The sequence below is a fragment of the Roseateles sp. P4_D2 genome, assembly GCF_056401875.1.
In genome coordinates this window covers 282,963-339,101 of the sequence record NZ_JBFUIM010000001.1, presented here as the reverse complement: position 1 = coordinate 339,101, position 56,139 = coordinate 282,963, and the positions used below count along the sequence as shown (strand labels likewise).

51 protein-coding genes and 1 tRNA gene (2 of these 52 running past the window's edge) are annotated in these 56,139 nt (G+C 68.2%); 17 read left to right on the top strand and 35 right to left on the bottom strand.

The window, feature by feature from the left end; translation table 11 throughout:
- Positions 1 to 157, top strand: the 3' portion of a protein-coding gene (locus AC1DW0_RS01530; RefSeq protein WP_477944661.1) for a CaiB/BaiF CoA transferase family protein. The gene continues 878 nt to the left of window position 1, outside the view; 157 of the gene's 1,035 nt are visible here — the last part of the coding sequence; its start codon lies beyond the left edge, outside the window; the stop codon is at positions 155 to 157.
- A gap of 67 nt (positions 158 to 224) precedes the next feature.
- Here the strand turns inward: AC1DW0_RS01530 and AC1DW0_RS01525 are convergent.
- From AC1DW0_RS01525 to AC1DW0_RS01470, 12 genes are all read right to left on the bottom strand, one after another.
- Positions 225 to 301: transfer RNA gene (locus AC1DW0_RS01525), tRNA-Arg, on the bottom strand.
- Between the two features lie 81 nt (positions 302 to 382).
- The gene (locus AC1DW0_RS01520; RefSeq protein ID WP_056195308.1) at positions 383 to 1,630 is read right to left on the bottom strand and encodes a heme biosynthesis HemY N-terminal domain-containing protein; all 1,248 of its coding nucleotides are present in this window, start codon (positions 1,628 to 1,630) and stop codon (positions 383 to 385) included.
- Positions 1,631 to 1,643: 13 nt separating this feature from the next.
- Positions 1,644 to 2,789: a uroporphyrinogen-III C-methyltransferase gene (locus AC1DW0_RS01515; protein WP_457323556.1), complete on the bottom strand. Its 1,146-nt coding sequence runs from the start codon at positions 2,787 to 2,789 to the stop codon at positions 1,644 to 1,646.
- Positions 2,790 to 2,805: 16 nt separating this feature from the next.
- Entirely contained in the window at positions 2,806 to 3,546 is a 741-nt protein-coding gene (locus tag AC1DW0_RS01510; RefSeq protein WP_457355871.1) for a uroporphyrinogen-III synthase, read from the bottom strand.
- The gene (gene hemC, locus AC1DW0_RS01505; RefSeq protein WP_477944658.1) at positions 3,543 to 4,469 is read right to left on the bottom strand and encodes a hydroxymethylbilane synthase; all 927 of its coding nucleotides are present in this window, start codon (positions 4,467 to 4,469) and stop codon (positions 3,543 to 3,545) included. The genes AC1DW0_RS01510 and hemC overlap by 4 nt, the downstream gene beginning before the upstream one ends.
- Before the next feature lie 170 nt (positions 4,470 to 4,639).
- On the bottom strand, positions 4,640 to 6,877 hold the full coding sequence (locus AC1DW0_RS01500) for a DUF6445 family protein (RefSeq protein WP_477944656.1): 2,238 nt from the start codon (positions 6,875 to 6,877) through the stop codon (positions 4,640 to 4,642).
- Positions 6,878 to 6,891: 14 nt separating this feature from the next.
- Positions 6,892 to 7,857 (bottom strand): cupin-like domain-containing protein, encoded by a 966-nt coding sequence (locus tag AC1DW0_RS01495; RefSeq protein WP_477944654.1) that lies wholly within the window; start codon positions 7,855 to 7,857, stop codon positions 6,892 to 6,894.
- A 23-nt stretch (positions 7,858 to 7,880) separates the two neighbouring features.
- The gene (locus AC1DW0_RS01490; protein WP_477944652.1) at positions 7,881 to 8,576 is read right to left on the bottom strand and encodes a SapC family protein; all 696 of its coding nucleotides are present in this window, start codon (positions 8,574 to 8,576) and stop codon (positions 7,881 to 7,883) included.
- Positions 8,577 to 8,592: 16 nt separating this feature from the next.
- Positions 8,593 to 10,143, bottom strand: a complete 1,551-nt coding sequence (locus AC1DW0_RS01485) for a tryptophan halogenase family protein (RefSeq protein ID WP_477944650.1) — start codon at positions 10,141 to 10,143, stop codon at positions 8,593 to 8,595.
- Between the two features lie 172 nt (positions 10,144 to 10,315).
- Positions 10,316 to 13,396, bottom strand: a complete 3,081-nt coding sequence (locus AC1DW0_RS01480; protein ID WP_457445712.1) for a TonB-dependent receptor — start codon at positions 13,394 to 13,396, stop codon at positions 10,316 to 10,318.
- A gap of 522 nt (positions 13,397 to 13,918) precedes the next feature.
- Entirely contained in the window at positions 13,919 to 14,608 is a 690-nt protein-coding gene (locus AC1DW0_RS01475) for a response regulator (RefSeq protein WP_056195288.1), read from the bottom strand.
- Positions 14,605 to 16,107: an ATP-binding protein gene (locus tag AC1DW0_RS01470; protein ID WP_477944648.1), complete on the bottom strand. Its 1,503-nt coding sequence runs from the start codon at positions 16,105 to 16,107 to the stop codon at positions 14,605 to 14,607. The genes AC1DW0_RS01475 and AC1DW0_RS01470 overlap by 4 nt, the downstream gene beginning before the upstream one ends.
- Before the next feature lie 104 nt (positions 16,108 to 16,211).
- Between AC1DW0_RS01470 and AC1DW0_RS01465 the strand changes: the two genes are divergently transcribed.
- Together AC1DW0_RS01465 and ppc are read left to right on the top strand one after the other, a co-directional pair.
- Positions 16,212 to 17,447, top strand: coding sequence for a cytochrome-c peroxidase (locus AC1DW0_RS01465; RefSeq protein WP_477944646.1), 1,236 nt, complete (start codon positions 16,212 to 16,214; stop codon positions 17,445 to 17,447).
- A 90-nt stretch (positions 17,448 to 17,537) separates the two neighbouring features.
- Positions 17,538 to 20,336: a phosphoenolpyruvate carboxylase gene (gene ppc, locus AC1DW0_RS01460; RefSeq protein WP_056195280.1), complete on the top strand. Its 2,799-nt coding sequence runs from the start codon at positions 17,538 to 17,540 to the stop codon at positions 20,334 to 20,336.
- Positions 20,337 to 20,367: 31 nt separating this feature from the next.
- Here ppc and AC1DW0_RS01455 read toward each other — a convergent pair whose 3' ends face one another.
- On the bottom strand, positions 20,368 to 21,438 hold the full coding sequence (locus tag AC1DW0_RS01455; RefSeq protein WP_477944643.1) for an outer membrane lipoprotein: 1,071 nt from the start codon (positions 21,436 to 21,438) through the stop codon (positions 20,368 to 20,370).
- A 230-nt stretch (positions 21,439 to 21,668) separates the two neighbouring features.
- On the opposite strand from AC1DW0_RS01455, the gene AC1DW0_RS01450 reads away from it, so the two are divergent.
- A complete protein-coding gene (locus AC1DW0_RS01450) occupies positions 21,669 to 22,463 on the top strand; it encodes an alpha/beta fold hydrolase (RefSeq protein WP_477944641.1) in 795 nt (264 codons plus the stop codon).
- Positions 22,464 to 22,632: 169 nt separating this feature from the next.
- Here AC1DW0_RS01450 and AC1DW0_RS01445 read toward each other — a convergent pair whose 3' ends face one another.
- Genes AC1DW0_RS01445 through AC1DW0_RS01435 form a run of 3 tightly spaced genes read right to left on the bottom strand, consistent with a single transcriptional unit; the run spans position 22,633 to position 25,813 of the window.
- The gene (locus AC1DW0_RS01445) at positions 22,633 to 23,829 is read right to left on the bottom strand and encodes a hypothetical protein (RefSeq protein WP_477944639.1); all 1,197 of its coding nucleotides are present in this window, start codon (positions 23,827 to 23,829) and stop codon (positions 22,633 to 22,635) included.
- A gap of 35 nt (positions 23,830 to 23,864) precedes the next feature.
- Entirely contained in the window at positions 23,865 to 24,707 is an 843-nt protein-coding gene (locus tag AC1DW0_RS01440) for a LytR/AlgR family response regulator transcription factor (RefSeq protein WP_457445719.1), read from the bottom strand.
- The gene (locus tag AC1DW0_RS01435) at positions 24,704 to 25,813 is read right to left on the bottom strand and encodes a sensor histidine kinase (protein WP_477944637.1); all 1,110 of its coding nucleotides are present in this window, start codon (positions 25,811 to 25,813) and stop codon (positions 24,704 to 24,706) included. The genes AC1DW0_RS01440 and AC1DW0_RS01435 overlap by 4 nt, the downstream gene beginning before the upstream one ends.
- 87 nt (positions 25,814 to 25,900) lie before the next feature.
- Here AC1DW0_RS01435 and argH point away from each other — a divergent pair, with 87 nt between their 5' ends.
- Complete coding sequence (argH, locus tag AC1DW0_RS01430; protein WP_457445720.1) at positions 25,901 to 27,298, top strand: argininosuccinate lyase; 1,398 nt, start codon at positions 25,901 to 25,903, stop codon at positions 27,296 to 27,298.
- Positions 27,299 to 27,341: 43 nt separating this feature from the next.
- Positions 27,342 to 27,821, top strand: a complete 480-nt coding sequence (locus AC1DW0_RS01425) for a hemerythrin domain-containing protein (RefSeq protein WP_477944635.1) — start codon at positions 27,342 to 27,344, stop codon at positions 27,819 to 27,821.
- Here the strand turns inward: AC1DW0_RS01425 and AC1DW0_RS01420 are convergent, their stop codons facing one another.
- Together AC1DW0_RS01420 and AC1DW0_RS01415 are read right to left on the bottom strand one after the other, a co-directional pair.
- Positions 27,822 to 29,792 (bottom strand): M3 family metallopeptidase, encoded by a 1,971-nt coding sequence (locus AC1DW0_RS01420; protein ID WP_457392991.1) that lies wholly within the window; start codon positions 29,790 to 29,792, stop codon positions 27,822 to 27,824.
- Between the two features lie 65 nt (positions 29,793 to 29,857).
- Positions 29,858 to 31,750 carry a propionate--CoA ligase gene (locus tag AC1DW0_RS01415; protein WP_477944632.1) on the bottom strand — a complete coding sequence of 631 codons (1,893 nt, stop codon included), beginning with the start codon at positions 31,748 to 31,750 and terminating at the stop codon, positions 29,858 to 29,860.
- A gap of 237 nt (positions 31,751 to 31,987) precedes the next feature.
- On the opposite strand from AC1DW0_RS01415, the gene AC1DW0_RS01410 reads away from it, so the two are divergent.
- Positions 31,988 to 32,707: a C40 family peptidase gene (locus AC1DW0_RS01410; RefSeq protein WP_457445723.1), complete on the top strand. Its 720-nt coding sequence runs from the start codon at positions 31,988 to 31,990 to the stop codon at positions 32,705 to 32,707.
- On the opposite strand, the gene AC1DW0_RS01405 is transcribed toward AC1DW0_RS01410, so the two are convergent.
- From AC1DW0_RS01405 to AC1DW0_RS01345, 13 genes are all read right to left on the bottom strand, one after another.
- The gene (locus AC1DW0_RS01405; RefSeq protein ID WP_457355892.1) at positions 32,697 to 32,993 is read right to left on the bottom strand and encodes an MmcQ/YjbR family DNA-binding protein; all 297 of its coding nucleotides are present in this window, start codon (positions 32,991 to 32,993) and stop codon (positions 32,697 to 32,699) included. The genes AC1DW0_RS01410 and AC1DW0_RS01405 overlap by 11 nt on opposite strands.
- Before the next feature lie 26 nt (positions 32,994 to 33,019).
- Complete coding sequence (gene paaZ / locus AC1DW0_RS01400) at positions 33,020 to 35,062, bottom strand: phenylacetic acid degradation bifunctional protein PaaZ (RefSeq protein ID WP_457392997.1); 2,043 nt, start codon at positions 35,060 to 35,062, stop codon at positions 33,020 to 33,022.
- Entirely contained in the window at positions 35,059 to 36,204 is a 1,146-nt protein-coding gene (locus AC1DW0_RS01395) for an ABC transporter substrate-binding protein (RefSeq protein ID WP_056195248.1), read from the bottom strand. Before AC1DW0_RS01395 ends, paaZ begins: the two co-directional genes overlap by 4 nt.
- 29 nt (positions 36,205 to 36,233) lie before the next feature.
- A complete protein-coding gene (locus AC1DW0_RS01390) occupies positions 36,234 to 36,851 on the bottom strand; it encodes a TetR/AcrR family transcriptional regulator (protein WP_056195246.1) in 618 nt (205 codons plus the stop codon).
- Positions 36,851 to 37,912: a 1,2-phenylacetyl-CoA epoxidase subunit PaaE gene (gene paaE / locus AC1DW0_RS01385; protein ID WP_457355896.1), complete on the bottom strand. Its 1,062-nt coding sequence runs from the start codon at positions 37,910 to 37,912 to the stop codon at positions 36,851 to 36,853. The genes AC1DW0_RS01390 and paaE overlap by 1 nt, the downstream gene beginning before the upstream one ends.
- An 82-nt stretch (positions 37,913 to 37,994) precedes the next feature.
- Positions 37,995 to 38,645: a 1,2-phenylacetyl-CoA epoxidase subunit PaaD gene (paaD, locus tag AC1DW0_RS01380; RefSeq protein ID WP_457355897.1), complete on the bottom strand. Its 651-nt coding sequence runs from the start codon at positions 38,643 to 38,645 to the stop codon at positions 37,995 to 37,997.
- Entirely contained in the window at positions 38,642 to 39,406 is a 765-nt protein-coding gene (gene paaC, locus AC1DW0_RS01375) for a 1,2-phenylacetyl-CoA epoxidase subunit PaaC (protein WP_457393004.1), read from the bottom strand. The genes paaD and paaC overlap by 4 nt, the downstream gene beginning before the upstream one ends.
- Complete coding sequence (gene paaB, locus AC1DW0_RS01370) at positions 39,406 to 39,699, bottom strand: 1,2-phenylacetyl-CoA epoxidase subunit PaaB (RefSeq protein WP_394471345.1); 294 nt, start codon at positions 39,697 to 39,699, stop codon at positions 39,406 to 39,408. Before paaB ends, paaC begins: the two co-directional genes overlap by 1 nt.
- An 11-nt stretch (positions 39,700 to 39,710) precedes the next feature.
- Complete coding sequence (paaA, locus tag AC1DW0_RS01365; RefSeq protein WP_477944627.1) at positions 39,711 to 40,715, bottom strand: 1,2-phenylacetyl-CoA epoxidase subunit PaaA; 1,005 nt, start codon at positions 40,713 to 40,715, stop codon at positions 39,711 to 39,713.
- Between the two features lie 10 nt (positions 40,716 to 40,725).
- Entirely contained in the window at positions 40,726 to 42,024 is a 1,299-nt protein-coding gene (gene paaK, locus AC1DW0_RS01360; RefSeq protein ID WP_477944625.1) for a phenylacetate--CoA ligase PaaK, read from the bottom strand.
- A complete protein-coding gene (gene paaI, locus AC1DW0_RS01355; protein WP_056195228.1) occupies positions 42,021 to 42,449 on the bottom strand; it encodes a hydroxyphenylacetyl-CoA thioesterase PaaI in 429 nt (142 codons plus the stop codon). The genes paaK and paaI overlap by 4 nt, the downstream gene beginning before the upstream one ends.
- Positions 42,449 to 43,252, bottom strand: a complete 804-nt coding sequence (locus AC1DW0_RS01350) for an enoyl-CoA hydratase-related protein (protein ID WP_477944622.1) — start codon at positions 43,250 to 43,252, stop codon at positions 42,449 to 42,451. Before AC1DW0_RS01350 ends, paaI begins: the two co-directional genes overlap by 1 nt.
- A gap of 74 nt (positions 43,253 to 43,326) precedes the next feature.
- The gene (locus tag AC1DW0_RS01345; RefSeq protein WP_457355903.1) at positions 43,327 to 44,268 is read right to left on the bottom strand and encodes a carbohydrate kinase family protein; all 942 of its coding nucleotides are present in this window, start codon (positions 44,266 to 44,268) and stop codon (positions 43,327 to 43,329) included.
- 81 nt (positions 44,269 to 44,349) lie between these two features.
- Here AC1DW0_RS01345 and moaA point away from each other — a divergent pair, with 81 nt between their 5' ends.
- The 3 genes from moaA to AC1DW0_RS01330 are packed head-to-tail and all read left to right on the top strand — an operon-like array spanning position 44,350 to position 46,532.
- Positions 44,350 to 45,462: a GTP 3',8-cyclase MoaA gene (gene moaA / locus AC1DW0_RS01340; RefSeq protein ID WP_477944620.1), complete on the top strand. Its 1,113-nt coding sequence runs from the start codon at positions 44,350 to 44,352 to the stop codon at positions 45,460 to 45,462.
- A complete protein-coding gene (gene mobA, locus AC1DW0_RS01335; RefSeq protein WP_457355905.1) occupies positions 45,455 to 46,015 on the top strand; it encodes a molybdenum cofactor guanylyltransferase MobA in 561 nt (186 codons plus the stop codon). Before moaA ends, mobA begins: the two co-directional genes overlap by 8 nt.
- 16 nt (positions 46,016 to 46,031) lie before the next feature.
- Entirely contained in the window at positions 46,032 to 46,532 is a 501-nt protein-coding gene (locus AC1DW0_RS01330) for a GNAT family N-acetyltransferase (protein WP_056195214.1), read from the top strand.
- Here the strand turns inward: AC1DW0_RS01330 and AC1DW0_RS01325 are convergent.
- A complete protein-coding gene (locus tag AC1DW0_RS01325) occupies positions 46,518 to 47,123 on the bottom strand; it encodes a YceI family protein (RefSeq protein ID WP_477944617.1) in 606 nt (201 codons plus the stop codon). The two genes, AC1DW0_RS01330 and AC1DW0_RS01325, sit on opposite strands and share 15 nt — an antisense overlap.
- 103 nt (positions 47,124 to 47,226) lie before the next feature.
- On the opposite strand from AC1DW0_RS01325, the gene AC1DW0_RS01320 reads away from it, so the two are divergent.
- The 5 genes from AC1DW0_RS01320 (at position 47,227) to AC1DW0_RS01300 (ending at position 50,818) form a co-directional block, all read left to right on the top strand.
- The gene (locus AC1DW0_RS01320; protein WP_457445734.1) at positions 47,227 to 47,766 is read left to right on the top strand and encodes an Mpo1 family 2-hydroxy fatty acid dioxygenase; all 540 of its coding nucleotides are present in this window, start codon (positions 47,227 to 47,229) and stop codon (positions 47,764 to 47,766) included.
- A gap of 12 nt (positions 47,767 to 47,778) precedes the next feature.
- Positions 47,779 to 48,792 carry a 2-dehydropantoate 2-reductase gene (locus tag AC1DW0_RS01315; RefSeq protein WP_477944614.1) on the top strand — a complete coding sequence of 338 codons (1,014 nt, stop codon included), beginning with the start codon at positions 47,779 to 47,781 and terminating at the stop codon, positions 48,790 to 48,792.
- A gap of 85 nt (positions 48,793 to 48,877) precedes the next feature.
- Complete coding sequence (locus AC1DW0_RS01310) at positions 48,878 to 49,456, top strand: cysteine hydrolase family protein (RefSeq protein ID WP_477944612.1); 579 nt, start codon at positions 48,878 to 48,880, stop codon at positions 49,454 to 49,456.
- A complete protein-coding gene (locus tag AC1DW0_RS01305) occupies positions 49,449 to 50,426 on the top strand; it encodes a GlxA family transcriptional regulator (protein WP_477944610.1) in 978 nt (325 codons plus the stop codon). Before AC1DW0_RS01310 ends, AC1DW0_RS01305 begins: the two co-directional genes overlap by 8 nt.
- 146 nt (positions 50,427 to 50,572) lie before the next feature.
- A complete protein-coding gene (locus AC1DW0_RS01300; protein ID WP_056195195.1) occupies positions 50,573 to 50,818 on the top strand; it encodes a hypothetical protein in 246 nt (81 codons plus the stop codon).
- Between the two features lie 53 nt (positions 50,819 to 50,871).
- On the opposite strand, the gene AC1DW0_RS01295 is transcribed toward AC1DW0_RS01300, so the two are convergent.
- The 3 genes from AC1DW0_RS01295 to AC1DW0_RS01285 all read right to left on the bottom strand — a co-directional run bounded on the left by AC1DW0_RS01295 (position 50,872) and on the right by AC1DW0_RS01285 (position 55,299).
- A complete protein-coding gene (locus tag AC1DW0_RS01295) occupies positions 50,872 to 52,011 on the bottom strand; it encodes a serine hydrolase domain-containing protein (protein WP_477944608.1) in 1,140 nt (379 codons plus the stop codon).
- Positions 52,012 to 52,031: 20 nt separating this feature from the next.
- Entirely contained in the window at positions 52,032 to 54,182 is a 2,151-nt protein-coding gene (locus tag AC1DW0_RS01290; protein ID WP_477944606.1) for a TonB-dependent receptor, read from the bottom strand.
- Between the two features lie 109 nt (positions 54,183 to 54,291).
- Complete coding sequence (locus tag AC1DW0_RS01285; protein ID WP_457355912.1) at positions 54,292 to 55,299, bottom strand: helix-turn-helix transcriptional regulator; 1,008 nt, start codon at positions 55,297 to 55,299, stop codon at positions 54,292 to 54,294.
- 262 nt (positions 55,300 to 55,561) lie between these two features.
- On the opposite strand from AC1DW0_RS01285, the gene AC1DW0_RS01280 reads away from it, so the two are divergent.
- Both AC1DW0_RS01280 and AC1DW0_RS01275 read left to right on the top strand, forming a co-directional pair.
- A complete protein-coding gene (locus AC1DW0_RS01280; RefSeq protein WP_056195183.1) occupies positions 55,562 to 56,005 on the top strand; it encodes a hypothetical protein in 444 nt (147 codons plus the stop codon).
- Positions 56,006 to 56,112: 107 nt separating this feature from the next.
- Positions 56,113 to 56,139, top strand: partial view of a TerC family protein gene (locus tag AC1DW0_RS01275; RefSeq protein ID WP_477944603.1) — the 5' end (the start) only. It continues 741 nt past the right edge of the window; the window shows 27 of its 768 coding nt (coding positions 1–27); it begins with the start codon at positions 56,113 to 56,115; its stop codon lies off the right edge, out of view.

Genomic DNA, 56,139 nt, shown 5'->3' with positions numbered 1-56,139 from the left:
TGCCCAGTTGGAGGGGAGCAACGTCTGCTTCGCGCCGGTGCTGACCTTGGCCGAAGCGCCGCTGCATCCGCACGCCCTGGCGCGCGGCAGCTTCACGCAGACCGAGAGCGGCCATTGGCAACCGGCCGCTGCACCACGCTTTTCGCGCAGCCGCTGATTCGGCGCCACAAAGAAAAACACCCCAGAGGCTTGAACCTCTGAGGTGTTTCCGTTTCTTCTTGTTTTGGTGCGGCTGGCAGGATTCGAACCCACGACCCCTTGGTTCGTAGCCAAGTACTCTATCCAACTGAGCTACAGCCGCTGAAGCCTCACAGTATAGCCAGATTTTCAGGGGCCCGACAAGACTTTGGCGCTTTTTTAGAAATAGTTGGGACAGCCGCCATCAAGGCAGGCGCGCGGCGGCCTCGAAGCAGCGCGCGCGGCGACTTTCGTCGCCTTCCTGCTCGGCCAGCGCCGCCAGTGCCAGCCAGCTGCGACGGCGGGCCGGGCCGGGCATCGTCACGTCGTCGGCTGCTGTCTCAAGCATCAGTCGCGCCTTGCCCCAGAGCTGGCGCTCCGCAAGAGCATGGCCCAGCGCATAGGCCAGAGCGCGCTCGCGTGGGAAACGCGACTGCGCGGACTCGAGGCGCTGCAGCCAGTCAGGCCCGCAGCCAGCCAGCACCGGCACGAGAGCATTGGCAAGCGCCGCACGGTCGTCAGACTGCAATTCGGCCAGATCATCGAAGAATGGCCGCAGCCAGCCGCGACCGTCGTCCGGCGCACCGAGTTGGCCGGCACATTGCGCGGCACGCGCGGCGACGAGGGGATCACGGCGATCGGCTGGATCGAGCTGTTGCCAGATCGAGCGCAGCTGGTCGACATCACGCGCGCCGTCCAGCGCTTCGAAGGCCAGCGACCGCAACAGTCCCTGGGCAGCCACCTTGGAGAAGGCCTGATGCTTGGCGAGCAGGCGCGCGGTGCGCAGCGCATCCAGCGGCTGGCGAGCCAGGCGCGACGCCTGCAGCCGCAGGCGCAGGGCCTGGGTGCGGCGCGCGACACCGGGGGCCAGTTCGCCGAGCACGCTCAGTGCGCGGGTGGCGTCGCGGTCGTCCAGGGCCCATTCGGCGGCGAGCAGCCGAGCGCCGTCTTCCTGCGCGCGTGCGCCACTGGTGCGATGCGCCAGATCGAGGGCGCGCGCGAGCTGTTCGTCACGGTGGCGGCGGTCCTGCAAGCGGTGGGCACTGGCCGCGGCGAGCAAGTGGGCCAGGGCCATGAAGGACTGGTCGGCCGCCAGTTCGGGCGTGGCGGACTGGATGTTGAGGGCCTTCTGCGCCGCTTTCTGGGCGCGGCTGAAGCGGGCGCCGAAGAGCTCGACCAGAGCCTCGCGCAGGGCGAGCTGGGCACTGCGTTCACGCTGCGCCAGCCGCCACTCGCGGGCGCGTTTGGGCAGGGTCGTCAGCGCCTCGATGGCCTGGATGGCCGTGACGAGGGCGAAGCAGCTGGCGACCAGCAGCAGCAGGAAGAGATTGAGCGAGATGTCGACCCGCCAACCGGCCCAGTAGAAGCTGGCAAGACCGTCGTTGCTGCCCAGGGTCAGTGCCGCGACGACGGCGACGACGAAGAGCAGGACCAGCCAGATGACGAGACGCATGATCAGCGTCCTTTCATCGACCGGCCGCGGCGGCGGTCAGCGCAGCCAGCGTGTCATCCGGCCGCGGCACGCTGACCTGGCGCGCCTGGCCTGACACCTGGCGCAGCAGCTCGGCCACGCTGGCCACCTTGCGCGAACGGGTGTCGAAGTAGCGGTTCAGCATTTCCTGGCTGTCACGCAGGTCGGACTGGGCGGTGTCGAACTGGCGGCTCAGCAGCGCCAGGCGGGCATTCAGCAGGCGCAGCTTCAGGTTCTCGCGCAGGAAAAAGCTCTGATCGGGCGAGACCAGTGCCGCCTCGGGATGGTCGATGCGGGTCACGCGCAGCAGAGTGCGGGCTTCGCCCCAGACCACACCGGTCCAGCTGGAGAGTTGCTGCGTGGCCTGCCACCACCACAACGAGACCTTGCCGTCCGCCGCTGCGGCGGCCTGCTCGCGTTGCAGCTTCAGTGCACGCTCGCGCTCCTTGGCGGCATCGCCGTTGCGGTCGTCGCGCTGCTTGGGCGCGGCCTCGTTGCCCGAGACCAGCGGCAGTTCGTCGGCCATGCGCACGACTTCGTCGAGCTTGATGGTCAGCGTGGACACGTCGACGACGGCAACCGCCTTGACGCGGTCCAGGTCGCGCGCGACGGCGCGGCGTATGCCTTCCATGCGCGGTTGCTTGTAGCGCAGCAGGCGCTCGTCGGCCTGCTTGAGCGTGGCCACCAGGGGTTCGGCGCTGCCCGTGATCTGGGTCTGCTGAAGGGCCACGCGGATGGCAGCCTCGATGTCGCCGACGACGTTCTCGTCCCGCGAACGGGACATGGACTGGATCAGCTCCTCCAACTGGCCGCGCTGCAGGGCGACCTCGGCCAGACGGGCGTCCAGCAGCGAGACCTTGGCGGCCGTGTCGCGCACCAGCTCAGCGGATTGCTTGGCAGCCAGCCGCGCCTCGGTGGCCTGCGCCTGGCTGGCCTCCTGGCGGCGCACCAGCTCCTGCTCCAGCGACTGCTGGCGCGACAGGCTCTGCCAGGCCAGCACGACGCAAAGCAGCACGGCGGCGCCCAGCAGGGCCAGCAGCCAGGGCAGCCAGACCGGCAGCGCGGGGGCGAAAGGGGACGGTGGCGGCGCGGCGGGCTCGGCCGCGGCGACAGCAGGGGGATTCAGCGCAGGCTCACTCACAGTGCGATGGATTCTGTCAGAGGCCTTTCAGGGCCTGAGTCACCGCTTCAGGGGCCGGTCGCGCCAAAACCACAGGATCGAAGCCGGCCGCCCGGGCAGCTTCGGCAATGCGGGCATGGGTGGCGATGGCGCGCTGCTGGTTCATGTCCATGCCTTGCAGGTGGCCGACGGCCTCGGCACTGCTGAACAGCCATACAAAGGCTGTGGGCTCTGCGCGAATGGCGTCCAGCAATGCCTGCTCGGCCATTTCGAAGCGGGGGCCGGCACGGTGATAGGTCGTCACGGTTTCAACGCGCGCGCCAGCGGCCGTCAGTTGCTCGGCCAGCCATTCGCGTCCGCCATCGCCGCGCAGCAGCAGCACCCGGGCGCCGGCCCAGGCACGACGGGGTGACAGTTGTTGCCAGAGGTGTTCGGAGTCCAGGCTGGCTGAGTCCGCTGCGGGCTGGACGATCTGGCCCGCGGGCACGCCGCGTTCGATCAACGCCTGGGCGCTGCCCGGCCCGACGCAGGCGGCCAGCGTGTGGACTGGCCACGGGCGGTCGGCGTGGCGGAAGAACTGCTCGACGGCGTTGGGACTGACGAAGACGGCCAGGTCCATATCGGGCAGGCTGGCCCAGGCCGCGACGACCGCTGCCGGATCGCGGGCCGGCAGGATCTCGATGAGGGGCAGCGCCACCGCCTCGACGCCGAGTTCGGCCAGGCGCGCCAGCCAGGCCGCGCATTGCGGCCGTGGGCGCGTGACGATGAGGGTCGTCATCCAGGCAGGTAGGAGCCGGCGCCCAGTTCGCGCAGGCGTGCAGCGGCCTGCTGGCCCAGGGCCCGGGCCGCATCGGTCGCCACCACGTCACCCGTGACGCTGGTACGCAGCAGCGGCGAGGTGTGGGCCTCGGCATGGCCCAGGGCGGCGTCCAGGCACAGCGTCGCGCCCTGCCAGCGGGCGTGGGCCGCCAGCGGCAGGCTGCAGCTGCCGCCGAGCGCACGCGACACGGCGCGCTCGGCCTCGCAGGCCAACAGCGTCGGCTGATGGATGAGCTTGGCCAGGGCTTCGGCCAAGGCACCGTCATCGGCGCGGATCTCCAGGCCCAGGGCGCCCTGCCCCGCGCACGGCAGCATCTGGCCGATATCAAACAGGGCACGTATGCGGTTGGCGAGCCCCAGGCGCTTGAGGCCGGCCGCCGCCAGCACGATGGCGTGATAGCCACCCTCGTCGAGCTTGCGCAGCCGCGTGTCGAGATTGCCACGCAGCGGCTCGACGCGCAGGTCGGGGCGCAGGCTGAGCAGTTGGGTCACGCGGCGCAGGCTGGAGCTGCCCACCACCGCGCCCTCGGGCAGTTCGGCCAGTGAGGCGTAGTCGTTGGAAACGAAAGCATCGCGCGGGTCTTCGCGCTCCAGCACGGCCGCAAGGACGAAGCCCTCGGGCAGCTCCATCGGCACGTCCTTCAGCGAATGCACGGCGAGCTGGGCGCGGCCCTCGGCCAGGGCCGTCTCCAGCTCCTTCACGAACAGGCCCTTGCCGCCGATCTTGGACAGCGTGCGGTCGAGGATCTGGTCGCCGCGGGTCGTCATGCCCAGCAGCGTGGCGGTGATGCCGAGCTCGGCGGCGAGACGGGCCTGCACATGCTCGGCCTGCCACAGCGCCAGGCGGCTTTCGCGCGTGGCGATGGTGATGGAAGTCGTCATGGCCTCGATTATCGAGGCCGTGGGGTCACGTCTTCCGGGCCGAGCGCCGAGCCGCTCCCAAGCCGGCCCGACTGAGGCCACCTGCGGCTCAATGCTGCAGGTGGCCTCGTCCCCTCGGGGGACCGACCAGGCCCGCCCGCGTTCAGCGGCGCGAGACAGGGCGAGGGGCCTCAGGCCATGCGGTTCTTGAAGAAGGCGTTGATGGTGAGGCGGCCCATGCCGGTCTGGTAGCCGGCCTTGGCAGCGGGCCAGTTGATGTCGCCGGTATGGAAGATGCTGCCGCTGTAGAAGATGGCACGGTTCCACTTGGCCGGCACCCGGCCGATGACCTCGAAGTAACGGTTGCTCTCGGTCATGTAGCCAGGCGCGATGCCGTACTTGTCGCTGAAGGCGCTGCCGTTCAGCGTGTTGGAGTCGCGCATGAACTGGCGCGTCTCGGCGTCGGACATCAGCGAACGGAAGAACACGGTGCCCCCCAGTTGCTCGTCCTTGAACAGGTAGTGCACGGATGCCGAGATCACCTCGCCCGGCCCGATGGCGGAGTCGTCGCGGTGGCAGATGCGCTGGCGCGGGTCCAGCGTCGTGGCGTCCTGGGTGACACGCGAGAAGCGGCCGAACATGCCCAGCCCCGGGCCGGCACCCAGCCGGGGGCGCAGGTGCTGTTCGAAATAGCCCCCCAGTGCGCCGGCGATGCCGTCCGGCAGTGCCAGCTGCGGGCCGGGATAGGGATGGCCCGCGGGCGCCTCGAACTGGCCGGCCTGGGCCTGGGCAAGCGCCACGAGGGCCTCGGGGTCTTGCGCGAAGTCGTCGACCACGTAGACCGTCGCGCCGTTGGACAGCTGCACCGTCTCCAGACGAGCGTTGGGGTTGATGCGCAGCTCGGGGCCGACGACAGGCTTGTTCGTGACCAGGTCGAGCTTGGGTGCGGGGCAGAAGCCGTCGATGAACTGCTGGTGCTTGGGCAACTTCATCAGCGTGCGCGCCACGTCCTTGCGGATGTCGCCGAGGAACTCCGCGAGGTTGCGGTTGTCCATGTTGCGCGTGATGGGGTGGTGGCTGGCAGGCGTGATGCCCTGCCCCATCATGACCTGCACCCAGGAGTTCTCGGCGAACAGCTCGCCCTGGTTCAGCATGATGCGGGCGGTGTCGCGGAAATGCTGGATGCGGTGCTTGAGCAGCGGCGGCACATCCATCTCGCGGCAGTCACGCCAGAAGGCCGAGTCCGTGCGGTTGTTGACGTGGTAGTGCAGGATGATGAAGTCGCGCACGACCTCGATCGCCTCCTGCGTCTGCCGGTTGTACTCGTCGATATCGCTCTGGCGCACGCCGTCGGTCGGGAACAGCTCGATCAGCCGGGTCAGGCCCTTCTGGATCAGGTGGATGCTGGTGGATTCGATCGGCTCCAGGAAGCCGCTGGCCAGGCCGATGGCAACGCAGTTCTTCTTCCAGACCTGCTCGCGTTGGCCCGGTGTGAACTTGATGACGCGCGGCTGGCGCAACACCTCGCCCTGCACGTTGGCGAGCAGCGCGGCCTTGGCTTCGTCGTCGCTGATGTGCTTGCTGCTGAACACGACGCCGTTGCCGACGCGGTGCTGCAACGGGATGCGCCACTGCCAGCCCCAGGGGTGGGCGATGGCGCGGGTGTAGGGCACCGGCTCGCCGACCAGCGTGGTCTGCACCGCCAGCGCGCTGTCGCAGGGCAGCCAGTGCGACCAGCTCTCGTAGGGCACGCCCAGCGTCTCGCCGATGAGCAACGCGCGCATGCCGGTGCAGTCGATGAAGAAGTCGCCTTCGATCAGCGCGCCGCCGTCGAGTTGCAGGCCGGTGATGTCGCCGCTGGTGGCGTCGGTGTGGACCTTGGCGATCTTGCCTTCGATGCGCTGCACGCCCAGGGCCTCGGAGAAGCGGCGCAGGTACTGGCCGTACAGCGTGGCGTCGAAGTGATAGGCGTAGTTGATGCCGTTGTCGGGCAGCGTCGCGAAGCGGTTGTCCAGCCCGGCACGCAGCTCCAGGCAGTAGTCGCCGTAGTCGCTGGCCAGGCCACGCTTGCGGCCCTCCAGCCAGAAATGGTGGAAGCCGGCTGTCCAGTGACCCTTGCCGGTCTTGCCGAAGGAGTGGAAGTAGTTCTCGCCGACGTTGCGCCAGTTCTCGAAGCTGATGCCGAGTTTGAACGTGGCCTGCGTGGCCTGGATGAACTCGCGCTCGTCCAGGTCCAGGATCTCGTGCAGGATGTGCAGCGTCGGGATCGTCGCCTCGCCAACGCCAACGGTGCCGATCTCCTCGGACTCGACGAGGCGGATGTCGTAGTGCTTGCCCAGGCATTTGGACAGGCCCGCGGCCACCATCCAGCCGGCGGTGCCGCCGCCAGCGATGACGACGCGACGGATGGGTTTGGGAGCGGTGGTCATGGTCGTGGATGAGCTCATCGTTTGAGTCGGTTCTGCAGCATCGAGCGCAGCTGGCGGGCGCTGTTGTCGGTCATCGGCGCGAGGATGCCGCGCGCGGCGGGCGGGATGTGGGCCGCCGTCTGTTCATCGGCGTCGAAGACGTAGTGGTTGAACAGCGCGCGCCAGGTATCGCGCTGGGCCTGCGGCAAGTCGCGCAGCGATAGCAGGGCCATCAACAGCGTGTTGATCGGCTCGTCCATGAAGGCCGGGGACTGCCGCCACCAGAAGTTGACGAGCGCACTGATGGGCTCCAGCGACTCCACGGCATGCCACCACTGGCTGGGGATGAAGAGTGCATCGCCTGGCAGCAACTCGAAGATTTGCGCATGCTCGAGCGCCTGCGCGTAACGCGGGAAACGGACGAGGTCGGGGCGCGCGTGGTCGACGAGGCTGATCGGCTGGCCGGCGGGGGTCAGGTCCAGCGGGCCGATGTAGAGGTTGGCGACCTGATCGGGCGGGAACAGCGTGAAGCGGCGCCGGCCCGCGACGACGCAGGCGATGTTGTCGGGCAGGTCGAAATGGGCGGCGACCTGCATGCGGTTGCCCAGCCAGATGCTCGCATGCGGGTTGAGGGGCGCCAGCGCAGGCAGGTCGTTGGGCGGGCGCAGGCCGGGAAAGCAGTGGTCGATGCCGGTAGAGCCGAGGTAGAGGGCGTCCGGCGTGCCGGCCAGCAGCTCGTCCAGCAGCGCGCCGAAGGTGTGGGTCTCGTGCCGGAAGTTGAAGCCGGTGAAGTCGGCGTTGTAGAAGAAGCGCCCGCCGATCTCCGGCGCACCGCGCCAGAGGGCCAGGCGCGTGTCGGCGCCGAAGCCGCGCAGGTAGTCGCAAAAATCGGCGTCGGACCGCTGCGCGGCCTGCACCAGCGGCCAGCGCCCGACCAAGCCGCGCATCAGCACGGGCTGGGTGGACTGGAGCACGTCTGCCGGGATCGCTTCGGCGCTCACATCACTGCGCTCCAACATCCTGCTCAGACCTCCCGTGCGAGGTGGCGCTTGATCAGCTTGGTGAAGTTGGACAGCGACGCGATGGCCATGTAGATAGGCTGCAGGTAGTCGGCCTGGTGCAGCAGGCCCACGGTGCCCGTGTCCAGCGCGGCGAGGCGCTCCTCGTGGATGATGTAGAAGCCCACCAGCTGGCCGCGCGAGCCGTCCGGGCGCTCGACGTCGAGCACGAAGGACTCCAGCAGCTCGTGCTGCGTCAGCGTCTGCACGAAGTCGGTCGTCGTCTGCAGGCCCTCGTGCAGCGTGCGCAGCACGGAGTTCGCGTTCTCGGTGAAGTCGGTCGTGCCGCCATGCGGCAGGAACACGGCCTCACCCTCGGCGCCCGGGCTGACGCGCTTGCTGTCCATGTCGACCATCATGCGCAGCTCGTCATCGGCGATGCCGATGGAGAACGGCAGGCGCTGCACGGACAGCGGCAGGTAGTCGGCATCCCAGCCCTGCTCGTTCAGGAACAGGTTCTCCCCCTCCTGCAGGCCGAACAGCGCCGCCGGCGCGAAGCCGCCCTTGCCGTCAGTCTGGAAGACGATGGGGTAATGCGCCTGGAGCTTGCGGAACTCGTCCACCGTGACGGGCGCCGACATGATGTCGTCCCCCCACTTCGCGCCGCGCTGGGTGATGACGCGCAGGTCCTTGTGCTGGATGTTGTTGAGCAGTTGCGGCATGGATGGGCTCTGGGAATCAAGCGGCCGGCGGCATGCCGTGCTCGCGGATGTGTTGGATGAGATCGCGGTGGCGGGGCAGGCCGCCCAGCAACCGCCGGGTGATTGTCGTCACGTCCTTGAGGCCGGTTTCGGCTTGGGTCCGCTGGTCGGCACGCGGGGCCCGCAGCGCGGGCTTGAAATGCATGCCATAGAGCACGTACTGGTAGCTCGCGGCGGGGAAGACCTCTTCGTTGCGATAGAAGTCGTTGCGCGACGGCGCGCGGTGAGCCCAGAGCTGCAGCAGTTCGCGCAGCGACTCGGGTTGCGTCGCTGCGCTGCGGTGCTCGCGCCAGTAGTCCGCGTCGTCGCGGCGGCTCAGCACATAGTGCAGCTTCAGGAAATCGATGATGCGCGACCAGCGGTAGGCGAAGGCCTCGTTGAAGCGTTTGGCGACGAGGTCCATGTCGGCGCGATTGGCAGGCATCTCGTCGCGGATCATCGCGGCCGACAGTTCGACCAGCGCCAGCGCGGACGCCTCCAGCGGCTCGATGAAGCCGGCAGACAGTCCAACGGCGACGCAGTTGCGATGCCAGAAATGCTCGCGGTAGCCGGGGCTGAAGCTCAGCCGGCGTGGCGTTGCGTCGCCCAGCGACAGCCCGTTGCGCTGCAGATGGCCCAGCAGCGCGCGCTCGGCGGCGGCATCGTCGGTATGGCCGCTTGAAAACACCAAGCCGATGCCGCGCCGCGTGGGCAGGCCGATGTCCCAGGTCCAGCCCTCGGCATGCGCGGTGGAGATGGTCGCGGAGGCCAGCGGTGCCTGCGCATCGGCATGCGGCACCTGCACGGCCAGCGCGCTGTCGTTGAAGAGAACGCCCTTCTCGGAGCGCAGCTTGACGCCGTAATGCTGGCCCAGCAACAGGCTGGCCAGGCCCGAGCAGTCGATGAAGAGGTCGCCCTCGATGTCGCCCTGCCCACGGGTCGTCAGCGCCGCGATGTCGCCGTTCTCGTGCGAGCGCACGGCGGTGAAGTGGTCCACCACGTGGTGGACGCCGAGCACCGTCGTCGCATGCCGGCGCAGCAGGTGGCCGAGCTTGACAGCGTCGAAGTGGTAGCCGTAGTTGAGGACGCCGCCGAACTCCGGCGTCGTCGTCTGCTTGGGCGCCAGGCGTGCGTCGCATACATGCGGCTGCGCACCCACGCTTTCGGCAAACGCGTGCTCGCCGCCCGCCTGCAGCCATGCGCCTGCCAGGTCGGCCTCGCCATGGCCGTGAGGCAACGTGAAGGGGTGGTAGTAGCGATCACCGGCACCGCCGTACAGCCAGCCGTCGAAGCAGGAGCCCTGCTTGAAGGCTGCGTCGCATTCGCGGATCAGGTCGACTTCACTGAGGCCGATGCGATGCAGCGTGGCGCGCATCGTCGGCCAGGTGCCCTCGCCCACGCCGATGGAGGGCACGTCGGGGGATTCGATGAGCGTGATCTGCAGCGCGTCGGGGTCGTCACCGCCCAGTTCCGCCGCCTGGGTCGCAGCCGTCAACCAACCGGCCGAGCCTCCCCCCAGCACCACGATACGTCGAACGGCTGTCGTCACCTCGGAACTCATCCCGCAAAGTATGGCCGTGCGGGTGCCGGGCACGCCGCAAAGGCCGAGGAATTCTGAAAGGAAATTTGGCCGAGGTGGGCGTTGCGCGCCCGCCTCGGCCAATCTGGGTCGCCCGGCGAACGGCCCCGAGGGGCGTTTACCGGGCGGCGGTGCTCATCGCTCAGAAGCGATAGCGAGCACCGACCAGGTAACGGCGGCCCGTCTGGATGGCGGAGATGATCTCGTTCTTGCTGCGGCCATGGGTGCGGATGTAGCCATCGTTCAAGTTCAGCAAGTCGGCCTGCAGGGTCAGGTTCTTGCCAATCTTGTAGCCGATGGACGCGTCCACCTGACCATAGGCCTCGGTGTACCGCGGGTTGTTGCCGTTGTCGTTACCCAAGAGGAACGAATCGCGCCAGTTGTAGGCGGCACGAATCGACCACTGGTCGTTTTCGTAGAAGCCCACCACGTTGGCGGAATCGCTGACACCCACCAGAGGGGACTGCACATCGGTGCTTGACGCGTCGTTGCGGTACTTCAGGCCACTGCGGACCAGCGTGTAGTTGCCCGAGACGCCGAAGCCACTGGTGCTGAACATGTGCTGGAAGTTGAACTCCAGGCCCTTGATGTTGTCGCCACCGGCATTGGACGGCGTCGTGATGTCGAAGATCAGCGGCTGGGCGCCGGGGACCGTGCCCGCAATGTTGCCCTTCAGGAAGTTCGGGTCACTGGCATCGGTGACCGTGACGCCCGGCTGGCCGTTGTAGTTCTTGAAGATGTAGTTGCGCAGCAGCTTGGGACTGTCAGCAGGAATACCCGACGCCCGGGCAGCGTCGAAATACGTGCCACTGGCAGGCTGGTTCAGGCCGGCGAACGTTTGCTGAACCGTTTTCGTGGTGAAGAAGTCGGATACCTTCTTGTAGAAGGCGCCCGCTGCCACATACGACGACTTGGCGTAGTAGTACTCGGCAGACAGGTCCAAGTTCTTGGACTTCAGCGGCTTCAGTGCCGGGTCACCGGTCGAACCGGCGCCGTGGATGTTGTAGCGGCCCGAGTTCGCGTTCAGAGCGACACCGCCCAGCATGTCGCCGAAGTTCGGGCGACCGATGTTGACACCGTAGCTCGCGCGCACCTTGATATCGGACGTCAGGTCGGCATCCCAGTCGATGCTGGGCAGCCAATAGCTGTACTTGCCGTCCTTGGTACCGAAGGTCGTGGTTGCGCCATCGAGCCTCACCTCGTTTTCCGCATACCAGGTGGTGGCGTTGTAGGAGGTGACTTGTGACGAGGACGTGATCTTCGTCTGCTCATAGCGCAGACCGACCGACAGGTTCATCGGGATGGACGTGTCGAACGAGTGGTCCCACTGACCGTAGGCCGCGGTCGACTTCTCGGTGGTGCGCCAATCGTTTCCGTTGGTGAAGTCGGTATACGGCTTGAAGTAGGCATCTGCCTCCGCCGCGCTCAGCGGATTGCCCGGCGGGAGCGACGTCGGACGATACGACTGCGCGTTCTTGACGGCCTGCGCACGCAGTTGGTCGAAGTTCGGCACGAAGAACGTCGGGAACTGGCGCGCGTCGCTGCTGCCAGGAATCCGGCCGTAGAAGCTGGCGATGTTGTACTGGGCGACGGTCATGTCCTTGAACGAGCCTTGCGGGCCGATGCCACCCCAGTCGCCGTGGAAGTTGTTCGAGCCGGCGGAACGATTCTTCAGCTTGGTGAAACCGAGGCCGGCGAGCAGCTTGTCGTCGGCGCTGAGCTTGTAGGTGCCGCTGGCCTGGACCTGATCGACGTCCTGATAGGAAATGTTGTTGGTGAACTGCGAGCCCGTGACGGTGGTCTTGCTGGAGTCGTACTTCAAGCCGGGCGACTGCATGACCGGGAACTTCTGGTCGTAGTACATCGTCGTGTTGCCCTGGTTGAACATTGCCAGGTCAATGACGTTGGTGTCGCCATAAGGGCTGTCCGGATTGGTCCGGGACGTCGAATGGTGAGCGTCGAGATCGATGTTCAGCTTCTCGCTGACCTTCCATGCCGCATTGAAACCGGTGGAGTTCAGCTTGGTCTTGACCGCCTGCTGGGCAGCGTACATCGCGAAGTCGTGCGTGCCGTCCCAGGTGGCCGTCTGGATGATCGGGTCGTAGACCTGGCCCGTGGCGGTGAAGGTCGTGGGCGGCTGGCCATTCAACGGGCCCGAATACGAGGGGCCGAACCAGGAGGAGTTCTCAATGGCGTTCTGCTTGGTCGCGTTGATGGCAATCGTGTGGTCCAGCGTGAACTTCAGTTCCTTCGTCGGGGCGAACTGCAGAACGGCCTGACCGTTGATGCGCTCGCGCTCCAGATCGGTCACGCGGTAACGCACGTCATTCGTGTGCGTCACATAGCCGCTGGTCGGGAAGTTCTTCAGGTTGCCGGCCGGAACACCGTCATACGCCGTACCGGCGGCACCGTTCGTAATCGGCTGAGTTTGCCAACCGTTGCCAGTGAAGGCGTTGTTGGAGCCCGAGTTGCGCTTCGAGTAGTTGCCGCTGATCGAGATGCCGAGCGTGCGGTCCCCGAAGGACGTGCTGTAGATGCCGGAGATTTCTGGCGTGACCTTCGAGCCCGCAATCTCGCCCGGCAGGCGGCCGATCGACTCGTCATAGTTGGCCTTGATGCCGATGCTGGCGATGGTTTCGCGCACATCCAGCGGGCGGGCCGTCTTGACGTTGATGGTGGCGCCGATACCGCCCGTCGGCGACGAGGCACGAGCGGTCTTGTACACCTCCAGCGCGGAAACTGCGTCGGAGGACAGGTTGGCAAAGTCGAAGGCGCGGCCGGCACCATTGGAGGTCGGCATCTGCCGGCCGTTCAGCAGCACCATGTTGAACTGCGGGCCGACGCCGCGAACGGTGACTTGCGAGCCTTCACCGCTCATGTTCCGGTCGATGGACACGCCGGCGATGCGCTGCATCGACTCGGCCAGGTTGGTGTCCGGGAACTTGCCGATGTCTTCAGCCACGATGCCATCGACCAAGCCGCGCGAATCGCGCTTCAGGGTGACAGCGCTGTCAAGGGACCGGCGAATACCCGTGATGACCACGGTCTCCAGGGAGTTGGCAGCAGCCGACGCCGCAGATGCAGGTGCCGCAGCGCCAGCCTGCTGGGCATGCACGGCCGCGGCACCCGTGAGCAACGCGATCGACGAGGCCCACGCAACGGGCTTGAGCCGGATGGACCGCACGGGACCACGCCGAACTTTGGAAATCTGAGGGTGTTTCATTTGTCTCCTTACTTGCTTTAAGCGGCTGTAGCGCCGATTGATGACGACTCTATGGCCCACTGATGCCAGCACTTGGTAGCGTTACCAGCACTCCTCAAAAAAGAGAGTGCCCGTTGCAGGCGCCTGCGTACTGTACGTTTTGGCCTCCCCATGACTCCTGGGGTTTACGCGAGTTGATCTTGCCGTGTGCGCAATCAACAACACCTGCGAAAGCAGCTCTTTCCGGGGTGGCCGGACAGCGAATCGTGCGCTTGCGCGCAACCATCGGGGATGAGCTTTGGTAGCGATCTCAGCATCCTTGCCAAGAGCACATCGATCTGCGGGTCAATTCAAATAGACAACGCTGTCAACAATATCCCAATGTGGCGGAGGATTCAATTGCGTGCGCAGTCTGGTTTTCCCGGAATGGGGACAGAAAGCCCAAGATGGTTCACTTGGGCACCAGAGGGGTGCCTCTGGTTTCAGTGCAGGTACGGCGCCCGTGATGAGTTGTCCAAAAGCAACGCAGTGGAGAAAGCAGGCTCAGGCCAGGTCCAGCCGGTAGCCCACGCCGTACACCGAAGCGATGCATTCCTGGGCTGGCTCCAGCGCCGCCAGCTTGCGGCGGATGTTCTTGATGTGGCTGTCGACAACCCGGTCGGACACGTCGCGGAAGTCCTCGTGGATGAGGTCCAGCAGTTGCGACCGTTCGAAAACGCGCCCCGGCTGTTGCAGCAGCTGGCGCAACAGGCGGAACTCCACCGGCGTCAACGACAGCGCCTGCTCCTGCCAGACGATGCGCTGGCCCGCCTCATCCACCGCAAAGCCGCCACCCGCCGGCACCAGTGTGGCCGGCGCCAGCCGTCCCTGGGCGCGGCGCAGCAGGGCCTTCACGCGGGCCACGAGTTCGCGCGGGCTGAAGGGCTTGCAGACGTAGTCGTCCGCGCCCAGTTCCAGGCCAAGCAGCCGGTCCAGTTCCTCGACACGGGCGCTGTTGATGAGGATGGGCACGTCGCTGAACATGCGCACGGCGCGGCAGACCTCCAGGCCGTCCAGCCCGGGCAGCATGACGTCCAGCAGCACCGCCGCCGGCATCGGGCCGGTCTTGAGCCTCTCCAGCGCCTGGCGGCCATCGGCCAGCCATTCGCTGCGGTAGCCGGCGGCCTGCAGATAGTCCCGCACCAGGGCCGCCAGCTTGGGCTCGTCCTCGACGATCAGGATGAGATCGCTCATAGGCCATTTCCCTCGGGTTTGAGCGGCAGTGTCAGCACCATGGCCAGGCCGCCCAGCGTCGAGGCCTCGGCGTGCAGGCGGCCGCCATGGGCCAGCGCGATGGCACGGGCGATGGCCAGGCCCAGGCCCGAGCCGCCAAAGGCGCGACTGCGCGAGGGGTCGACACGGTAGAGCGGGTCGAACAGACGGTCCAGCTCGGCCTCCGCCACGCCGGGCGGTGTGTCTTCGATGCGGATCTCGATGGCCGTGCCCAGCGAGCGCGCCGACACCTGCAGCAGGCCGGGAGCTTCGGTGTAGCGCAGGCTGTTCTCAAGCAGATTGGCCAGCAGTTGAGAGACTCGCACCGCATCCCAGCACGCGGCCGGCAGCACCTGCGGCAAGGGCGCCTCGATGACCAGGCCCCGCGCCCTGGCACGCGGCGCGACGCGCTCAAGGGCCGCCTGCAGCAGCGCAACCGGCGCCACGGGCTCGAACTCGCAAGGCAGGGACCGCAGCTCCGACGTGGCCAGCAGATGGAAGTCTTCAACCAGGCGGGAAAGGCGCTTGATCTCTTCCTGCAGCGAGGTGAGCGCCGTGCTGTCCAGCGGCCGTATGCCGTCCACCAGCGCCTCGACCTCGCCACGCAGCACGGCCAGCGGCGTGCGCAACTCGTGGGAGAGCTCGGCGATCCAACGCTGGCGGCTGCTCTCCAGTCGCTGCAGCGCCTCGGCCATGCCGTTGATGTCCGCGTGCAGGCCTGTGATCTCGCTGGCGCCGCCGCCATCGCGGGGCGCGGGCAGGCGCACGTCGAACTCGCCCGCCGCGATCCGCCGTGCCGCAACCTGGGCCTCGGCCAATGGCCGCGCCCAGCGCACGGCGAGCAGCCGTGCCAGCACCAAGGCCACGATGAGGACACCTCCGACCACAACGCCCAAGCCGATGTACTGCCGTCGCAGGAAACTGGCGTCCACCCCCTCGGCCGGCCCGGCACGTTCCGCCAGCCGCAGCACGGCCAGCGTCTGGCCATTGAGCTTGATGGCGCGGGTCTGGCCGGGGCGGCCCAGCGTCTCGCGGCGGCCCGCCAGCGGGGTGATGCCATCGGCAGCCAGCACAACGACGCGTGGGCCGAAATTGGAAGGATCGCGGCGCGGCGGTGGTGGGTCGCGGCGCGGGTCAGGCGGCGGGCGGCGGCCCTCGGGATCGCCGCGCTCCGGTGGCGGTGGATCATCGGACCGGCCGCCCGGCGGTGGTCCCTCGGCGGGACCGCCATGCCCCGTCGACACGCGCACGGTGTCCAGCCAGTCACGCAACGCCGGGCGCCAGTCCTGCGGCGCCCCGCCGCGCCGGGCCAGGTCTCGCTCGGCGGCTTCCATCAGCCGCGTCAGGTGCTCGCCGTCCTGAGCCTGCAGATAGTCACTGAAGCCGGCACGCAGATTCCAGACCACGAGACCGGCCACGGCCGCGACGGCCGCCAGCGCGATGGTGATGAGAAGCAGAGACAACTGGTGGACAAGACGCATGTGCGCATCTTGCCGGGCAACTGTGGAGCCGGCCTTCACAGTTTCTCCATGCTGGGCCCACGCTCGGCCGGGAAGCTCGCGGCATGCCAACGAAGGAGACCGCCATGCCCGCCCGCCACATCCTGCTGCCCGCAACGCTGCTCTGCCTGCTCGCTGGCTGCGGCGGCGGCGCTGGCGGCGCCGCTGCCGACGCCAGCGCCGATGCCGCCGCCCAGCGCCCACCCCGCACGCCTTTGCCAGCGCCCGTTCCCGTGCCGACGCTGGCCCAGGTCGGCGACCGGTTGTTCGAGGAGGTCAGCCTCTCCGCCAGCGGCAAGCTGGCTTGCGCCAGCTGCCACGTCGAGGCGCGCGGCCATTCGGATGCAACCGGCAGCTTCCTGCCCCTGGGTGGTGCCGACGGCACCCACCAGGGCCTGCGCAGTTCGCCCAGCGCTCGTTACCTCGATCAGGCCGGCGCCTTTGGGTTTGACGCCCAGGGCCGGCCGCGCGGCGGGCTGTTCTGGGATGGCCGCGCCAACAACCGCAGCGAGCAGGCGCGCGGGCCACTGTTCAATGCTGACGAGATGGCCAATGCCGACGTCGCCGCGCTGGCAACCCGGTTGCGCGCCCTGCCCTATTCGGCCGACCTGCGTGCCGCAGCCAATCTGCCGGCCGCCGCGACTGACAACCAGTTGGTCGACGCCGCCGTCACCGCACTCGCCCGCTACCAGGCCGATGACGCCAGGTTCCATCCGTTCACAAGCAAGTTCGACGCGGTCCAGGACGGCCGCACCACCTTCACCGCCCAGGAGCAGCGCGGCCTCAATCTGTTCAACGACCCGCAGCGCGGCAACTGCGCCAGCTGCCATGACAGCCGGCCTGTTCAAATCCAGCCAGGCCTGAACCGCGCCCTGTTCACCAACTTCAGCTATCACGCCCTCGGCGTGCCGCGCAACCAGAGCCAGGCCACCGCCAATCCGGCCTTCTTCGATCTCGGCCTGTGCGCCCGCAGCGACCTCGCTGGCCGCGCCGACCTGTGCGGCATGTTCCGCACGCCGACGCTGCGCAACGTCGCCTTGACGGGACCGTACTTCCACAACGCCCGCTTCGCCACGCTCGAAGACGCCGTCGCCTTCTACGCCACGCGTGACCTCGATCCGGCGCGCTGGTACCCGACCGTCAACGGACAGGCCCTGGTCTATAACGACCTGCCCGCCCTCTACCACGGCAATGTCCAGCAAGGCGCACCCTTCCGGCGCGCCGGCCAGCCGCCGGCCCTGACCGCCCAGGACGTGACCGACGTTGTCGCCTTCCTGCGCACGCTCAGCGACGGTTTCACGACAGCGCCGGCAGCACAGTGAAGGGGCCCGTTCCAGAGAAGAAACTGCTAGAGTCACGGAGAGGTAACTTGGTTACTTCTCCTATAGCAATTCCTTCTCGGACGACCTGCCATGCCCTCACGAGCCGCTCCTGCCCGCCAAGAGATCGACAAAAAGGCCGACAAGAATGAACCGCTGGTGGCCGACATCCGGCTGCTCGGGCGCATCCTCGGCGACGTCATCCGCGAACAGGAGGGGCGCGAGGCCTACGAGCTCGTCGAGCGCATCCGCCAGCTGTCCGTGGCCTATCGCCACAAGCACGACAAGGAGGCCGGCAAGCGCTTCGACAAGCTGCTGAAGAGCCTGTCCGGCGAGCAGGCCGTCAGCGTCATCCGCGCCTTCAGCTATTTCTCGCATCTGGCCAACATCGCCGAGGATCGTCACCACATCCGCCGCCGCGACGTGCACGAGCGCGCCGGCAGCCTGCAGCCCGGCTCGCTGGCCTATTGCCTGGAGCATCTGCACGAGGCCGGCATCCGCCCGACCGAGATCGCCGAGGTGCTCAAGCGCGGCTTCATCTCGCCGGTGCTGACGGCCCACCCGACCGAGGTGCAGCGCAAGAGCATCCTGGACGCCGAGCGCGCCGTGGCCGGCCTGTTGGAAGCTCGCGACCGCGCGGGCACGGAGCGTGAGCTGCGCGACACCGAGGGCCTGCTGCGCGCCCGCATCACCCAGCTCTGGCAGACCCGCATGCTGCGCTACTCCAAGCTGACGGTGGCCGACGAGATCGAGAACGCGCTCTCCTACTACCAGTCCACCTTCCTGCGCCAGATTCCCAAGCTCTATGCCGAGCTGGAGGAGCACCTGCCCGGCGAGCAACTGCCCAGCTTCCTGCGCATGGGCAACTGGATCGGCGGCGACCGCGACGGCAACCCCAACGTCGGCGCCGTGACGCTCAAGCGCGCCATGCAGCGCCAGAGTGAGGTGGCGCTGCGCCACTACCTGACCGAGCTGCACGAGTTGGGCGCGGAGCTGTCCATCTCGCTACACCTGACGGGCGTCTCTGCCGACATGCAGAAGCTCGCCGAGCGCAGCCCCGACCAGAACGTCCATCGCATGGACGAGCCTTACCGCCGTGCGCTGACGGGCATGTATGCCCGCCTGGCCGCCACCCTGCATGCGCTGACCGGCACCGAGGCGCTGCGCCATGCCGTCGCGCCGCAAGACCCCTATCGCACACCCGATGAGCTGCTGGCCGACCTGCGCATCATCGAGGCCTCGCTGAAGAGCCACCATGCCGAAGCGCTGATCGCACCGCGGTTGAGCCCGCTGGTCCGCGCCGTGCAGGTGTTCGGTTTCCACCTCGCCACGCTGGACCTGCGCCAGAGCAGCGACCAGCACGAGCTGGTGCTGGCGGAGTTGCTGGCCACGGCCCGGATCGAGGCCGACTACCCGGCGCTCGATGAAGCCGCCAAGCGCGAACTGCTGCTGAAGCTGCTGAACGACGCCCGCCCGCTGCGCGTCATCGGCGCGAGCTATACCGACAAGACGCTGTTCGAACTCGCCACCTTCGAAGCCGCCCGCGAGGCCCTGGCCCGCTTCGGCCGCGAGGCGCTGCGCCACTACATCATTTCGCACACCGAGTCGGTGTCCGACCTGCTGGAAGTGGCCCTGCTGCTGAAGGAAACCGGCCTGCTGCGCGGCGTGCTGACCGAGTATGCGGTCAGCGACCTCATCATCGTGCCGCTGTTCGAGACCATTGGCGACCTGCGCGTCGCGCCGGACATCATGCGCGAGTTCTACGCCCTGCCCGGCGTGCGCGGCCTGGTGGACCGTTCGAGCGGCGAGCAGGACATCATGCTGGGCTACTCAGACAGCAATAAGGACGGCGGCATGTTCACGTCGTCCTGGGAGCTCTACCGCGCCGAGATCGCGCTGGTCGAGCTGTTCGACGAATTGAAGCGCGTCGGCCCCATCACGCTGCGCCTCTTCCACGGCCGTGGCGGCACCGTCGGCCGCGGCGGCGGCCCGAGCTATCAGGCCATCCTGGCCCAGCCTCCCGGCACCGTGAACGGCCAGATCCGCCTGACCGAGCAGGGCGAGGTCATCGCCTCCAAGTACGCCCACCCGGAGATCGGCCGGCGCAACCTGGAAACGCTGGTGGCCGCCACGCTGGAGGCCACGCTGCTGCATCCGACGCAAAGTGCACCCAAGGGCTTTTTGCAGGCCGCACAGGCGCTGTCGGACGCAAGCTTCGACGCCTACCGCGGTCTCGTCTACGACACGCCCGGCTTTGCCGACTACTTCTTCGCCAGCACGCCGATCCGCGAGATCGCCGAGCTGAACATCGGCTCACGCCCGGCCTCACGCAAGGCTACGCGCGCCATCGAAGACCTGCGCGCCATCCCCTGGGGCTTCTCCTGGGGCCAGGCCCGCGTCGCCCTGCCCGGCTGGTGCGGCTTCGGCTCCGGCGTGGAGGCCTTCCTCGGCGAAGAGCCGGCACAGCGCGCCAAGAACCTGGCCCTGCTCAAGCGCATGCTCAAGGGCTGGCCCTTCTTCCGCGCGCTGCTGTCCAACCTCGACATGGTGCTGGCCAAGACCGACCTGGCCCTGGCCGAGCGCTACGTGGAACTGGTGGAGGACAAGAAGCTCGGCAAGCGCATCTTCACGGCCATCCGCGCCGAGTTCGACCTCACGCAAGCGGCGCTGAGCCTCATCACCGGCGACGACAAGCGCCTGGCGGCCAACCCGTCGCTGGCCCGCTCCATCGAGCACCGCTTTCCCTACATCGATCCGCTCAACCATCTGCAGGTCGAGCTGATGCGCCGCTACCGCCGCACCCAGGCCGACGACCCGGCCATGGAGCGCGTGCAGCGCGGCATCCATCTGTCCATCAACGGCATTGCGGCGGGGCTGCGCAACACCGGTTGAAGCGCACGCCCCCGACCGCGTCGCCTGGACGCTAGCGCTGGTAGGCCGCCAGCGTGTCGCCAACGACGCGCACCGTGTCGCCCACACGGAAAGACGGCGGGTCGGCATAGACAACCGTGCGCTGCTGGCCGTCGTTCGTGCGCACCACCACTTCATACTGCGTGCGCTCGCTGTTGCGCTTCTGGATCTCGCGGCCCAGCAGCGCGCCGCCCACTGCTCCGGCCACGCCCGCGGCCGTGCGGCCATCGCCCTTGCCGAACTGGCTGCCCACCACCGCGCCCAGCACGCCGCCGGCCACCGTGCCCAGCACGCGGCCCTCGCCGTCGACCTGCACGGCATTCACGGCCTGCACGGTCGCGCAGTCATAGCAGGCCTCGGCGCGGCGCGGCGGCAGGTTCACACTGGCATACGCATTGGGCACGCTGCTGCGCACGCTGCGGTCCCCCAGGCGCAACTGGGCCGTCAAAGGCCGCTCGGTATCCACCCAGGCGCCGCGCGGCAGCACATAGGTGCCGGCATATTCGCCGGGGCGAACTTCCTCAAGGACGATGTTGCGCGTCTCGCTGCCCTGCAGCAGCACGGAGGCCTGGCCACCTGGTGTGCCACGCAAGGTGTAGCGCAGCGCCTCAGCGCGGCCACGGCCGCGTTCGCGCACAACATCCATGGACTGGATCTCCGGCCGCAGGGCCGTCTCGCCCGGCACCGGCCAGCCCGCCTGCAGCGCTTCGCCCAGCAGCGCCGTCGTGACGCGGTTGTCACGGCGCAGATTGGCATGCACCCGCGAATCCGGCCCGATGCGGTCCGAGCGGCCGATGATGTAGCTGCCCTGATAGCGGCCCGCGCTGGTCTCGTCCAGGCGCACCGTGCGCCGGCTGCCGTCGATCTGCAGCAGCACGTTTGCCCCCGGCGTGCCCCAGACCGTGAAGTTCAGCTCGGCGCCCGGCTCGAGGCGGTCGACCTGTTCGACGTCAAAGCCCGTCACGCGCAGCATCGCCACCTGGCTGCTGCGCTGCTGCGCCTGGGCTGGCTCGGCCAGGAAGGGCGTGCCGGCCACCAGCGCGCAGGCCAGGGCCGTTGCCGAGAAATGCTTGGCGTGCTTCATTGCGCGCTCCTGTTGATTGGGGAGCCCCAGCCTAGGCGCCACCGCAGTGCAGCAAACATCGGCCTGCGGCCTGCTCACGGGTAGGCCCATACCTACATGCGAGTGGGTTCGTGATCCCCTGCGCCGAGCTCCGGCGCGGCGGCCTGAAACGAATGAAACAAACGCCCGGCCCTCCGCAGCCCGCTTGAAACACGGGCACCGGAGGATGCCGCCACACACCGGAGATCGCCATGACCGAGCCCCACGCCACCCCCGTCGTCTGCCTGCACTCCAGCGCCGCCAGCGGCAAGCAATGGCGCCGCCTCGTTGCCCAGGGTGGTGACGCCTGGCAGTGGCACACGCCCGATCTCTACGGCCATGGCGGCCGACCCGACTGGCCGGAGCTGATGCCCAACCAGCTGTCGGTCGAAGCCAACGGCGCGCTGGCCGGCTTGCCGTTCGCACCCAACCAGGGCTTTCATCTCGTCGGCCACAGCTATGGGGGCGCCGTCGCCCTGCAGATGGCACTGCAGCAGCCGCAGCGCGTGCTGTCGCTGACCTTGTACGAACCCGTGGCCTTCGGCGTGCTGCCAGCCCTGGGTCCGAACGAGCCGGAGTGGGAGGAAATCAGCACGGTCGCCGCCACGCTGGGTGCCGCACTCGACCGCAGCGACGATTTCGGCGCCGCGCGCGGTTTCTGCGCCTATTGGCAGGGCCGCGACGTCTGGCCCGAGATGGACATCGCCGCGCAGCTGCGTATCGCCGAAGCCATGCCGACGGTGCGCCGCCATTTCGAAGCCTTGTTCGCCGCGCAATGGAGCGACAGCCTGCTGGACCTGCTGCGCATGCCGGTGCAGCTGATCTGCGGCAGCGCCACCCGCGCCAGTGCGCGGCGCGTGGCGCAGAGCCTGTCAGTGCGCCTGCCGCTGGTGAAGCTGCAGATGCTGGAAGGCGCGGGCCACATGGCGCCGATTGCCGAGGCGGGGCGGGTCAATGCGCTGATCCTGGAGAGCCTGAGGGCGATGCAGCGGGTACCAGCAGGTTGACTCAACCCTTGCTGGCAGAAGCTGGCTGGCGCGGCGTGGCCATGATGCGCGCCAGGACGGCCGAACCGGCACTCGACGCCGCCGGTAGGCCGTCACCCCGGCTGCCACGATCCCAAACCAGCGATGCGTCCGTGCAGTCATGCCGTCAACATAGGCAAGGCCGGCCGCCTCAGGGTGGCGCGGATGCCGGCCTGTCCTTCATCACCGTGCGGGCATAGGCCAGCTCGCCCTGGCGAGCCAGCAGGGCGAGCTGTCGCCCCATGCGGCTGAGGCCGCCACAGTTGGGCTCTTTCAACCACCGCATCGAGTCTGCCGCCATCGCCTCAAGGACCCGGTTGCCCTCATCGCGCTGCAGAGCCTTGGCGCTGTGCACCAGGCCGACGCGCTCCTCCAGCCTGTACAGCAGGCTGGCTTCGATGAGCTCCGTCGTCATCTCGGGCAGGCGTCGCACGGCTTGCTCGCAAAGCTGGCGCCTGTTGGCATCACCGAGCGTTTCGGGGCGGCAGGCGCGCGAGATCTCGAAGTGCGGGCTTTGCATGATGGCCATGTCTTTCCCAAGCACCATCATCAGAGCCATGGCCTCCTCCGGCGTCGGCTCGGCCGCCGCGACTTCGGCCATGGCGATGGATAGCGGCCTGAATGGCGGGGCCGTGCGGGCACGCTGGGCGAATTGATAGAGGGCCTGGGAAACACCCGCTGCGTCGCCACGCTGCTGGCTGTCCTGCATGCGGGCTTGCCAGGGCCAGGCGTCGCCAGGGTTGAGCAGCTCCAGCCTTTCCAGGGTCAGTGCGGCACAGGCCGTCGGCAGAGGACCGGGGGCCTGCGGTTCTGTCAGAAACACGCCACTGGGATTCGACGCCGGCGGCAAAGGCGGCCTGGCGACAGCAACTCGGCGGGCTGCATCGTTGCGGCAGGCGCTCAGTGCCAGGCGATAGGCTGCCGCGTCGGTGGTCGTGGCCGCGAGCGCGGCGGCCGCCTGCACGTCGTCACGCAGCACGGCGGCGGAGATACGCTGCCCCGGGCTACCCGCCTCCAAACGCCTGAGCAGGCTGGCCCTGCCCTCCTCGGCCTGCCGCTCCCAGACCTGCGCCCAAGGCGGCGGCTCCTCGCTCTTGCCATCCATGTCGGCACGCTTCACCCGGCCGAAGCCGCAGACCTCGACGAATTCCTTCGACTCGGCGCCCGCCGGCCCGCTGGCCTGTGGCTGCACCGCGGAGGCCGCGATGGACCGCGCGGCCGCAGTCGCCAGCGCTGGCACCGGCGTCGAGCTGGCCGCGACCGATGGCGCGGCGACTGGCGCCGCCGAGCTGGGCTGCGGTGGCCGCCACACCCGCCACCCGGCCAGGCCGCCGGCAGTCGCCAACATCAGCAGGCCCAACGCCAGCCACCTCCTGCCTCGCCTCAACGCGCCTGCCCCGCCAGTGCCTCGCGCACCGCCGCCACCTGGCGGCGCGACACGGCCAGCCATTCGTCGACATGGACGACGCGCACCGCCCAGCTGTCGGCCACCTCGGCGGAGTCACCGCCATCCAGCTCACCGAAGGATGTCGGCGCGTGGCGCTCCAGTTCGCGCACGGCCCAGCGCGCCACCAGCGCGTTGCGGTGCACGCGCAGGAAGCGCTCGCCGAAGCGCTGCTCCAGGTCGGACAGGGCCCCGTCCATCACATGGCTTTCGCTGGCGGTGCGCAGCGTCAGGTATTTCAGTTCGGCCTTGAAATACAGCACCTCCGCGATCGGCACGCGCAGCAGGCGGCCCCGGTCGGTCAGCGTGACGAAGTCAGCCATATCAGGAGCGCCGGGCGCGCCGGGCGTGTCCAACGGCTGCTGGGCCTGGGCGGCGCCCCGCTCGGCCAGGCGCTGCGCGGCGCGGGCCAGGGCGGCCTGCAAGCGCTCGCGGCGCACGGGCTTGGTCAGATAGTCCAGCGCGTCGAGTTCGAAGGCGCGCAGCGCATGCATGGCATGGGCCGTGACGAAAATGATCAGCGGCGCCGGCAGGCCGGGCTGATCCGCCTGACGCTGGGCCAGGCTGTCGGCGAGCTGCAGGCCGTCGGCGCCGGGCATCTGCACGTCCAGCAGCACGATGTCGCAGCCATGTTCGCGCAGCCAGGCCGCGGCCTGGGAACCGGTGGCCGCCTCGGCGACGACCTCGCAGCGCGGTTCCTGGATGGCGTCGACTAGACCGCGCAGGCGCAGCCGGGCCAAGGGTTCGTCGTCGACGAGGAGGACGCGCAGGGCTGTGGTCATAACGGCACCAGGATACGCAAGGAAAAGCGCTGCTCGGTGGATTCGATCTCGAAGCGAGCCGCGACATCGTGCATCAGCTTCAGCCGCTGGCGCACATTGCGCAGGGCCAGGCCATGGCCGGCCGTTCGCGTCGGCCCGCCGACGGTGTTGACGATGCGGATCTCGACCTCGGCGCCGCGGCGCATCGTGGTGACCTCCAGCTCGCCGCCCTCGTCATTGGGCTCGACACCATGGCGCACGGCGTTCTCCACCAGCGGCTGCAGCAGCAGCGGCGGTACGCGCACGCTGTTCGCCTCGGGATCCAGATGCCAGACGATGCGCAGCCGCTTGCCGAAGCGGATCTGTTCGATGGCAAGGTAGCGGCGCGCCAGCTCGACCTCCTCGGCCAGCGTGACCGAGGCGCTGGCGTCGGCCAGGGCCACGCGGAAAAGCTCGGCAAGATCCTCCAGCACGCTCTCGGCGCGCGCCGGGTCGATCTGCACGAGAGCGATGGCGCTGTTCAGCGTGTTGAACAGGAAGTGCGGCCGGATGCGCGACTGCAGCTCGACAAGCTGGGCCAGGGCGTCGGCCGGGCGCTGGGTGTGCTCGCGCATCTTGAGCCAGGCCAGCAGCAGGGCCGCGCCGCTGGCGCCGCAGACGGCGATGCTGGCGATGCGCCAGGCGCCGGCCGGGTCTTCGCTCGTCAGGCTCAGAAGGCCAAAGCCCATCAGGGCACCGACGGCGCCGAGCAGCATCAGTGCGCCCCACTGCACCGGCTCGGGCAGCCGCGGCCACAGCCGCTTGGCCGCGCAGACGACGAGCAGCCAGGACAGCACGGCGAACATCGTCACGACCGTGCCGTTGGCCGTCAGCGTCAGCCATTGGCCGGCATCGCGCGCGACGACCGCTCCCCCCAGGGCCAGCAACAGCTGCACGCCAAGCACGGCGCGCAGCACCAGGCCAACGTGGCAGACATCGAAGGCGCGCGTCGGGTCCAGCAGCGGCGCCTTGTTGAGCTCGGGCAGTTCAGGCAGCTCGGTGGCCGCGAAGCCCAGCCATTGGCTGAGCTGCATGGACTCGTGCCAGACGCTGTGGTGCGCTGGCGCGCGACGCTTGAAGAAGGGCATGTGGGGCTCGGATTTGTTGGCGTTCGATAATCCCGGGCTGCGCCTGCATTTTGCGCGCTGAATTCCGCCGCCCGCCTCATCTCAGTCATGTCAGACAACCAACTCGCGAATAAGTCCCAAGCCTGGTCCGCCCTCTTCTCAGAGCCGATGAGCGATCTGGTCAAGCGCTACACGGCCAGCGTCGGCTTCGACCAGCGCCTGTGGCGGGCCGACATCGCCGGCAGCCTCGCTCATGCCGAGATGCTGGCGGCCCAGGGCATCCTGAGCGCCGAGGATCACGACGCCATCCAGCGCGGCCTGAACGAGATCGCCGCCGAGATCGAGGCCGGCCAGTTCGAGTGGAAGCTGGACCTGGAGGACGTGCACCTCAACATCGAGGCGCGGCTGACCGAGCGCGTCGGCATTGCCGGCAAGCGACTGCACACCGGCCGCAGCCGCAACGACCAGGTCGCGACCGACGTGCGCCTGTGGCTGCGCGGCGAGATCGACGAGATCAGCGGCCTGCTCAAGGCTCTGCAGACCGTGATGGTGGAAAAGGCCAGCGAGCATGCCGATGTCATCCTGCCCGGCTTCACGCACCTCCAGGTGGCGCAGCCGGTCAGCTTCGGCCACCACCTGCTGGCCTATGTGGAGATGTTTGCCCGCGATGCCGAGCGTATGGGGGACACGCGCAAGCGCGTCAACCGCCTGCCGCTGGGCGCGGCCGCGCTGGCCGGCACCAGCTATCCACTGGACCGCGAGCGCGTCGCGAAGACGCTGGGCATGGAGGGCGTGTGCCAGAACAGCCTGGATGCGGTGAGCGACCGCGACTTCGCGATCGAGTTCTCGTCGGCCGCCACGCTGGTGATGCTGCACATCTCGCGGCTGTCCGAGGAGCTGATCCTGTGGATGAGCCAGAACTTCGGCTTCATCGCCCTGCCCGACGCCTTCTGCACCGGCTCGTCGATCATGCCGCAGAAGAAGAACCCCGACGTGCCCGAACTGGCGCGCGGCAAGACGGGCCGCGTTGTCGGCCACCTCGTCGGCCTCGTCACGCTGATGAAGGGCCAGCCCCTGGCCTACAACAAGGACAACCAGGAAGACAAGGAGCCCTTGTTCGACACGGTGGACACGCTGAAGGACACGCTGCGCATCTTTGCCGACATGCTGGCCGGCCTGACCGTCAAGCCCGAAGCCATGCGCGCCGCGGCGCTGAAGGGCCATGCGACCGCGACCGACCTGGCCGACTACCTCGTCAAGAAGGGCGTGGCCTTCCGCGATGCGCACGAGGTGGTCGCCCATGCGGTGAAGACGGCGACGGCCAAGGGCGTGGACCTGGCCGCGCTGACGCTTGAAGAACTGAAGACCTTCGATGCCCGCGTCGAGGCCGATGTGTTCGACGTGCTGTCGCTGGAGGGCTCGCTGAACGCCCGCAATGTGCTGGGCGGCACGGCGCCGGCCCAGGTTCGCGCCCAGGTGGCCCGCCACCGCGCGCGGCTGGTTTGAGCTGGCTCAACACGCCCTTGTCGCGCCTCACTAGCATCCCCGCATGACTACGCTTGCCTGGACCGACAAACTGGTCCTGAACCAGCCTACGCTGGACACGACCCACGAAGAGTTCGTCGGCCTGCTGAACGCCTTCGGCGCCGCACTGGACGCCGGCATCGACGCCCTGCCCGCCTACCACGCGCTGCTGGCTCACACCGAGGCTCACTTCGCGATGGAGGAGGACTGGATGGCGCGCTGCGGCTTCGAGGCGCAGAACTGCCATGCCAGCCAGCACGCCATGGTGCTGAACGTGATGCGCGAGGCGCTGCGCTATGCCAATGAGCTGGACGACCGCGAACCGCTGAACATCCTGCGCACGGAGCTGGCCGGCTGGTTCCCCCAGCACGCCGAGATGATGGACGCGGCCCTGGTGTTCACGATGGAGCAGCGCGGCTTCGACCCGGTGACGGGCGAATGCCGCGAACTGGCGGCAGAAACCGCCGCGAGCCACAGCTGTGGCTCGGGCGGTAGCTGCGCCTGACTACTTCTTCAGGTACTCGAAGAACGCCTGCGAGTTGGACTCGCGGCCGAGGAAGTCCTTGACCAGCTCCGGCGCCGGCTTCTGTGCGCCCTGGCCCAGCACCAGGTCGCGGTAGCGCTTGCCGACTTCGGGGCTCAGCTTGTCGGCCGCAAACGCCGTGCGCAGGTCCATGGCGACGACCAGGCTCCACAAATAGCCGTAGTACCCGGCGCCATAGCTGCCGGCGATATGGGCAAAGCCGGCCGGGAACATCGTGCCCTGCACGTGGCCCAACGGCGTGGCGCCTTCCATCTTGGCCCACAGCGGCATGGGTTCGGGCTTGGCTTGCTGGTGCAGCGTGATGTCGTAGCTGGCATACAGATGCTGGCGGCCGAACTGGCCACCCTTGCCGTAGTGCTTGGCGGCCTCGGCCTGGTCCACCATCGCGTCCGGCACGGGCTTGCAGGTCGGGCAGACCTCCTGCATCAGCTTGAGCACCTTCTTGTCATAGACCCAGTCCTCCAGCATCTGCGACGGCGCCTCGACGAAGTCATGCATGACACTGGTGCCCGCAGTAGCCGCATAGCGCGTGCTGGACAGGTTCACATGCACCGCATGGCCCAGCTCGTGCAGCAGGGTCTCGACCTCGTCCAGCGTCAGGCCGTTGCGGTCGAAGTTGACGACGAGCGCCGCCACCGGCGTGCGGCCAATGCGCGTCGCGCTGCCGCGCAGCGGCCAGACGGCCGCGTGGTTGTACTTGCCGTCGCGCGGGTAGAGGTCGACGTAGAGCTGCGCGATGGGCTTGCCCGAAGCGGCGTCGCTGACGACATAGGTCTGGGCCTCGTCCTGCCAGAGCTTGTTGTCGATGCGCTGGTACTTCACGCCCATCAATTTCTCGATGATGTGCATCGAGAACTCCAGGCTGGCCTGGGGCGGGAAGTAGGGGCGGAAGGCATTCTGATCGACGCTGAACTTCTGCAGCTTGACGCGCTCGCTGTAGAAGGTGGCGTCCCAGCGCTCGACCTTGGTCTGCTCCAGCGGCGTGCCCAGGTGCTTGGCCTTGTCGGCACGCAGCTCCTGCAGCTCTGTGTTCTCACGGGCGTTGACGGCATCGGTCACGGAGTCGAGGAAGCGCGTCGCCGTCGTGCCATCCTTGGCCATCTGGCGGCGCAGGTTGAAGTCGACATAGTTGTCGAAGCCGAACAGCTTGGCGTACTCGCCGCGCAGCGTGACGATCTGCGCCAGCAGGTCAAGGTTGCCCTGGCCGCCCTCGTTGACCTTGGCCAGCCACATGCGCTGGCGCGCCTCGCCGCTCTCGGCGCTGCGCATGACCGGCACGTAGCTCGGGTAGTCCACGCCCAGCAGGATGCGGCCCTGCTCGTCGCGCTTGGCCTTTTCCCAGACGCTGGCCGGCACACCCTTGAGTTCGGCCTCGGTGAAGGCCACGCGCGTGCCGGCGTCGCGAATCTTCTTGTTGAACTGCTGGTCCAGCTCGGTCAGCTTGTCCAGGATCTGCTTGGCGCGCTCGCGCTTGGCATGGGCCAAGGCCACGCCGCTGTCCTCGAACTGGCCCGAGGCCAGGCGCACCAGCTCGGCATCGATGGCGTCCTTCTTGGGCGCCTTCTGCAGCGCGCGGTAGACCTTCTCGTTCTGGCCGAAGCTGGAACCGAAGTCGGCCCAGCGCAGCGAGCAGGCCTGGGCGGCGTCGCGCACGGCCTTGGTCGGATGGACGTTGAGGACGAAGTCATTGGGGCCCTGGTTGTCCTCCAGATAGACGGTCAGGTCGTCATAGGCGGCCAGCCAGCCAGCGTCGACCTTGCGCTTCTCCAGCTGCGCAACGCGCTGCCTGGCGCCTTTGAGGCCGGTGTCGCAGCGGGCCTGCACATCGGCGACGCTGCCGAAGGTCGGGAAATTGGGGGCCGGCAGCTTGGGTTGAGCCTGCGCGGCGGCGATCAGCGCCAGGGTGGCGAGCGTGGTCAGGACGGGTTTCATCGCGTCTCCTTGTGGGAAGGGCGCGATTCTCTCGGCCGGATCGGCGTCAGCCGTTCGGCACTCCCCTATTTCTGCAGCAGGGTTTTTACTTGGATCAATGCGCTCGGATCGTCCAGCGTCGTCAGGTCGCCCGGATCACGCCCCTCGGCCACAGCCTGCAGCGCGCGGCGCAGCAGCTTGCCCGATCGCGTCTTGGGCAGCAGCGTCACGAAGTAGACGCGCGCCGGCCGCGCCACCGCACCCAGCTGGGCGTCGACATGCTTCATGACCTCGCCCTCCAGCGCGAGCGAGGCTTGGCCGGGGTCGCGCAACACCACGAAGGCGATGGCGACCTGGCCCTTGAGTTGATCAGCCACGCCGACGACGGCGACCTCGGCCACCGCCTTGTGGCCCGAAATGCATTCCTCGATCTCACGCGTACCCAGGCGGTGGCCGGCCACATTGATGACGTCGTCCGTGCGGCCGAGGATGAAGGTGTAGCCGTCGGCATCGCGCAGGCCCCAGTCGAAGGTGGAGTACAGCTCGCGGCCCGGCACGCTCTTCCAATAGGTGTTGACGAAGCGCGCGTCGTCGCCCCAGACCGTCTGCAACGTGCCCGGCGGCAGCGGATGCTCGATGACGAGCACGCCCTTCTGGTTGGGCTCGGTGAGCTCGGCGCCGGTGTTCTCGTCGAGCAGCTTCACGTCATAGCCATACATCGCCACGCCGGGCGAGCCCAGGCGCGTCGGCACGGCTTCGACACCCGGGATGTGGTGGGCCACCGTCAGCAGCGGCCAGCCGGTCTCGGTCTGCCAGTAGTTGTCGATGATCGGGACGCCAAGACCGTCGGCGATCCAGCTTGCCGTGGGCTCGTCCAGCGGTTCACCGGCCAGGAAGAGCGCACGCAGCGACGAGAGGTCGTGGCGCTTGAGCAGCGCGGCGTCATGCTTCTTCAGCACGCGCACCGCCGTCGGCGCGCTGAACATGACGGTCACCTTGTATTTCTCGACCAGGCTCCACAGCACGGCTGCGTCAGGGTTGACCGGCGTGCCCTCGTACATCAGCGTCGCCATGCCGGCGATCAGTGGCCCGTAGACGATATAGCTGTGGCCCACGACCCAGCCGATGTCGCTGGTGGAGAAATAGGTCTCGCCCGGCTTGCCACCGAAGATCCAGTCCATGCTGGTGGCCAGCGCCACCGCATGGCCGCCGACGTCCCGCTGCACGCCCTTGGGCCTGCCTGTCGTGCCGCTGGTGTAGAGGGTATAGCTTGGCGTGTTGGACTCGAGCCAGACGCAGGGCACGCAGGCGTCGGCATGCTGGCGGCGCAGCGCGGCGTAGTCCAGGTCGCGGCCAGCCACACGCTCAAAGGGCACCAGGCCGCGGTCCACCATCAGCACCGCGGCCGGCTTGTGCGCGGACAACTGAATGGCCTCGTCGAGCAGCGGCTTGTAGGGCAGCGTCTTGCCGGCGCGGCTGCCCGCGTCGGCGCTGACGATGAGTTTCGGCGTCGCGTCCTCGATGCGGCTGGCCAGGCTGACCGATGCGAAGCCTCCGAACACGACCGAATGGATGGCGCCGATGCGCGCACAGGCCAGCATCGCGAACGCGGCCTCCGGAATCATGGGCATGTAGATCAGCACGCGGTCGCCGGCGCCCACCCCCTGCGCGACCAGCATGGCGGCCATCACCTCGACCTCAGCCTGCAGTTCGGCAAAGCTGTAGACCTTTTCCTGCCCGACTTCGGTCGACACCCAGATCAGCGCACGGTCGTCGGGCCGCGTGGCGGCATGCCGATCCACCGCGTTGTGGCAGAGATTGGTCGTGCCACCGACGAACCAACGTGCGAACGGTGGGTTGCTTGCATCACAGATTTGCTGCGGTGGCGTCTGCCAATCAATGCGCCTGGCTTGCTCGGCCCAGAAGGCGTCGCGCTCGCTCAACGATCGTCTGTGGAATTCGGCATAGGACTTGGTCATGCGGGGAGTGTGAATCCGAGGCACTGACGGCAATCTGACCTTTCGCAACACCTTGGCGTGATGAATTGCAGGGTTTTTACGGGGTTCACCGTCGGCCAAGCCGGGGTTTGCCCTGAAAATCGCGCGCTTTACGTCCGCTTCGATTGACGGTGCCAGGGTGCCCCCCTAACCTCCGCGCCGCTGTCCCACTCCGCTATCGCGACCGCCCACGGTCCGCCCCGGTTTCTCTCTTCCTGAATGCCCTTGTCTGCTGCCCTGCTGAACCGCATCGCTGTTGCCGGCCTCCTGGCCGCCAGCTTTGCTGCGCATGCGCAAGGCGTGGCCCAGGCCGCGACAGTCACGCCGCCACCAGGCACGATGACGGGAGCCTACGGCCAGAGCCTGCAGCAGCAGGCCGCCACGGACAAGGCCAACACCCAGCCGGCAGGCGCCACCAAGCCCGCAACGGCCCAGGATGCCGTCAGCCGCTTCCTCAGCGAACGCGGCCTGCTGGCCAGCGCTGAATCGGGCGGGTCATCTCGCCTGCTGGCCAGCGTGCGCGACACCGCGTCCGACCTGGTGCTGTCGGCCATGAACTTCCTCGGCGTGCGCTACACGCGCGGCGGCAATTCGGTCGAGAACGGCTTTGACTGCAGCGGCTTCACCCGCCACATCTTCGAGATGAGCGTGGGCCTGGTGCTGCCGCGCCGCGCCGACGAACAGGCCAAGGACAGCAGCCTGCTGCCCATCCACCAGAACGAACTCAAGCCTGGCGACCTGGTGTTCTTCAACACGATGAAGCGCACCTTCAGCCATGTGGGCATCTATGTCGGCGAAGGCAAGTTCATCCACGCCCCGCGCACCGGCAGCGCCGTGCGGGTGGAAGACATGCGCGATTCCTACTGGGCCAAGCGCTTCACGGGCGCACGCCGCGCAGACCTGAAGGCGGCAGCCGGCGAAGGCCCGGTCACGCGCTGACTCCGCCGTTCTCGCGCCAGGACTGCGAGAGCAACTCCTTGACGCAGCCCAGCTTGGCTTTCGCGAGCAGCAGCTTCACGCCGCAGCGTCTGGCGCCCCAGAACAGCGGCTCAACGACGCCGGCCTCACGATCGATCCACGCATCGCGCGAATCCTCGTCCTTGATGAAGACGCGCAGCTCCGCGCCGTCGGGCGTCATCGTCGCGAAGATCTTGCCTTTCGCGCCTGGCAGCCGGAAGGACGTCAGTTCGTGATGAGGCGTTTCGACCGCACCGGGCAGGCCCAAGGCGATTGCTCGGGCCTGCGCTGCGTTCATCCCGCGATGCGCTTGGCCACCAAGGTCAGGATTTCGTAGCTCGCGCAGAGCTCGTCACGCTGGTTGGTCACGGCCACGTCCCAGCCGATGACGCCTTGCGCGGGCTGGTCGTCGCGCGGCGGGCGGTCGATCTTGCGCTTGGCGGTCAGGCGTGCCTGGATGGTGTCGCCGATCGCCACGGGCGTGACGAAGCGCAGATTCTCCAAGCCGTAGTTCGCGAGCACCGGGCCCGGCGCCGGGCTGACGAACAGGCCTGCCGCGGCCGACAGCACGAAGTAGCCGTGGGCGATGCGCTTGCCGAAGGGCGATTCCTTGGCCGCCACTTCGTCGAAGTGCATGTAGAAGTAGTCGCCCGACAGGCCACCAAAGGCGACGATGTCGGCCTCGCCCACCGTGCGGCGATGCGTCAGCAGGCTCATGCCCACCTCGACGTCCTCGAAGTAGCGACGGAAGGGATGGATGTCGCTCTCGGTGACTGCGCCGCCGCGCTGGTACTCACCGGTGATAGCCGAGATCATCGTCGGCGAGCCCTGCACGGCGCAGCGCTGCAGGTAGTGCTTCACGGCGCGCAGGCCGCCCAGTTCCTCGCCGCCGCCCGCGCGGCCGGGGCCGCCGTGCTTGAGCTTGGGCAGCGGCGAACCATGGCCGGTGTTCTCCAGCGCGGCTTCGCGGTCCAGCACCAGCATGCGGCCATGCCAGGCGGCAAAGGTCGGCACAGCTTGCGCAGCGAGCGCCGGCGTCTTCGTGCAGATGGTGCCGACGAGGCTGCCGCGGCCCAGCGTTGCCAGGTGCAGGGCCTCCTCGAAATCGCCATAGGGCAGCAGCGTCGTCACCGGGCCGAAGGCTTCCAGGTGGTGGGCGTCGCTCGCAGCCGAGTCGCGGGCCAGCAGCAGCGTCGGGGCGAAGAACGCGCCGTCGCTGACACCTTCGCCCTTGGGCGCAAAACCGTCGCGCCCGGACAGCAGCAGCTCGCAGTTCTTGGCCAGTTGGGCCACGCGTTCGGCCACGTCGGCCTGCTGCGCCTTGCTGGCCAGCGCGCCCATGCGCACGCCTTCGACAGCCGGGTCACCCACCACCGTCTTGGACAAGCGCGCCTTCAGTGCAGTGGCCACCGCATCGATGCGGTTGGCGGGCACGATGGTGCGGCGGATGGCCGTGCACTTCTGGCCGGCCTTGGCCGTCATCTCGCGCGCCACCTCCTTGATGAATAGGTCGAACTCCGGGTCATCCGGCGTCACGTCGGGCGCGAGGATGGCGCAGTTCAGGCTATCGGCCTCGGCGTTGAAGGGGATGCTCTTCTTCAGCAGGTTCGGGTGGGCCTTCAGCATCAGCGCGGTGTCGGCGCTGCCGGTGAAGGTGACCACGTCGGCCTCGTCCAGGCGCTCGAACAGATCGCCCGTGCCGCCGATGATGAGCTGCAGCGCGCCGGCGGGCACGAGGCCGGAATCCACGATGACGCGCACGCAGGCCTCGGCGACATAGCTGGTGGCCGTGGCAGGCTTGACCAGGCAAGGCATGCCGGCCAGGAAGCTCGGCGCGAACTTCTCCAGCATCCCCCACATCGGGAAGTTGAAGGCGTTGATGTGCAGGGCCACGCCCCGCTTGGGCACCATCACATGGCTGCCGATGAAGTGGTTGTTGGCACCCAGCCGCATGGCCGGGCCCTCGTGCAGCACATTGCTGCTGGGCAGGTCCTTGCCGCCGATGGAGGCGTAGGCAAACAAGGTGCCGATGCCGCCCTCGATGTCGATCCAGGAGTCGCTGCGCGTCGCACCGGTGTGGGCGCTGATCGCGTACAGCTCTTCCTTGCGCTCCATCAGGTAGGCGGCCAACGCCTTCAGCACGCGGGCGCGGTCCTGGAAGTGCGTGCGCAACAGGCCAGGCAGGGCCGTGCCGCGCGCGAAGGCCATGGCCTCGGCGAAGTCCAGGCCCTCTTCATGCGTATGCGCAACCACGCGGCCGTTGATCGCGCTGGCCAGTGGCTTGGCCGCTCGTTCACCGACCCAGCGGCCGGCGATGTAACTTTGAAGCGTACTCACTTGATGAGTTTCCAAGCGCCGTTTTCGATCTGCACCATCACGCGAGCGCGCTGGTCCAGGCCCAGGTGGTCACCTGACGACATGTTGTAGACGCCATGCGCGCCGGCCAGGTTCTTCACGTTTTCCAGCGCATCGCGCAGCGCGGCGCGGAAGGCCGGCGTGCCGGGCTGGGCCTTCTTCAGCGCCTCGGGCGCGGCGGCGGCGAGCAGCAAGCCGGCGTCCCAGGCATGGCCACCGAAGGTCGAGACCGAGCCCTTGCCGTGGGCGGCCTCGTACTTGGCGATGTAGTCCTGGGCGCTCTTCTTCACCGGGTGGTCGGCCGGCAGCTGGGCCGCGACGAGCACCGGGCCAGCGGGCAGCAGCGTGCCTTCGACATCCTTGCCGCCGACCCGCAGGAAGTCGTTGTTGGCGATGCCATGGGTCTGATAGATCTTGCCGGCATAGCCGCGCTCCCTGAGCGCCTTCTGCGGCAGCGCGGCGGGCGTGCCCGAGCCGGCGATCAGGATGGCGTCGGGCTTGGCGGCTACCAGCTTGAGCACCTGGCCGGTGACCGACGTGTCCGTGCGGTTGTAGCGTTCGCTCGCGACGACGTTGAGCTTCTTCGTCGCAGCGATCTTGTTGAACTCGCCCCACCAGCCTTCACCATAGGCGTCGGCAAAGCCGATGAAGCCGGCCGTCTTGATGCCGTTGTCGACCATGTGGGTCACGATGGCCAGCGCCATCATGATGTCGTTCTGCGGCGTCTTGAAGACCCAGCGCTTTTTCGCGTCGACAGGCTCGACGATGCGTGCCGAAGCGGCCATCGAGATCATCGGCGTCTGCGCTTCTGACACCGCATCGATCATCGCCAGCGAATTGGGCGTGACGGTGGAACCGATGACGATGTCGACCTTGCTGTCGGTGATGAGCTTGCGCGTGTTGGCGACGGCCGTCGTCGTGTCGGAGGCGTCGTCCAGCACGATGTAGTGGACCTTCTGGCCGCCGATGGTGGTCGGCATCAGGGCGACGGTGTTCTTCTCCGGGATCCCGAGCGAGGCCGCCGGGCCGGTGGCCGACAACGTGACGCCGACGGTGATGTCAGCCTGGGCCGCCAGGCTCAGCGTGGCCGCCAGGGCCAGGGCGAGTTGCTTGAATCGCTTCATGGGGTCGTCTCCTCGGGATGTCATCGGGGTTATGGAATGAGGGCGGGCTGGCGCAGTTGCACCGCGCCGAGCCCACCAAAGAACAGGTCACTGACCAGGGTGGCGAGCGCCTCGTGCGAGAGCTCGCCGTCGGGCCGCAGCCAGGTGAAGGTCCAGTTGATCATGCCAAAAAGCAGCATGGTCAGTGGCTTGTGCAGGTTGGCGTCGCGCAGTTCGGGACGCACCTGGCAGACTGCCGCCGCGAACTCGCTGACGACGCGGCGCTCCACGTCGAGCAGGCGCTCGCGCTCGGCATCGGCCAGGAACTTGATCTCGCTGGTCAGCACGCGGTGCTGGGCCTGGGCGTCGGCATAGGAGCGCGTGAAGCGCTCGATGAGGGCGCGCAGCTGCGCGTCGGGCGTCAGCTGCCGGGACTTGACCTCTTCGACCAGGGCCAGCAGCGCATGCACATGGCTATCGCAGATCTGGGCCAGCAGCTCCTGCTTGTCCTGGAAGTAGTGGTACAGCGTCGGCTTGGCCACGCCGCAGGCCTCGGCGACCTGGTTCATCGACGTGGCGCTGAAGCCCTGCTCGGCAAACAGGCGGGCGGCGGCGGCGAGGATGTCCTCGCGTTGGGCTTCGAAGCCGGGGGCGCGTTTGCGTGCCATCAGCGTTCGTCGAAGGAAATCACGACCCGCTCCGTCAACGGATGGGCCTGGCAGCTCAGGATGAAGCCGGCGGCGACCTCGGCCTTGTCCAGCGCGAAGTTCTTGTCCATGCGCACCTCGCCCTCGATGAGCTTGCAACGGCAGGTGGAGCAGACGCCGCTCTTGCACGAGAACGGCACATCCATGCCTTCGCGCGCAGCGGCGTCGAGCAGGCTGGGGTCGCTGGAATGGAACTCGATCTCGCGCGACAGGCCGTCGCGGATGACGGTCACGCGGGCCTGGGGCGCGTCGCCAGGCTTGACCTCGTGGGGCACGGGTTTGCCGGATAGCGTCTCCGGCGTGCCGAAGCGCTCGACGTGGATGCGCTCGGCCGGGATGCCCGAGCCGACCAGCGCAGCCTCGGCCTGGTCATTCATCTCGAAGGGGCCGCAGACGAAGACTTCGTCAATGCTCGCCGCCGGCACCGGGCCGGCGAGGAAGGCGCTGAGCTTGCCGGCATCCAGGCGACCGCCGTACAGCGGCGCATCGACCACCTCGCGGCTGAAGACCAGGTGCAGCGACAGCCGCGTCATGAAGCGGTTCTTCAGGTCTTCGAGTTCTTCCTTGAACATCGTCGACGCGGTGCGACGGTTCGAATAGATCAGCGTCGCGCGGGCATTCGGCTCGCGCTCCAGCAGCGCCGTCAAGATGGCGATGATGGGCGTGATGCCCGAGCCGCCGGCGATGAAGAGCACATGGCGCCCCTCGGCCTGTGCTGCTGGCATCAAGAAGCGCCCTTGCGGCGGGTAGGACTCGATGACGTCGCCGGCCTTGAGCTGCTCATGCACCCAGCTGGAGAAGGCGCCGCCATCGACGCGGCGGATACCGACCTGCAGGCGGCGGTCGGAGCAGATGGAGTAACTGCGGCGCAGCTCCTGGCCACCGACGCTGGCGCGCAGGGTCAAGTACTGGCCGGGTTCGAAGCCGAAACCGTCAGCAGGCGCTTCGAAGCCGACGACCATGGCGTCGTCAGTGTCGCGCTCGACGGAGGTCACACGCAGGGGGTGGAAATGGAGGGCCATCTCAGTGCCCGCCCGGCCGCCCGAAGGGCACTGGCGCCCCCTCGGGGGGCAGTGAACGAAGTGAACGTGGGGGCGTCATGTTCTAGATCGGCTTGAAGTATTCGAAGGGTTCGAGGCACTCGATGCAGCGCCACGTGGACTTGCATGCGGTGGAGCCGAAGCGGGAGAGTTGTTCCGTGCGGCCGCTGTCGCAACGCGGGCAGCGCAGGCGCGGCACGATGCGGATGGCTTGCTCGCCACTGCACTGCGGCGGCACGATGCCGTACTGCTGCAGCTTCTCGCGGCCCTCGGGCGTGATCCAGTCGGTGCTCCACGCCGGCGCACGCTGCATCGTGACGGTCACGTCGCCAAACTCAGCCAGCGCCGCCCGCACGTCGTCGGCGATCAGCTCGGTCGCCGGGCAGCCGCTGTAGGTCGGCGTCAGCACCACCTCGACGCCCGACGCCGTCTCGCGCAGCTCGCGCACGATGCCCAGTTCCACCAGGCTGACCGCCGGGATCTCGGGGTCGGGCACGGCGTTGAGCTTGGCGCGGGCGGCCAGGAGCCTGGAAGGTGGCGGGCATGGCACGCGGTGGGCCGGCAAGGGGTCGGTGGCAAGGCGCGATGCGCAGCCCGGGCCGTCAGCCCGGGCAAGCGGCGCAACGCCGCCAACGGCCTCTTGCAGGCCCACCCCGGAGGGCTGCGGATACGCAGCGCGGGCCGTGGACGCCGCCTTCCAGGCTCCTTGATTCACCACACGCCTCCGGGATACATGCGCTGCAGGTGCTGCATCGTCGCCAGCATGTGGCCCATGTGTTCGCTGTGGATGCCGTCAATGCCACGCGGCTGCATCGCGCTTTCGCGCGGCAGCGTGAGCGTGGCTTCGGCCATCAGCGTGGCCCAGCGGGCGCGCCATTCAGGCTCCAGCTCGTTCCATGCGGGGCCGACGCCGTCGACACCATCGGCGGCGAACAGTTCGTTGAAGTACGGCCACAGCACGTTCAGCGCCGCCTGCATGCGCGCCTTGGAATCCTCCGTGCCGTCGCCCAGGCGCACGACCCAGTCGCTGGAATGCTGGCGGTGGTAGCGCACTTCCTTCAGCGACTTGGCGGCAATGCCGGCCAGTTCGGCGTCCAGGCTCGTCTGCAGGCGCCCGTACAGCAGCTCCAGCCAGATCGCCATGGCCGTGTTGCGCAGCACGGTCAGCGCGAAGTCCCGCCCGCCCCCGCCATCGCTCGGGCTCGCCGCCGCATTCGGCAGCTCGACGAGGATGACGTTGCGGTAATCGCGCTCCTCGCGCAGGAAGGCCAATTGGTCTTCATCACGGCCGGCGCCTTCGAGCTTGCCGGCATGCGTCAGCAGCGCACGCGCCTGGCCCAGCAGGTCCAGCGCGATATTGGGCAAGGCCAGGTCTTCCTCCAGCACCGGCGCGTGGCCGGCCCATTCGGACAGCCTCTGGCTGTGGATGAGGCAGGTGTCCGCCAGGCGGAGCACGTAAGTGGTCTTGGCGTCCATCACATGTGGTTGAGCTCATCGGGGAGCTCATAGAACGTGGGGTGGCGGTAGACCTTGTCGTCGGCCGGGTCGAACAGGCTGCCCTTCTCGGTCGGGTCGCTGGCGACGATCTGCTCGGAGCGCACGACCCAGATGCTCGTGCCTTCCTGGCGGCGCGTGTAGACGTCGCGCGCCATCTGGATGGCCATGGCCGAGTCGGGCGCGTGCAGGCTGCCGCAGTGCTTGTGGTCCAGGCCCGCCTTGCTGCGGACGAACACTTCCCACAGCGGCCATTCGTTTTTTGGATTGCTCATCTTGTTGTTCCTCAGGCCGCTTCGGCCTTGACGGCTTGCTTGCGCGCATGGGCCAGGGCGGCATCGCGCACCCAGGCGCCGTCGTCCCAGGCCTTGTTGCGGGCGGCCAGGCGCTCGCGGTTGCAGGGGCCTTCGCCGCCCACCACGCGCCAGAACTCGCTCCAGTCGATCTCGCCGAAGTCATAGCTGTCGCGCTCGGCATTCCACTTGAGCGCCGGGTCCGGCACGGTCACGCCGAGGATGTCGGCCTGTGGGATGGTCGCGTCGACGAACTTCTGGCGCAGCTGGTCGTTGGTGACGCGCTTGATGCCCCAGCGCATGCTCTGCTCGGAGTTGGGCGAGTCCTTGTCGGCCGGGCCGAACATCATCAGCGACGGCCACCACCAGCGGTTCACGGCGTCCTGCACCATGGCTTTCTGCGCGGCGCTGCCGTGGGTCATCATCGTCAGCAGGCTCTCGTAGCCCTGGCGCTGATGAAAACTCTCCTCGCGGCAGACGCGGATCATGGCCCGCGCATACGGCGCATAGGAGCAGCGGCACAGCGGCACCTGGTTCATGATGGCCGCGCCGTCCACCAGCCAGCCGATGACGCCGATGTCGGCCCAGGTCAGCGTGGGGTAGTTGAAGATGGAGCTGTACTTGGCCTTGCCCGACAGCAGCGCCTCGGTCATCTCGTCGCGGCTGGTGCCCAGGGTCTCGGCGGCGGCGTAGAGGTAGAGACCATGGCCGCCCTCGTCCTGCACCTTGGCCAGAAGAATCGCCTTGCGCTTGAGCGTCGGCGCTCGCGTGATCCAGTTGCCCTCGGGCAGCATGCCGACGATCTCGCTGTGCGCGTGCTGGCTGATCTGGCGCACCAGCGTCTTGCGGTAGTGCTCAGGCATCCAGTCCTTGGCCTCGATGAAGTCACCGGCATCGATGCGGGCTTCAAACGCTTCCTCGCGCTGCAGGTCTTCGGCGCTCTTCACGACCTTCGGCTTGGCCTCGCGGGCCATCAGGTCCATCGCTTGCGTGTACATCGCTCGCTCCTTACTTCTTGCGTTGGTCCACCACGCGCCGGGCCTTGCCGACCAGCGTGCGCTCGATGGAGTTGTTCGGTTCGACCTGCACCGTGGCGGTCACGCCGATCAGGTTCTTGATGCGCTCGGACAGGCGCCGTCCGATGCCGTCGTCCATGGCGCCGAGTGCCAGCTCACAACGGATGACGAGTTCGTCCAGATGTCCGTCACGGCTGACGACCAGCTGGTATTGCCCGCCCAGGCCCTTTTCCTGCAGCACCAGCTCCTCGACCTGGGTCGGGAACAGGTTGACGCCGCGGATGATCAACATGTCGTCGCTGCGGCCGACGATCTTGCCCATGCGGCGCATGCTGCGGGACGTGGGCGGCAGCAGGCGCGTCAGGTCGCGGGTGCGATAGCGGATGACGGGCATCGCTTCCTTGCTCAGCGACGTGAACACCAGTTCGCCTTCGGCCCCATCGGGCAGCACCTCGCCCGTCTCGGGGTCGATGATCTCGGGGTAGAAATGGTCTTCCCAGATGACCGGGCCGTCCTTGCTCTCGACGCACTCGCTGGCCACGCCCGGGCCCATCACTTCGGACAGGCCGTAGATGTCCACCGCGTCGATGCCGGCGCTGGCCTCGATGTCGCGGCGCATCGCCTCGGTCCAGGGTTCGGCGCCGAAGATGCCGACCTTCAGCGAGGACTCGCGCGCATCCAGCCCCTGGCGGGTGAACTCCTCCACCAGCACCTGCATATAGCTGGGCGTCACCATGATGATGTCGGGCTTGAAATCGGTGATCAGCTGCACCTGCTTCTCGGTCTGGCCGCCGCTCATCGGGATGACGGTGCAGCCCAGGCGCTCAGCGCCGTAATGCGCACCCAGGCCGCCGGTGAACAGGCCGTAGCCATAGGCCACGTGCACCAGGTCGCCCGCGCGGCCACCGGCGGCGCGGATGGAGCGCGCCACGAGGTTGGCCCAATGGTCGATGTCCTTCAGCGTGTAGCCCACCACCGTGGGCTTGCCCGTCGTGCCGGACGAGGCGTGGATGCGCGCCAGTTGCTGACGCGGCATCGCGAACGTGCCGAACGGGTAGTTGGCACGCAGGTCGTGCTTGGTCGTGAACGGGAACTTCGCCAGGTCGGCGAGCGTCTTCAGGTCGGACGGATGCACGCCTGCCTCGTCGAACTTGGCCTTGTAGTGCGGCACATGGTCGTAGGCGTGCTGCAGGCTCCAGCGCAGGCGTTCGAGCTGCAGCGCCTGCAGCTCATCGCGGCTGGCGGTTTCGATGGCTTCGAGCTCTCCGGGGCGCGGACCTTTGACCGTCATGCTTCGAACACCTTTCTGTCGCCCAACCGGTATGAGCGGCCACGGAACACGGCGATGAGATCACCGTTCTGGTTCTTCACCGTGATGTCGTAAAGCCCCGTGCGGCCGGCCAGCGATGTTTCCTCGGCGGTGGCGGTCAGCACATCGCCGAGCCTGGCCGACTTCAGGATATCGATGCCAAAGCCGGAGGCCACCGTCAGCGCATTGCGGCTGTTGCAGGCAAAGGCAAAGGCGGAGTCCGCGAGCGTCGCGATCAGGCCGCCGTGGCAGATGGCAAAGCCGTTGAGCATGTCGGCGCGCACGGTCATCGCCGCAACCGCGCGGCCGGGGCCGACCTCGGCGATCTGCATGCCCAACATCTTGCTCGCCGCATCGTCGGTGAGCATGACGTCGCGGACCTTTTCGGCAACGGCTTGCGCATCCATCAGCGGTCCTTGAACTCGGGCTTGCGCTTGTCCATGAAGGCCGCCACGCCTTCGAGATAGTCATGCGAAAAGCCGAGCTGGCTTTGCAGCGCCGCCTCGAGCTTGAGGGCGGGCTCGAAGTCGAGCTTCATTGCTTCGTCCAGCGCGCGGCGCGTCTCGACCAGCGCACGCGTGGGCATGCCGGCCAGCTTCTGCGCGATGGCCATGGCGGTGTCCTGCAATTCGGCGTCGGGCACCACGCGCGAGATCAAACCCAGCCGCTCAGCCTCCACCGCCTTGAGCTTGTCGCCCAGCAACGCCAGCTCCAGCGCCTTGGCACGGCCGACGAGGCGCGGCAGCAGCCAGGTACCGCCGCAGTCCGGCAGCAGGCCGATCTTGGAGAAGGCCTGCAGGAAGCTGGCGCTCTCGGCCGCCAGCACGAGGTCGCAGCCGAAGGCCATGTTGGCGCCAGCACCGGCCGCCACGCCGTTGACGGCGGCCACCACCGGCACCGGCATGCTGCGCAGCCGCAGCGCCAGCGGGATGTAGTAATGGTCCAGCATGTGGCCGATGTCCTTCGGAGCCGCACCGGGCTCGCGGCTGGGCGCCACATGCGGGTCGGCCAGATCCTGGCCGGCGCTGAAGGCGCGGCCGGCGCCGGTGATCAGCACGCAGCGCGTGGCGCTGTCCTCGGCCGCCGCTTCCAGTGCCTGGCGGAGCTGGCCCAGCATGGCCGCAGTGAAGGCATTGAGCGCCTCGGGGCGGTTCAGGCGCAGCAGGCGCACGCCACCATGCTGTTCGATCTGGATCAGGTGTTCGGACATGGAATTTCTCTACCGACCGGTCGGTTAATCGTAGGAGCCTACGGGATTGGGATCAAGTAGCGCCAGGGAAAACCCTAGTCTTTGGCGATCTCAACGCGGTCCGCGAGCGCAGTGACCAGGGCTGGCCGCGGCGGCGCAAAACCGGGCACCGTGCAGGCGGCAGCCCCGGCTGCCAGAGCCCACCGCAGGTGATGCCCGGCTGGCGCACCGGCATTGCGCATCAGGCTGTCCAGCAGGCCGGCCAGGGCCGAATCGCCGGCGCCAACGGTGTCCACCACGTCCACTCGCGGCGGCCGGCCCGTGGCCTCCTCGACACCGTGATACAGCGTCGCCCCCACCTCGCCGCGCGTCAGCAGCAGCCAGGCACCAGGGTTCCAAGCGGCGATTTGGGCCAGGCCTGAGCGGTAGTCAGGCACGCGGAACAACCCGCGCAGGTCCTCGTCGGACACCTTGATGACATCGGCCAGCCGGCACATCTGCTCCAGCGTGTCGTCGTAGCTCGCGTCCATCGGCGGCGCGCGGAAGTTGGGGTCGTAGCTGATGAGACGACCCTCGCTCTTCAGCGCCTCAGCCAGTGACAGCAGCCGCCCCGCCAGCGGCTGGCGCACCAGGCCCAGGCTGCCGAAATGGGCCCAGCGCAGCCCACGCGTCCAGCCCATGGGCAGGCCTTCGGGGCGGAAATGCAGGTCGGCGCTGTCGTGGCCGATGAAGAAATAGCGCGGCGGGTCGACCTCGTGCACCACAGCCAGCAGCGGCGGCCGTGCCAACTGCTGAATGAAGCGCATGTCCAGGTTGGCCTCCTGGCTGCACTGCCAGATCTCGGCACCGAAAGGGTCCTGGCTGATGGCACCGGCAAAGGCACTCAGCTGGCCCAGCGTTGACATCGCGACCGCCACATTCCAGGGCGAACCGCCGCAGGCGCTGCGCCAGCGGTCCGGCCCGATGCGGATCAGATCGGTCAGCGCTTCGCCAAACGCAATGAACTGCGGCAGGTCGGGGTGAAGGATCTCGGCCATTCGTGCCGATTCAAACGCGCCCGGGCAACCGCCGCAAGTGCCAGGAGTGCCAGGAGATTCGCCCGCTGACACAATCCCGGCATGACCGCCCGCGTGATTCCCCTGCACGACGCTCGCTCGCTACGCGTCGAGCCGCCGGCCTTGGCCAGCCAGACCGGTCTCCCACTGGCCGACGTGCTAGGCCGGCCGCTGCGTGACCTGCGCATCTCGGTCACGGACCGCTGCAATTTCCGCTGCGGCTACTGCATGCCGAAGCAGGTTTTTGACAAACACCATGAATTCCTGCCCCATGCCGATCTCCTCAGTTTTGAGGAGATCGAGCGGCTGGCCCGGGTCTTCGTCGGCCTGGGCGTCGAAAAACTGCGCATCACCGGCGGCGAACCGACGCTGCGCCGCCACCTCGAAACCCTGATCGGGATGCTGGCCCAGCTGCGCACGCCCGATGGCCGCGAGCTGGACCTGACGCTGACCACCAACGGCTCGACGCTGGTGAAAAAGGCGGCCAGTTTGCGGGCCGCCGGGCTGAAGCGCCTGACCGTCAGCCTGGACGGGCTGGACGACGCCGTCTTCCAACGCATGAACGACGTCGGCTTTCCCGTGGCGGACGTGCTGGCCGGCATCCACGCGGCGCAGGCCGTGGGCCTGGGGCCGATCAAGGTCAACATGGTCGTGCAGCACGGCGTCAACGACGACCAGATCCTGGCGATGGCGCGCCACTTCAGGCATAGCGGCATCGTGCTGCGCTTCATCGAATACATGGACGTCGGCGCCACCAACGGCTGGCGCATGGACCAGGTGCTGCCGAGTAGCGAGGTGCAGCGGCGCATCGCGGCGGAGTTCCCCATCACGCCGCTGTCGCACAGCGCTCCAGGCGAGACGGCCGAGCGCTGGGCCTATGCCGACGGCGCCGGTGAGATTGGCTTCATCTCCAGCGTGACCCAGGCCTTCTGCGGCGACTGCAACCGCGCCCGGCTGTCGACCGAAGGCCGGCTCTACACCTGCCTGTTCGCCCACCGCGGGCATGATTTGCGCGGCCTGCTGCGTGGCGATGAATCGGTCACCGACGGGCAACTCGCCAGTGCCATCGCCGGCGTCTGGAGCGGCCGTGTGGACCGCTACTCCCAACTGCGCGGCCAGGGCGATCCGACGCCTGATGGCGAACGCCGCGTCGAGATGCATTACATCGGTGGATGAGCTTCACGCCCTCGTTCTGGCCGGCGGGCGCGGCTCGCGCATGGGCGGTGCGGACAAGGGCTTGCAGCTGTTGCACGGCCGCCCGCTCGTCAGTCACGTCATCGAGCGCCTGGCACCGCAGGCGCGCCATGTGCTGATCAGCGCCAACCGCAACCTGGACAGCTACCGCGCCTTGGGCCACGAAGTGCTGCCTGACCCGCCTGGGCTTGAGTTCGCCGGCCCGCTGGCCGGCATGTTGGCCGGCCTCGCCGCCCTCCCCGACGACGCCTGGCTGCTGACCGCGCCTTGCGACTGCCCTCACCTGCCGCTGGATCTGGCCCGGCGCCTGCTGGCCGTCGCGAAGCCCCATGGCCTCGCCTTCGCCCAGGCCGGGCGCGAACACCCGACCCATGCGCTGCTGCATGCCCGACTGCGCGAACCGTTGAGAGCCCATCTCGACGCCGCTGGTCGGGCCGTGCTCGGCTGGATGAGCGGCCGGCCCCATGGCATCGCACACTTCGACGACGAAACCGCCTTCGCCAACTTGAACCACCTCACCGATCTGCATGACTGAGGCCCATATCCGTCCCATGCTCGAGCCCGACCTGCTCGCCTACAAAGCGCTGCGCGACGCCATGCTGGCCGGCCACCCCGAGGCCTTCACGTCAGACGCCGAGACCGAAGGCCAGCGCGACCTGTCCAGCTACCGCAACCGCCTGGCCGGCGGCAGCAAGGGCGGCACGTTGTTCACGCTGGTGGCGCTGGACGACGCCCGCCTCGTCGGCGCGCTGACCTGCGAACGCGAACCGCGTGTGAAGGTGCAGCACATCGCCCACCTGATCGGCATGATGGTGTCCGACACCCATCGCGGTCGCGGCATCGGTCGGACCCTGCTCATCGCGGCCATCGCCAAGCTCAAGGCCACGCCCGGCCTGGCCCAGGTCACGCTGAGCGTGACGTCCACCAACCGCGGTGCCATCGGCCTCTACGAGAGCCAGGGCTTCGTGCGCTATGGATGTTTGCCGGACGCGATACGCCTGCCCGACGGGCGCAGGCTGGCCAAGGACTTGATGGTTTTACGGCTCGACTAGCTCGAACTGCACCACCAGCGCGTCCTGCACCGCCAGCAGCCCGCCCAGCACGGTGAACGGCTGGATGCCGAAGTCGCTCTGCCGGATGACCACCTCGCCGCGCGCACGCTTGGCTGCGATCTCGACGACGAACCACTGCCTGCGCGTCGCGCCATGCAGGGTGATCTCCGCCTCGACGACGCGCTGGCCGCCCTCGCCGAGCAGCTGCAGCGTGCGCACGACGACCTCCGGGTGGGCCGCCGCATCCAGCGCCTTCAGCAGATTGGCGCGCGTGCCGGCGCGCGCCTCGTTGTCAACGGTGCTGGCAAAGGCCGGCCCCAGGCGTTCACGCAAGGCCTGCGGGTCAATCTCCAGCGCGTCCAGCCGGAAGCTCAGCATCGGTCCGGCCGCCGGCCAGTCCACGCGCAAGTCACCGGCACGCAGCACGTGGTTGTGGCCCAGGCGCGCCGCCGTGCCGCCGCGAAAGGCGAGGATGCGCAGCTCGTTGATTGCCACCGCACCGGGAGCGGCCGCGGGCGGCGGGCTGGCGCAACCAGCCAGCGCGGCCAGCGTCGCCATCAGTAACAGACGGCGCTTCGGTGTCGTTTGCACACTCAACTCAGGGGTTCTCCGAGGGATTTTGTAAGCCGGCGCACAACGATGCTGCGCCGTGCTGGACTAGCATAGCCACCATCCTCCTCAACGGAGCCTGCCCATGGCCAGCCTGTTCCGCCCCGCCCTCGACCTGATGGCGCAATACGCCGCCTATCACCGCGACCGCCGCAACATCGCGACCCATTTCGTCGGCATTCCCCTCATCGTCTTCGCCATCAGCGTGCTGCTGGCGCGCGCCGAGTTCTCAGTGGGCGACGCGCCGATGAATGCGGCCATCGTGCTGTGGGCCCTCAGCGCGCTCTGGTACCTGACCCGCGGCAACCTGGCACTCGGCGTGGCCACCACGGTCGTCAACGGCATGCTGACGGCACTGGCGATGATCGCGGCCCAGGGTTCGATGACGAGCTGGCTGGTCATCGGTGTCGGCAGCTTCGTCGTCGGCTGGGTGTTCCAGTTCATTGGCCACTATTACGAAGGCAAGAAGCCCGCCTTTGTCGACGACCTCGTCGGCCTGCTCGTCGGCCCGATGTTCGTCGTCGGCGAGGGCATGTTCATGCTGGGCTGGGGCCGTCCGCTGTTGGCCGAGATCGAACGCCGCGTGGGGCCGACGCATCTGCGCGATCTGGCCCACCCCGTCTGATCCGCTGAACCCATGACCGGCGTTCTTGTGATGGGCGCCGGCTCCGTTGGCTGCTTTGTCGGTGGCCTGACCCAACTGGCCGGCGTGCCGGTCCACTTCGTCGGCCGCCCGCGCGTACTGGCCAACCTGCGCAAGCACGGCCTGCGCCTGACCGACCAGGACGGCCTGGACCGCTACATCCCAGCACTCGACCTGCGCCTGCACGAGGAACCGCCCGCCGGCCTCAAGCCCGACCTGGTGCTGCTGTGCGTGAAGTCTGGCGCCACCGCCGAAGCCGCCACGGCCCTGGGCCTGACGCTGCCGCTGGGCACGCCCGTCGTCAGCCTGCAGAATGGCATCGTCAATGCCGATACCGCCCGCGGGGCCGCGCCGCAACTGCACTGGCATGCGGGCATGGTGCCCTACAACATCGCCGAGATCGGACCCGGCCGCTACCACCGTGGCACCGGTGGGTCGCTCGCGGCCGAGGGCTCGGCCGAGGATCTGGCCCTGGCCGCCTGGCAGACGGCCCTGGCCCGCATGGGTATGGGGTTGGAGCTGTATGCGGACCTGGCACCGGTGCAATGGGGCAAGCTGCTGCTGAACCTGAACAACCCCGTCAATGCTTTGTCCGGCCGGCCGCTGCGCGACGAGTTGCTGGAGCGCGGCTACCGCCGCGTGTTGGCGGCGCTGCAGGAGGAAGCCCTCAACCTGCTGAACGCCGCGCAGCGCCCGGTCGCCCAGCTCACGCCACTGCCGCCACGCCGGCTGATCACGCTGCTGCGCATGCCGACCTTCATCTTCCGCCTGGCCGCCGCGCGCATGCTGCGCATCGATGCCAAGGCCCGCTCCAGCATGGCCGACGACCTGACCCAGGGCCGCACGACGGAGATCGACGCGCTGTGCGGCGAGATCGTCCGCCTGGCGCGCAGCCAGGGACGCAGCGCACCGCTGAGTGCACGCATGCTGAACCTCGTCGAGTCCTGGCCCAAGCGCCGCCGGCCGTACACACCGGCCGAGCTGCTGAGCGCTCTAGGTTTGTCCTGAATTGATCCATCTCCGTCTGCCAGCGCGTGGCGGCGGATGCATGATGGCGGAACACTGAAGGCCTCAACCAACAACGAGGCCCACCATGACCACCGCCCTCATCGTCATCGACGTCCAGCACTCCTTCACCCAGCGCCCCAGCTTCGAAACCGACGGCCTTGCCGCCTACCTGGCCGCGCAAAACCGCCTCATCGAGGGCTTCGAGGCCACCGGCCTGCCCATCGTGCGCGTCTTCCACGTGCAGCCCGATGCGACCGGCGCCGACCCCTTCAGCCTGGAAAGCGGCCATGTGCGCCCGCTCGAAGGTCTGCGCGACTTCAAGGCCGACCTGACCGTGCACAAGACCCGCCACAGCGCCCTCGTCGGCAGCGGCCTGGACGTCTGGCTGACGCAGCAAGGCATCCGCCAGCTCGTCATCAGCGGCATCCGCACCGAGCAATGCTGCGAGACGACGACACGCCATGCCTCAGACCTGGGTTGGGAGGTCATCTACGTGCCCGAGGCGACACTCACGTTCACGATGCAGCACCCCGACGGCTCGCCCCTGACACCCGCCCAGCTCCGCGCCCGCACGGCCGCCGTGCTGGACGGCCGCTTCGCCCGGATCATGAATGCCGAAGGCGCGCTACGGGCCGTCACCCCAAAGGACGCCGCGATTGCCTGAACCCAAGCAGGTCTTGTTCGTCCTGCAGGACGACAGCCTCGTTCTCGACTGGGCCGGGCCCGCCGAGGCCCTGCGCCTGGCCAGCCTGGAGATCGCCGCGCTGAAGCTGGATGTCGCGCCCTTTGCCCTGCGCTTCGCCGGCACGCGCAGCGAATCCACAGGCTCGGTGGGCATCCAGCTGCAGGCGCTGGAGCCGCTGCCGGAAGGTCTGCCCGATGGCAGCTGGATCGTGCTGGTCGGCCGCACCTCGGCCGCAGAGGCAAAGTCGCAGGCCACCCGGCGCGAACTCATCGCCTGGCTGTCTCGCCTGGCACCTGGCCGCCCTGGGCTGCGCCTGGTCACCGTCTGCTCCGGCGCCCTGCTCGCGGCCCAGGCCGGCCTGCTCGACGGCCGCCGGGCGACCACGCACCACCAGCATCTTGGCGACCTTGCCCGCCTCGCGCCCCGCTGCACGGTGCTGCAGGACCGCGTCTTCGTGCAGGACGGCGAGGTGTTCACCAGCGCCGGCGTGACGGCCGGCATCGACCTGGCCCTGCATCTGATCGCCGCGCATGCCGGCGAGCTGGTCGCCGCGCGCGTCGCCGAGCAGATGGCCGTGGCGCTGCGCCGTGGCCCGGGCGACCCCGAGCTGTCGCCTCTGCTGGCCCACCGCCAGCATCTGAATGCGCGCCTGCATCGCGTGCAGGACGCGCTGAGCGTGGCACCGGCCGAGGACTGGCCGCTGGAGCGCATGGCCGACCTCGCCGCCACGACACCGCGCACGCTGAGCCGCCTGTTCGCCCAATACGCCGGCACCAGCCCCCAGGCCTATCTCCGCGGCGTGCGCCTGGCCGTCGCCAAGCGTTCGCTGGAGGCCGGTGCCAGTGTCAGCACGGCCAGCGAAGCGGCGGGCTTCAACTCCGAGCTGCAGCTGCGCCGCGCCTGGGCCGCGGTCGGCTGGCCGGGCACGCCATCCAGCGCCAGGCGCTAACGCAGGGCCTGGGTGGCGCCGGTTCGTCCCGCGCAATTGCAGTTCATCCGCCCGCGCCGGCGATCCGTCGCCCGGCACTCGCGGCGCCCGGGGTCAGTGACGAAACTGCAATCACTGACACAGCGAACCACCCACCGGAGCCCACCATGAACACCGCCGCCAAGACCTTCATCGTCGCCATCGCTTCCGTCGCCGCCGCAGCCGCTGCCGGTGTGAGCCTGGCCAACCGCACGGCGGCTCCGGCCACCGAGATCGTGAAGCTGGAACGCGTGGTCATCGTTGGCAAGCGTGCCGAAGCGCCGGTGGTGGCCCAGCTGCCGCGCGTCGTCATCGAAGGCCGTCGTGACGTGACCGCGGTAGCCGCCGCCCAGACGCCGGTCTGGATCGTCTGAGCCCCACGCTGCCGTCAGTCACCCCACCCGCCGCTGGCGGGTTTTTTCTTTTTCTAGGCGCAGCAGGCGTAAAGCGCCTGCACCAGCATGGCCGCGTTCGGCCCGCCGACGACACCCGGCGCCATGCGGTTCATCATGTAGGCGAGGCAGAGCCGCCTCTGCACGTCCACCAGCACCAGCGACCCACCCCAGCCGCCCCAGAAGCAGATGCGCTGCTCGGGGATGAAGGGCAGCGTGGCCGGTTCGGGCAGGCCGTAGCCGATGCCCATGCACAGCGGCACGCCGAGCACGAGGTCGATGCCGCGGGCCTGCACGTCGAAGATGCGATCTACGGTCTGCGGCTTGAGCCAGCGCCGGCCGGCCAACGTGCCCTCGCAGGCAACGATGGACTGCAGCCGCGCCACCGAGCGCGCATTGCCATGGCCGTTAGCGGCGCCGATGTCGGCGCGGCACCAGTCCTCGCGATGGCTGTAGGCCGCGTCGGGGGCCGGGTTGCCCAGGGTGCGCAGCATGCGGCTGTCGGGCGGAATGGCCGAGAAGTCGACCGGCATGGGCGGTGGCGGCACAACGCGGGCCACGCGCGCATCGTGCTCGGGCGGCAGGCCGATGTGGAAGTCGGCGCCCAGCGGCCCGGCCAGCTCGCTCGCCAGAAAGGCGCCGGTCTTCTGCCCGGTGATGCGGCGGATCAGCTCGCCGACCAGATGGCCGTAGTTCAGCGCGTGATAGCCCGAAGCGCTGCCCGGCGTCCACCAGGGCGACTGCGCCGCCAGCAGCGCCGTGCTGCGCTCCCAGTCGCAGAGGTCGCCCATGCCCATGGGCTGCTCCCAGCCGCTGACGCCCGAGGTGTGGCCCAGCACGTCGCGCACCAGGATGCCGCTCTTGCCGTTGGCGGCGAACTCGGGCCAGTAGGCGGCCACCGGTGCGTCCAGGTCCAGCTCGCCGCGGTCGGCCAGCAGCAGGGCGCACAGCGAGGTCATGGTCTTGGTGGTGGACCAGACATGGGTCAGCGTGTTGCGGTCCCAGGGCTGCTGCCGCGCCTCGTCGCACCAGCCGCCCCAATGGTCGAGCACCAGCTCGCCCTCGATGGTCAGCGCCAGCGAAGCGCCCAGGTCGTCGCCGCGCTCGAACAGCGCGTCGAAGGCATGGGCGAGCGGTTCCCAGCGGGATTGGTGGTGGCCCAGCAGATGCTTCATGGCGTGCCTCTCTGTGTTGATCAGAAGTCGTAGCTCGCGCCGATGGCGAACTGGCGCGGCGGCGTGTAGGTGACCTGGCGGGCCGCCCCCAGCACCGGCGAGGCGATGCTCATGCTGGTGTAGGCCGTCGTGTCGGCCACGTTGCGGACGTTGGCCCAGAGCTTCCAGTGGCCGGCAGCCGGCCGCAATGTGGCGATCAGATTCAGGAGGCCGTAGGCGCCCTGCATCGCATCCGGCGTGTTGAACTCGGTGAAGTAGAAGCGGCCGCGCCAGCTGTAGTCGGTGCGCAGCGTGGTGCGCAAATCGCCCAGGCTGCCTGCCCATTCGGCGCCAAGGGTGACTTGCTGCTTGGAGGCCTGCGCCAGCTGGCGGCCGCGCACATTGACCGGCGTCGTCGGCGCGTTGCGCAGGTCGACATTGGTGAAGTCCGTGTATTTGGGGTCCATCAGGCCGAGGCCGACAGACAGCGTCAGTGGCGCGATGGGCTTGACGGCCGCTTCGACCTCGACGCCGTCGATGCGCGCCGCCGAGGCGTTGGCCAGCAGCGTCGTCGCCTGGCCGACCTGCGACACCTGCATGTCCTTGTAGCGGCTGCTGAAGACGGCGGCGCTGAGCACGCCGCGGCGCTCCAGGAACTCGGTCTTGAAGCCGAGTTCGATGCTGCTGACCTTCTCCGGCTTGACGAGATTCGGCTGCAGCGCGCCGAGGTTGACGGCGCCCGACTTGAAGCCATGTGCCCAGCGCGCATAGGCCAGGGTGCCGGCGGCTGGCTTGTATTCGATGCCGACGCTGCCCGGCGTGCTGGTCCAGCCGTCGCTCGGGTGGCCGGTGCCGGCCAGACCGAAGGCGGCGATATTCTGGTACTCATCGGCACGCTTGCTGTCGTGGTTGACGCGCAGGCCGGCCAGCAGCGACCACTGCGGATTCAGCATGTAGCGCAGGTCGGCGTAGGCGGCGCTGGAGCGCGTGTGCACGCTCCCGCCCAGCAGGAAGCCGACGCCGCCCGGGAAGGGCACGGTCAGCGGCGCACCCGGCACGAGGAAACCCAGCGGCACCTGGGTGAGGATGGTGATGTCCTGGCTCTGGTCGAACTGCAGGGCCGTGACGCCGACCAGCCATTGCAACGGGCTGCCATCGTCGGAGGCCAGATGGATGTCCAGGCTCTTGTCGGTGCTGCCGGTCAGGAAGCCCGAGGTCGTGACCGCGGCTTCGGTGGTGTCGCTGTCCCAGAGCCGATCGACCTTGCTGCGCCGCCAGCTCAAGGACGCGCTCAGAGTGTTCGTGCCAATAGGCAATTCCAGCAGCGCCTGCGCCGTATTGACCTCGACGCGGTTGCTCGAGCCCTGGCTCTTGACGACGCGCGGGTCGCTGCTCTGCGTGACGCCGTGCAGCAGCACCGGGATGGACACCGGGTCGGCCAGTACCGGCACGCTCATGCCGGCGTCGCGTTCGCGGTAGTGGGCGGCCACGACCCTCAGCGTGCCGAGGCCCGAGAGCCCCGATTGCAACTGCGCCCGCAGCGCGCGGCTGGCCTGGTCGTCCAGGCGCCGCGGCCCCTCGGCCAGCGGGTTGCGGGTATAGCCGTCGGCCTCCTTGACCTGGTAGGACAGCCGGCCCTCCAGCCCGTCGCTCAGCGGCCCGGAGACAAAGCCCTCGCTCTCGCGCCGGTTGTCGCTGCCGAACAGCAGGGCGACGCGCGCCTGCAGCGTCGAAGTCGGCAGCGCCGAGATGATGTTGACCGCGCCGCCGGTGGCATTGCGGCCGTACAGCGCGCCCTGGGGCCCGCGCAGGATCTCGACGCGCTGGGTGTCGAACAGGGCGGTGTTGGAGCTGGTCTGGTCCGACACATAGGCGCCGTCGGCATACAGGGCCACGCCCGGGTCGCCGCCGGCCAGGATGAAGACATTGCCGATGCCGCGCACGAACAGCTGCGTCGCGCCCTGCCCGTTCGTGAACGAGGTGTTGGGGCTGAGCATGACGAGGTCGGCCAGGCCCGTATCGCCGCGCTCGGCCAGGCGGGCGCCGTTCAGCGCGGTGATGGCGGCGGGCGTGGTGTCCAGCACGGTCACGCGGCGCTCGGCCGTGATGACGACGCGCTCGATCTGCACGTTGTCGGACTGCGCTGCGGCCAGCGTGGACGCCGCGGCCAGCGCAATAGGGCTGAGTCTCATGCTCTGTCTCCGGTCGCCGCGTCTGTGTGGCGGCGTAAGAGCATGGTCGCGAGCCCGCTGGGAGCCGGCTATGGCGAATCGGCAGCGCGATGTGCCGAATCGGAACTTCTCAGCCCTTCAGCGTCTCACTCGGTGATTCGCCAAAGCGCTCGCGGTAGCGCGCCGCGAAGCTGCCAAGCTGCCAGAAGCCCCATTGCGCGGCGACAGAGGTCACCGTGACGCCCGGTGCGGCGGAGCGCAGCTCCTCGCGCGCCCGGTCCAGCCGGTACTGCTGCAAATAGCGCTGTGGCGACACGCCGAAATGGCGCTCGAAGCCGCTTGCCAGCGCGCGCACGCCGACGCCGGCAGCGCGGGCGATCTCAGCCACCGACGGCGCCTCGGCCGCGTGGGCGTGGATGTAGTCGCGGGCCCGCCGCGTGGAGGCAGGCAGTGCGGCCGGAGCATCCAACCCGCGGGTGTAGTTGTTGGGCCAGGCCAGCAGCAGCTCGAACAGGGCCGCGTCGCGCAGGCCGTCCTCCAGCCGCGCGGCGGCCGCATGCGGGTAGGCCGGCGTGGCGGCCAGGTGGCCGAGCACACGCAGCAGGGCCGCCACCGGCGCGCCGCCGGCCTGGGCGCGGCCCTCGAAGCGCAGCGCATGGGCCATGTCCGAGCCCAGCAGCGCGCGGCAGGCGCTGCCCATGTCGGCGTCCGCCACGCGCAGGTTCAGCAGTTCCATGTCACCCGACATCTCCAGCCCCTGCACCTCGTCGGGCGCAATGACACCGGCATCACCAGCGCCGTACAGGTCGCGCCGGCCGCCACGCCAGACTTCCCCCTGGCGAAGATAGGAAAACACCCAATGCCCATGGGCGCGCGGCATGGCCATGCGGGTGGACGTGCCGTAGCGCACCTCGCCCAGGTGCAGGCGGGCGAACTCGGCGCCGCGCAGCTTCAGCGCCAGGCCGTTCTCGTCGCCGATGCGCAGGGCATGCGGGCCATAGACGCCACTGAGCACGGCCTGGGCCTCGTCGGGGTTGCTGGTCTCACAGACGGCGACGAGGCGCGAGTTGCTCAGCGCGGCATCGACCTCGGCCCCTTGCAGGGGCTGGTCGGCGCTGACGGCGGCGGTGGGCAGCATGGCCGGGTTGTAGGCCAATTCCCGGCCCGCCGCCATTGGTGCAATGCGTGGACGCGACAGTCACCCCCGAGACAGGCGTGACGAAGCGCATCCCCTAGTTCGAGCCGTCCCCAAGCTGTCCGTGCAACCCGTCGCAATCGCGCCGAACTCGGTGGCCGATTTGCCGCCCCGGTCGCATCGCTGTCCTCGCGGCCGCCCCGTTTCACACACTGCCGCCGCCCGCAGCCTCACGCTGGCGTGCATCAACCCCAAGGAGCAAGCCATGAACTTCAAAGCCACCCTGTGCGCCGCCGCCGCGGCCTTTTCCCTGTGCCTGTCGCTGCCGGCCCTGGCCGAGGATTCCAGCTACACGCCGGGCTCGGTCTGGTTCTTCTCCAACATCCAGATCGAGCCGGGTCATTTCGAGAAATACATGGACTACCTCGGCACCAACTGGAAGAAGGTGCAGGAGCTGGGCAAGAAGGAAGGCATCATCGTCTCGTACCACGTGCTGGCCGTGAACGCCCAGCGCCATGGTGAGCCCGACCTGGTGCTGGCCGTCGAGATCAAGGACTACCAGAACAACGCCCAGCAACTGGCCTTCCAGAAGAAGATCGAAGCCATGCTGGCGACCGACACACGCAAGCAGGACGTCGCCGCCGGCGAGCGCGGCGCCATGCGCAAGCTGATCGGCAATATGCAGCTGCAGGAACTGATCCTGAAATAGGCCGCAGGCCCACACCCAAAGCAAAACCGAAGCTTCGTTCAGCCTGAGGCTGTCCGCGGCCGGCAGGGCGCTGGCGACAATGCCCGGCTCACCACGGACCGCCCGCCATGCTTGAACTGCTCTCCGACCCGCAG

Bases quoted from the DNA above. Each gene is read 5' to 3' on its own strand.
- AC1DW0_RS01520 (WP_056195308.1), bottom strand. From the start codon at position 1,630: ATGCGTCTCGTCATCTGGCTGGTCCTGCTCTTCGTCGTCGCCGTCGTC.
- AC1DW0_RS01510 (WP_457355871.1), bottom strand. From the start codon at position 3,546: ATGACGACCCTCATCGTCACGCGCCCACGGCCGCAATGCGCGGCCTGG.
- hemC (WP_477944658.1), bottom strand. From the start codon at position 4,469: ATGACGACTTCCATCACCATCGCCACGCGCGAAAGCCGCCTGGCGCTG.
- AC1DW0_RS01500 (WP_477944656.1), bottom strand. From the start codon at position 6,877: ATGACCACCGCTCCCAAACCCATCCGTCGCGTCGTCATCGCTGGCGGC.
- AC1DW0_RS01490 (WP_477944652.1), bottom strand. From the start codon at position 8,576: ATGCCGCAACTGCTCAACAACATCCAGCACAAGGACCTGCGCGTCATC.
- AC1DW0_RS01480 (WP_457445712.1), bottom strand. From the start codon at position 13,396: ATGAAACACCCTCAGATTTCCAAAGTTCGGCGTGGTCCCGTGCGGTCC.
- AC1DW0_RS01475 (WP_056195288.1), bottom strand. From the start codon at position 14,608: ATGAGCGATCTCATCCTGATCGTCGAGGACGAGCCCAAGCTGGCGGCC.
- AC1DW0_RS01470 (WP_477944648.1), bottom strand. From the start codon at position 16,107: ATGCGTCTTGTCCACCAGTTGTCTCTGCTTCTCATCACCATCGCGCTG.
- AC1DW0_RS01465 (WP_477944646.1), top strand. From the start codon at position 16,212: ATGCCCGCCCGCCACATCCTGCTGCCCGCAACGCTGCTCTGCCTGCTC.
- ppc (WP_056195280.1), top strand. From the start codon at position 17,538: ATGCCCTCACGAGCCGCTCCTGCCCGCCAAGAGATCGACAAAAAGGCC.
- AC1DW0_RS01455 (WP_477944643.1), bottom strand. From the start codon at position 21,438: ATGAAGCACGCCAAGCATTTCTCGGCAACGGCCCTGGCCTGCGCGCTG.
- AC1DW0_RS01450 (WP_477944641.1), top strand. From the start codon at position 21,669: ATGACCGAGCCCCACGCCACCCCCGTCGTCTGCCTGCACTCCAGCGCC.
- AC1DW0_RS01445 (WP_477944639.1), bottom strand. From the start codon at position 23,829: ATGTTGGCGACTGCCGGCGGCCTGGCCGGGTGGCGGGTGTGGCGGCCA.
- AC1DW0_RS01440 (WP_457445719.1), bottom strand. From the start codon at position 24,707: ATGACCACAGCCCTGCGCGTCCTCCTCGTCGACGACGAACCCTTGGCC.
- AC1DW0_RS01435 (WP_477944637.1), bottom strand. From the start codon at position 25,813: ATGCCCTTCTTCAAGCGTCGCGCGCCAGCGCACCACAGCGTCTGGCAC.
- argH (WP_457445720.1), top strand. From the start codon at position 25,901: ATGTCAGACAACCAACTCGCGAATAAGTCCCAAGCCTGGTCCGCCCTC.
- AC1DW0_RS01425 (WP_477944635.1), top strand. From the start codon at position 27,342: ATGACTACGCTTGCCTGGACCGACAAACTGGTCCTGAACCAGCCTACG.
- AC1DW0_RS01420 (WP_457392991.1), bottom strand. From the start codon at position 29,792: ATGAAACCCGTCCTGACCACGCTCGCCACCCTGGCGCTGATCGCCGCC.
- AC1DW0_RS01415 (WP_477944632.1), bottom strand. From the start codon at position 31,750: ATGACCAAGTCCTATGCCGAATTCCACAGACGATCGTTGAGCGAGCGC.
- AC1DW0_RS01410 (WP_457445723.1), top strand. From the start codon at position 31,988: ATGCCCTTGTCTGCTGCCCTGCTGAACCGCATCGCTGTTGCCGGCCTC.
- AC1DW0_RS01395 (WP_056195248.1), bottom strand. From the start codon at position 36,204: ATGAAGCGATTCAAGCAACTCGCCCTGGCCCTGGCGGCCACGCTGAGC.
- AC1DW0_RS01390 (WP_056195246.1), bottom strand. From the start codon at position 36,851: ATGGCACGCAAACGCGCCCCCGGCTTCGAAGCCCAACGCGAGGACATC.
- paaE (WP_457355896.1), bottom strand. From the start codon at position 37,912: ATGGCCCTCCATTTCCACCCCCTGCGTGTGACCTCCGTCGAGCGCGAC.
- paaC (WP_457393004.1), bottom strand. From the start codon at position 39,406: ATGGACGCCAAGACCACTTACGTGCTCCGCCTGGCGGACACCTGCCTC.
- paaB (WP_394471345.1), bottom strand. From the start codon at position 39,699: ATGAGCAATCCAAAAAACGAATGGCCGCTGTGGGAAGTGTTCGTCCGC.
- paaA (WP_477944627.1), bottom strand. From the start codon at position 40,715: ATGTACACGCAAGCGATGGACCTGATGGCCCGCGAGGCCAAGCCGAAG.
- paaK (WP_477944625.1), bottom strand. From the start codon at position 42,024: ATGACGGTCAAAGGTCCGCGCCCCGGAGAGCTCGAAGCCATCGAAACC.
- paaI (WP_056195228.1), bottom strand. From the start codon at position 42,449: ATGGATGCGCAAGCCGTTGCCGAAAAGGTCCGCGACGTCATGCTCACC.
- AC1DW0_RS01350 (WP_477944622.1), bottom strand. From the start codon at position 43,252: ATGTCCGAACACCTGATCCAGATCGAACAGCATGGTGGCGTGCGCCTG.
- AC1DW0_RS01345 (WP_457355903.1), bottom strand. From the start codon at position 44,268: ATGGCCGAGATCCTTCACCCCGACCTGCCGCAGTTCATTGCGTTTGGC.
- moaA (WP_477944620.1), top strand. From the start codon at position 44,350: ATGACCGCCCGCGTGATTCCCCTGCACGACGCTCGCTCGCTACGCGTC.
- AC1DW0_RS01330 (WP_056195214.1), top strand. From the start codon at position 46,032: ATGCTCGAGCCCGACCTGCTCGCCTACAAAGCGCTGCGCGACGCCATG.
- AC1DW0_RS01320 (WP_457445734.1), top strand. From the start codon at position 47,227: ATGGCCAGCCTGTTCCGCCCCGCCCTCGACCTGATGGCGCAATACGCC.
- AC1DW0_RS01315 (WP_477944614.1), top strand. From the start codon at position 47,779: ATGACCGGCGTTCTTGTGATGGGCGCCGGCTCCGTTGGCTGCTTTGTC.
- AC1DW0_RS01310 (WP_477944612.1), top strand. From the start codon at position 48,878: ATGACCACCGCCCTCATCGTCATCGACGTCCAGCACTCCTTCACCCAG.
- AC1DW0_RS01300 (WP_056195195.1), top strand. From the start codon at position 50,573: ATGAACACCGCCGCCAAGACCTTCATCGTCGCCATCGCTTCCGTCGCC.
- AC1DW0_RS01295 (WP_477944608.1), bottom strand. From the start codon at position 52,011: ATGAAGCATCTGCTGGGCCACCACCAATCCCGCTGGGAACCGCTCGCC.
- AC1DW0_RS01290 (WP_477944606.1), bottom strand. From the start codon at position 54,182: ATGAGACTCAGCCCTATTGCGCTGGCCGCGGCGTCCACGCTGGCCGCA.
- AC1DW0_RS01285 (WP_457355912.1), bottom strand. From the start codon at position 55,299: ATGCTGCCCACCGCCGCCGTCAGCGCCGACCAGCCCCTGCAAGGGGCC.
- AC1DW0_RS01280 (WP_056195183.1), top strand. From the start codon at position 55,562: ATGAACTTCAAAGCCACCCTGTGCGCCGCCGCCGCGGCCTTTTCCCTG.